53 protein-coding genes, 3 tRNA genes, 1 pseudogene and 1 riboswitch (1 of these 58 only partly in view) are annotated in these 57,671 nt (G+C 38.9%); of the genes and pseudogenes, 25 read left to right on the top strand and 32 right to left on the bottom strand.

What is annotated here, in order from left to right:
• Both pgeF and rluD read right to left on the bottom strand, forming a co-directional pair.
• A protein-coding gene (gene pgeF / locus B806_RS0101740) for a peptidoglycan editing factor PgeF (protein ID WP_017387246.1) crosses the window boundary here: on the bottom strand, positions 1-412 show its 5' portion. The gene continues 326 nt to the left of window position 1, outside the view; only the first 412 of its 738 coding nucleotides appear in the window; it begins with the start codon at positions 410-412; the stop codon falls past the left edge of the window.
• A gap of 10 nt (positions 413-422) precedes the next feature.
• Positions 423-1,475: a 23S rRNA pseudouridine(1911/1915/1917) synthase RluD gene (gene rluD, locus B806_RS0101735; protein WP_017387245.1), complete on the bottom strand. Its 1,053-nt coding sequence runs from the start codon at positions 1,473-1,475 to the stop codon at positions 423-425.
• A 71-nt stretch (positions 1,476-1,546) separates the two neighbouring features.
• Between rluD and B806_RS0101730 the strand changes: the two genes are divergently transcribed.
• Both B806_RS0101730 and B806_RS0101725 read left to right on the top strand, forming a co-directional pair.
• Positions 1,547-2,710, top strand: coding sequence for an outer membrane protein assembly factor BamD (locus B806_RS0101730; RefSeq protein WP_017387244.1), 1,164 nt, complete (start codon positions 1,547-1,549; stop codon positions 2,708-2,710).
• A 157-nt stretch (positions 2,711-2,867) separates the two neighbouring features.
• Entirely contained in the window at positions 2,868-4,736 is a 1,869-nt protein-coding gene (locus B806_RS0101725) for a DNA primase (protein WP_017387243.1), read from the top strand.
• Here the strand turns inward: B806_RS0101725 and hemA are convergent.
• A complete protein-coding gene (gene hemA, locus B806_RS0101720) occupies positions 4,733-6,016 on the bottom strand; it encodes a glutamyl-tRNA reductase (protein WP_017387242.1) in 1,284 nt (427 codons plus the stop codon). The two genes, B806_RS0101725 and hemA, sit on opposite strands and share 4 nt — an antisense overlap.
• Before the next feature lie 88 nt (positions 6,017-6,104).
• Here hemA and B806_RS0101715 point away from each other — a divergent pair, with 88 nt between their 5' ends.
• The 10 genes from B806_RS0101715 to panD all read left to right on the top strand — a co-directional run bounded on the left by B806_RS0101715 (position 6,105) and on the right by panD (position 12,083).
• Positions 6,105-7,814: a tetratricopeptide repeat protein gene (locus tag B806_RS0101715; protein WP_005070953.1), complete on the top strand. Its 1,710-nt coding sequence runs from the start codon at positions 6,105-6,107 to the stop codon at positions 7,812-7,814.
• Between the two features lie 4 nt (positions 7,815-7,818).
• Positions 7,819-8,397 carry a lipoprotein insertase outer membrane protein LolB gene (gene lolB, locus B806_RS0101710; protein WP_017387241.1) on the top strand — a complete coding sequence of 193 codons (579 nt, stop codon included), beginning with the start codon at positions 7,819-7,821 and terminating at the stop codon, positions 8,395-8,397.
• An 18-nt stretch (positions 8,398-8,415) separates the two neighbouring features.
• Positions 8,416-9,249, top strand: a complete 834-nt coding sequence (ispE, locus tag B806_RS0101705; RefSeq protein WP_025466661.1) for a 4-(cytidine 5'-diphospho)-2-C-methyl-D-erythritol kinase — start codon at positions 8,416-8,418, stop codon at positions 9,247-9,249.
• Positions 9,248-9,322: transfer RNA gene (locus tag B806_RS0101700), tRNA-Gln, on the top strand. Before ispE ends, B806_RS0101700 begins: the two co-directional genes overlap by 2 nt.
• A gap of 26 nt (positions 9,323-9,348) precedes the next feature.
• A tRNA-Gln gene (locus B806_RS0101695) sits at positions 9,349-9,423 on the top strand.
• Positions 9,424-9,514: 91 nt separating this feature from the next.
• A tRNA-Gln gene (locus tag B806_RS0101690) sits at positions 9,515-9,589 on the top strand.
• A 36-nt stretch (positions 9,590-9,625) separates the two neighbouring features.
• Positions 9,626-10,576 carry a ribose-phosphate pyrophosphokinase gene (locus B806_RS0101685; protein WP_002120445.1) on the top strand — a complete coding sequence of 317 codons (951 nt, stop codon included), beginning with the start codon at positions 9,626-9,628 and terminating at the stop codon, positions 10,574-10,576.
• A gap of 96 nt (positions 10,577-10,672) precedes the next feature.
• On the top strand, positions 10,673-10,969 hold the full coding sequence (gene rplY, locus B806_RS0101680; protein ID WP_017387240.1) for a 50S ribosomal protein L25: 297 nt from the start codon (positions 10,673-10,675) through the stop codon (positions 10,967-10,969).
• Positions 10,970-10,989: 20 nt separating this feature from the next.
• Positions 10,990-11,571, top strand: a complete 582-nt coding sequence (gene pth / locus B806_RS0101675; protein ID WP_002120328.1) for an aminoacyl-tRNA hydrolase — start codon at positions 10,990-10,992, stop codon at positions 11,569-11,571.
• Between the two features lie 131 nt (positions 11,572-11,702).
• Positions 11,703-12,083, top strand: a complete 381-nt coding sequence (gene panD, locus B806_RS0101670; RefSeq protein ID WP_002120296.1) for an aspartate 1-decarboxylase — start codon at positions 11,703-11,705, stop codon at positions 12,081-12,083.
• Positions 12,084-12,128: 45 nt separating this feature from the next.
• Here the strand turns inward: panD and B806_RS0101665 are convergent.
• Positions 12,129-12,689 (bottom strand): annotated as a pseudogene (locus B806_RS0101665) (GDYXXLXY domain-containing protein).
• A complete protein-coding gene (locus B806_RS0101660; RefSeq protein ID WP_017402530.1) occupies positions 12,686-14,470 on the bottom strand; it encodes a DUF2157 domain-containing protein in 1,785 nt (594 codons plus the stop codon). Before B806_RS0101660 ends, B806_RS0101665 begins: the two are co-directional and overlap by 4 nt.
• A 176-nt stretch (positions 14,471-14,646) precedes the next feature.
• Positions 14,647-14,797: riboswitch (FMN riboswitch) on the top strand.
• Between the two features lie 90 nt (positions 14,798-14,887).
• On the opposite strand from B806_RS0101660, the gene ribB reads away from it, so the two are divergent.
• Positions 14,888-15,547 (top strand): 3,4-dihydroxy-2-butanone-4-phosphate synthase, encoded by a 660-nt coding sequence (ribB, locus tag B806_RS0101655; RefSeq protein ID WP_005070969.1) that lies wholly within the window; start codon positions 14,888-14,890, stop codon positions 15,545-15,547.
• Between the two features lie 58 nt (positions 15,548-15,605).
• On the opposite strand, the gene B806_RS0101650 is transcribed toward ribB, so the two are convergent.
• Positions 15,606-16,280, bottom strand: a complete 675-nt coding sequence (locus B806_RS0101650; RefSeq protein ID WP_017402529.1) for an HAD-IA family hydrolase — start codon at positions 16,278-16,280, stop codon at positions 15,606-15,608.
• 97 nt (positions 16,281-16,377) lie between these two features.
• Between B806_RS0101650 and B806_RS0101645 the strand changes: the two genes are divergently transcribed.
• Positions 16,378-17,145: a hydroxymethylpyrimidine/phosphomethylpyrimidine kinase gene (locus tag B806_RS0101645; protein WP_016144494.1), complete on the top strand. Its 768-nt coding sequence runs from the start codon at positions 16,378-16,380 to the stop codon at positions 17,143-17,145.
• A 44-nt stretch (positions 17,146-17,189) separates the two neighbouring features.
• On the opposite strand, the gene lysM is transcribed toward B806_RS0101645, so the two are convergent.
• From lysM to B806_RS0101615, 6 genes are all read right to left on the bottom strand, one after another.
• Complete coding sequence (gene lysM, locus B806_RS0101640) at positions 17,190-17,663, bottom strand: peptidoglycan-binding protein LysM (protein WP_002120434.1); 474 nt, start codon at positions 17,661-17,663, stop codon at positions 17,190-17,192.
• Between the two features lie 186 nt (positions 17,664-17,849).
• Positions 17,850-18,086 (bottom strand): acyl carrier protein, encoded by a 237-nt coding sequence (gene acpP, locus B806_RS0101635; RefSeq protein WP_001279871.1) that lies wholly within the window; start codon positions 18,084-18,086, stop codon positions 17,850-17,852.
• An 84-nt stretch (positions 18,087-18,170) separates the two neighbouring features.
• A complete protein-coding gene (fabG, locus tag B806_RS0101630; RefSeq protein ID WP_002120395.1) occupies positions 18,171-18,905 on the bottom strand; it encodes a 3-oxoacyl-ACP reductase FabG in 735 nt (244 codons plus the stop codon).
• Complete coding sequence (gene fabD / locus B806_RS0101625) at positions 18,902-19,888, bottom strand: ACP S-malonyltransferase (RefSeq protein ID WP_002120357.1); 987 nt, start codon at positions 19,886-19,888, stop codon at positions 18,902-18,904. Before fabD ends, fabG begins: the two co-directional genes overlap by 4 nt.
• A gap of 151 nt (positions 19,889-20,039) precedes the next feature.
• Positions 20,040-20,225, bottom strand: a complete 186-nt coding sequence (rpmF, locus tag B806_RS0101620; protein ID WP_000290730.1) for a 50S ribosomal protein L32 — start codon at positions 20,223-20,225, stop codon at positions 20,040-20,042.
• 74 nt (positions 20,226-20,299) lie between these two features.
• On the bottom strand, positions 20,300-20,860 hold the full coding sequence (locus B806_RS0101615; protein WP_002120393.1) for a YceD family protein: 561 nt from the start codon (positions 20,858-20,860) through the stop codon (positions 20,300-20,302).
• A gap of 96 nt (positions 20,861-20,956) precedes the next feature.
• Between B806_RS0101615 and B806_RS0101610 the strand changes: the two genes are divergently transcribed.
• The 5 genes from B806_RS0101610 to rluB all read left to right on the top strand — a co-directional run bounded on the left by B806_RS0101610 (position 20,957) and on the right by rluB (position 24,900).
• Positions 20,957-21,619 (top strand): elongation factor P hydroxylase, encoded by a 663-nt coding sequence (locus B806_RS0101610; RefSeq protein WP_002120452.1) that lies wholly within the window; start codon positions 20,957-20,959, stop codon positions 21,617-21,619.
• 90 nt (positions 21,620-21,709) lie between these two features.
• Positions 21,710-22,327, top strand: coding sequence for an L-threonylcarbamoyladenylate synthase (locus tag B806_RS0101605; RefSeq protein ID WP_002120255.1), 618 nt, complete (start codon positions 21,710-21,712; stop codon positions 22,325-22,327).
• Between the two features lie 223 nt (positions 22,328-22,550).
• Positions 22,551-23,342, top strand: coding sequence for a segregation/condensation protein A (locus B806_RS0101600; RefSeq protein WP_017387236.1), 792 nt, complete (start codon positions 22,551-22,553; stop codon positions 23,340-23,342).
• A complete protein-coding gene (gene scpB, locus B806_RS0101595) occupies positions 23,339-23,935 on the top strand; it encodes an SMC-Scp complex subunit ScpB (RefSeq protein WP_002120355.1) in 597 nt (198 codons plus the stop codon). The genes B806_RS0101600 and scpB overlap by 4 nt, the downstream gene beginning before the upstream one ends.
• 41 nt (positions 23,936-23,976) lie before the next feature.
• Positions 23,977-24,900, top strand: coding sequence for a 23S rRNA pseudouridine(2605) synthase RluB (gene rluB / locus B806_RS0101590; RefSeq protein ID WP_002120431.1), 924 nt, complete (start codon positions 23,977-23,979; stop codon positions 24,898-24,900).
• A 61-nt stretch (positions 24,901-24,961) separates the two neighbouring features.
• Here the strand turns inward: rluB and bioD are convergent, their stop codons facing one another.
• From bioD to B806_RS0101565, 5 genes are all read right to left on the bottom strand, one after another.
• On the bottom strand, positions 24,962-25,606 hold the full coding sequence (gene bioD / locus B806_RS0101585; protein ID WP_017387235.1) for a dethiobiotin synthase: 645 nt from the start codon (positions 25,604-25,606) through the stop codon (positions 24,962-24,964).
• Positions 25,607-26,356 (bottom strand): malonyl-ACP O-methyltransferase BioC, encoded by a 750-nt coding sequence (bioC, locus tag B806_RS0101580; RefSeq protein WP_017402528.1) that lies wholly within the window; start codon positions 26,354-26,356, stop codon positions 25,607-25,609. It abuts the gene before it with no gap.
• Positions 26,353-27,510: an 8-amino-7-oxononanoate synthase gene (locus B806_RS0101575; RefSeq protein ID WP_017387233.1), complete on the bottom strand. Its 1,158-nt coding sequence runs from the start codon at positions 27,508-27,510 to the stop codon at positions 26,353-26,355. The genes bioC and B806_RS0101575 overlap by 4 nt, the downstream gene beginning before the upstream one ends.
• 1 nt (position 27,511) lies before the next feature.
• Complete coding sequence (gene bioA / locus B806_RS0101570; RefSeq protein ID WP_017402527.1) at positions 27,512-28,792, bottom strand: adenosylmethionine--8-amino-7-oxononanoate transaminase; 1,281 nt, start codon at positions 28,790-28,792, stop codon at positions 27,512-27,514.
• Between the two features lie 93 nt (positions 28,793-28,885).
• The gene (locus B806_RS0101565; protein ID WP_017402526.1) at positions 28,886-29,617 is read right to left on the bottom strand and encodes an alpha/beta fold hydrolase; all 732 of its coding nucleotides are present in this window, start codon (positions 29,615-29,617) and stop codon (positions 28,886-28,888) included.
• A 356-nt stretch (positions 29,618-29,973) separates the two neighbouring features.
• On the opposite strand from B806_RS0101565, the gene otsB reads away from it, so the two are divergent.
• On the top strand, positions 29,974-30,825 hold the full coding sequence (otsB, locus tag B806_RS0101560; protein ID WP_017387230.1) for a trehalose-phosphatase: 852 nt from the start codon (positions 29,974-29,976) through the stop codon (positions 30,823-30,825).
• A complete protein-coding gene (locus B806_RS0101555) occupies positions 30,813-32,246 on the top strand; it encodes a trehalose-6-phosphate synthase (RefSeq protein WP_017402525.1) in 1,434 nt (477 codons plus the stop codon). The genes otsB and B806_RS0101555 overlap by 13 nt, the downstream gene beginning before the upstream one ends.
• A gap of 69 nt (positions 32,247-32,315) precedes the next feature.
• Here the strand turns inward: B806_RS0101555 and B806_RS0101550 are convergent, their stop codons facing one another.
• The 7 genes from B806_RS0101550 to B806_RS0101520 all read right to left on the bottom strand — a co-directional run bounded on the left by B806_RS0101550 (position 32,316) and on the right by B806_RS0101520 (position 42,912).
• Positions 32,316-33,509 (bottom strand): MFS transporter, encoded by a 1,194-nt coding sequence (locus B806_RS0101550; protein ID WP_079381147.1) that lies wholly within the window; start codon positions 33,507-33,509, stop codon positions 32,316-32,318.
• Positions 33,510-33,798: 289 nt separating this feature from the next.
• Entirely contained in the window at positions 33,799-34,263 is a 465-nt protein-coding gene (gene bfr / locus B806_RS0101545; protein WP_001214863.1) for a bacterioferritin, read from the bottom strand.
• Between the two features lie 252 nt (positions 34,264-34,515).
• Positions 34,516-36,555 (bottom strand): NAD-dependent DNA ligase LigA, encoded by a 2,040-nt coding sequence (ligA, locus tag B806_RS0101540; protein ID WP_017387227.1) that lies wholly within the window; start codon positions 36,553-36,555, stop codon positions 34,516-34,518.
• 94 nt (positions 36,556-36,649) lie between these two features.
• Entirely contained in the window at positions 36,650-37,696 is a 1,047-nt protein-coding gene (locus tag B806_RS0101535) for a cell division protein ZipA C-terminal FtsZ-binding domain-containing protein (RefSeq protein ID WP_017402523.1), read from the bottom strand.
• Position 37,697: 1 nt separating this feature from the next.
• Positions 37,698-41,147 (bottom strand): chromosome segregation protein SMC, encoded by a 3,450-nt coding sequence (gene smc, locus B806_RS0101530; protein ID WP_017387226.1) that lies wholly within the window; start codon positions 41,145-41,147, stop codon positions 37,698-37,700.
• Positions 41,148-41,157: 10 nt separating this feature from the next.
• Complete coding sequence (locus tag B806_RS0101525; protein WP_002120391.1) at positions 41,158-41,853, bottom strand: GntR family transcriptional regulator; 696 nt, start codon at positions 41,851-41,853, stop codon at positions 41,158-41,160.
• A 255-nt stretch (positions 41,854-42,108) separates the two neighbouring features.
• Complete coding sequence (locus B806_RS0101520) at positions 42,109-42,912, bottom strand: sulfite exporter TauE/SafE family protein (RefSeq protein ID WP_017387225.1); 804 nt, start codon at positions 42,910-42,912, stop codon at positions 42,109-42,111.
• Between the two features lie 30 nt (positions 42,913-42,942).
• Here B806_RS0101520 and B806_RS0101515 point away from each other — a divergent pair, with 30 nt between their 5' ends.
• Both B806_RS0101515 and B806_RS0101510 read left to right on the top strand, forming a co-directional pair.
• Positions 42,943-43,695, top strand: a complete 753-nt coding sequence (locus B806_RS0101515) for a biotin--[acetyl-CoA-carboxylase] ligase (RefSeq protein WP_017387224.1) — start codon at positions 42,943-42,945, stop codon at positions 43,693-43,695.
• 15 nt (positions 43,696-43,710) lie between these two features.
• The gene (locus tag B806_RS0101510; protein ID WP_017387223.1) at positions 43,711-44,445 is read left to right on the top strand and encodes a pantothenate kinase; all 735 of its coding nucleotides are present in this window, start codon (positions 43,711-43,713) and stop codon (positions 44,443-44,445) included.
• A 49-nt stretch (positions 44,446-44,494) separates the two neighbouring features.
• Here the strand turns inward: B806_RS0101510 and ffh are convergent, their stop codons facing one another.
• The gene (gene ffh, locus B806_RS0101505) at positions 44,495-45,907 is read right to left on the bottom strand and encodes a signal recognition particle protein (RefSeq protein WP_002120334.1); all 1,413 of its coding nucleotides are present in this window, start codon (positions 45,905-45,907) and stop codon (positions 44,495-44,497) included.
• Positions 45,908-46,047: 140 nt separating this feature from the next.
• Between ffh and ccsA the strand changes: the two genes are divergently transcribed.
• Together ccsA and B806_RS0101495 are read left to right on the top strand one after the other, a co-directional pair.
• Positions 46,048-46,857, top strand: coding sequence for a cytochrome c biogenesis protein CcsA (gene ccsA, locus B806_RS0101500; RefSeq protein WP_002120294.1), 810 nt, complete (start codon positions 46,048-46,050; stop codon positions 46,855-46,857).
• A gap of 84 nt (positions 46,858-46,941) precedes the next feature.
• Positions 46,942-47,886, top strand: a complete 945-nt coding sequence (locus B806_RS0101495; protein WP_025466051.1) for a tRNA-dihydrouridine synthase — start codon at positions 46,942-46,944, stop codon at positions 47,884-47,886.
• A gap of 83 nt (positions 47,887-47,969) precedes the next feature.
• Here B806_RS0101495 and B806_RS0101490 read toward each other — a convergent pair whose 3' ends face one another.
• The 7 genes from B806_RS0101490 to B806_RS0101455 form a co-directional block, all read right to left on the bottom strand.
• Positions 47,970-48,923, bottom strand: a complete 954-nt coding sequence (locus B806_RS0101490) for a DUF6160 family protein (protein ID WP_017387221.1) — start codon at positions 48,921-48,923, stop codon at positions 47,970-47,972.
• Positions 48,924-49,084: 161 nt separating this feature from the next.
• Positions 49,085-51,496 (bottom strand): DUF6160 family protein, encoded by a 2,412-nt coding sequence (locus tag B806_RS0101485; protein WP_017387220.1) that lies wholly within the window; start codon positions 51,494-51,496, stop codon positions 49,085-49,087.
• Positions 51,497-51,528: 32 nt separating this feature from the next.
• Positions 51,529-52,254: a DUF6160 family protein gene (locus B806_RS0101480; protein WP_017387219.1), complete on the bottom strand. Its 726-nt coding sequence runs from the start codon at positions 52,252-52,254 to the stop codon at positions 51,529-51,531.
• 15 nt (positions 52,255-52,269) lie between these two features.
• The gene (locus B806_RS0101475) at positions 52,270-54,363 is read right to left on the bottom strand and encodes a hypothetical protein (RefSeq protein WP_017387218.1); all 2,094 of its coding nucleotides are present in this window, start codon (positions 54,361-54,363) and stop codon (positions 52,270-52,272) included.
• Between the two features lie 227 nt (positions 54,364-54,590).
• Positions 54,591-55,940 (bottom strand): hypothetical protein, encoded by a 1,350-nt coding sequence (locus B806_RS0101470; RefSeq protein ID WP_017387217.1) that lies wholly within the window; start codon positions 55,938-55,940, stop codon positions 54,591-54,593.
• A 302-nt stretch (positions 55,941-56,242) separates the two neighbouring features.
• Positions 56,243-56,812 carry a dCTP deaminase gene (gene dcd / locus B806_RS0101460; RefSeq protein WP_003653416.1) on the bottom strand — a complete coding sequence of 190 codons (570 nt, stop codon included), beginning with the start codon at positions 56,810-56,812 and terminating at the stop codon, positions 56,243-56,245.
• A gap of 114 nt (positions 56,813-56,926) precedes the next feature.
• Positions 56,927-57,520 carry a LysE family transporter gene (locus B806_RS0101455; protein ID WP_005071033.1) on the bottom strand — a complete coding sequence of 198 codons (594 nt, stop codon included), beginning with the start codon at positions 57,518-57,520 and terminating at the stop codon, positions 56,927-56,929.
• Between the last annotated feature and the right edge of the window lie 151 nt (positions 57,521-57,671).

Raw genomic sequence — 57,671 nt, 5'->3', positions numbered from 1 at the left:
TAATGCCACCAGCCAAACCACGCCAACCGGCATGCAAATTAGCAACTTCACTGCCTTCAGCATTTCCCAACACGACAGGTAAGCAATCAGCCGTCATCATCATTAAAGCATGGCCTTTTGTTTGGGTGACCAAACCATCGCCAATTAAAGCTTTAAAAGGAATTTGTTCATTTACAGTATGGCAAATCGTACTATGCGTTTGAGTCATCCATGTCATTTTTTTAACACCAAATTTCGCAAACTCATCTAACAATATCATTCGATGCTGTTGAACACGTTGTGCCTCATCTTTGACATGTAAAGCCAAATTAAAGCCAGATAATTCAAGTTGATCCGTTGGTAATGCCAAAGGATGTTGAACACGTGTCTGCCCTACAAATACGCCTTGAGGTAAACCTTGAACAAATTCCATATGCACGTCCTTAATATGCAGCGTTTTCTGAACGTAACACATTTACTAAATGTGTAAAGTCTTCAGGCCACGGCGCTTCAAACAGCATTTCTTCACCAGTACGAGGGTGTTTCAAGCCTAATTTAGCTGCATGCAATGCTTGACGTTTAAAACCACGTAAAGTTTCAATGAGCAATTCAGATGCACCAGCTGGCACACGTACACGGTTTATATAAACCTGATCGCCAATCAAACCGTAACCAATATAACTAAAATGCACACGGATCTGATGTGTTCGTCCTGTTTCAAGACGAGCTTGTACACGAGTAAAATCTTTAAAGCGTTCTTTTACATTGTAGTGAGTTACCGCATCTCGCCCACCCGGTAAAATTGCCATTTTCACACGGTCAACTGGGTGGCGTTTGATTGGTTCATCAATCGTACCGCCAGCAATAATATTTCCATAAACAACCAAATCATATACACGGTAAACCGTTTTATTTGCCAACTGTTTACTTAAAGAAAATTGAGCTTCTAGGCTTTTAGCGACAACCAGTAAACCGCTGGTATCTTTATCAATACGGTGTACTAAACCAGCGCGCGAAAGTTCTGCCAATTTTGGGAAATGGTAAAGCAAAGCATTCACTAAAGTTCCAGAACTATTGCCTGCTCCTGGATGTACCACCATGCCTACTGGCTTATTAATGACTAAAATATCATCGTCTTCATAGACAATATTAAGTGGAATATTTTCAGGTTGACTCGTCGTCTGGGCTTCGAGCTCTACTTCAAGCGTAAGTAGCTCTGTTCCTTCACAACGGTGCTTAGGCTTGACAATGTTACCATTCACCAACAGATGGCCATCCTTCAACCATTGCTTGAGCTTTTCACGCGAAAACTCGCTCCACACCAAAGCTGCTACCTGATCGATACGTTGTCCCAGATAGGTTTCATCTAGCTGAACTTGCAACGATAAACGTGTTGCAGTTGTATCAGAAGTATGGTTATCTGCATCCTCAGAATCTTCAAGTAAATTGAAGTCGGTTTCAGAGAAGTTTGTGTTTGAAGATTGTGCTGAAGTCATTTGATCATTGAGATAAAAGTGGTTTAATAGCGCAATTGTAGCTCATTGCCCAACATAACAGAGGAGTTTTTATGTCGCTACCACGTTATAAAATTACGATGCTTGCCTTATCTTTAGGCGTAGCGTCTGCATTTGTGGGCTGTAGCAGCAATCCAAGTAAAAAAGAAGTGGTCGATACTGGCCCTCAATCTAGTGAACAAGCTTACTTCGAAAAGGCCCAAAAGTCGCTTGACCGTGGTCAATATCTTGATGCGACCAAGTCTTTAGAGGCAATCGATACTTATTATCCGACTGGACAATACGCTCAACAAGCACAACTTGAACTTCTATATTCGAAATTTAAACAAAAAGATTATGAAGGCGCCATTGCCTTAGCAGAACGTTTTATTCGTTTAAATCCTCAACATCCAAATGTGGATTATGCTTATTATGTTCGTGCTGTTGCCAATATGGAGCAAAACTACGACAGTTTGATGCGTTATACCTCTTTGCAACAGTCACATCGTGATGTGAGTTATTTAAAAGTTGCGTATCAGAACTTTGTTGATTTAATTCGTCGTTTCCCAAGTAGCCAATATTCTGTTGATGCTGCTCAGCGTATGAAATTCATTGGGCAAGAACTTGCTGAAAATGAAATGACTGCTGCTCGCTTCAACGTTAAGCGTAAAGCTTGGATCGCCGCTGCAGAACGTTCGCAATGGGTGATTGAACACTATCCACAAACACCTCAAATTCCAGAAGCTTTAGCCACTTTGGCATATAGCTATGACAAGTTAGGTGATAAAGCTACTTCGCAGCAATATATTGAAGTTTTAAAACTTAATTATCCAAGCCTTGTAAAAAAAGACGGCACAGTTAACATGCGTGCTGCTCGTAAAGAAGGTAACTGGATCAACCGTGCAACTTTAGGTATTTTTGGTCGTGAATCGACTGCTGCAACGCCAGAGAGCACAACTGAAGCAGAAGCTCCAAAACGTGGTTTCCTCAACCGTGTTAGTTTTGGTTTAATTGGTAATTCAGATAAAGAAGAAACTGAAGCACCAGAGCAAACACCTGTTGAAGCTTCTAAGTCTGAACGTAGTTGGACAAACCGTTTAAGCTTCGGTTTATTAGACAAGCCTGAGTCACAAGCAGCAGAAAATACAACTGTTGCACCAGCTGTAACCTCTACTGAAGCTTCAACTGATGTTCAATCAGATGAGGCAGCACAAGGTGCAGATGACGTTGCTCAATAAGTTTAAGCTTTAAAAAACATCAACAAACAGGCAAGTGATATCACTTGCCTGTTTGTTTTTATAAAATATTAAAATATTTATTGGGCATATCTCGATTCATCATGTCAGAATATTCTGACTCACTGTCACATCAAGTTTTAATACGGTTATCTGAATTATGGCAATTCCACAACATACGATTGATCAAATTCTAGATCGCACAGATATTGTCGATCTGATTGGTCAGCGTGTGAAACTGAAAAAGACCGGACGTACATATTCCGGCTGTTGCCCTTTTCATCAAGAAAAAACGCCATCATTTCATGTTTACCGTGACAAGCAGTATTATCACTGCTTTGGTTGTCAGGCTAACGGAAATGCAATCCGTTTTCTTATGGATATTGATAACCGAAACTTTATTGAGGTAATGAAAGAATTATCGAGTAGTACTGGAATTGAACTACCTAAAGATAATACTGAAAATAAAAAACTATCTTATACGCGTCAGGTTACCAAGCCACCCGCTGTTAAAACAAATACGGCTGAGCCTGTAACTCCACAGCAGCCATCAGATGAAAGCTACAATACGCTTGAACCAGTATTCTTCGATGACCCTTTTGCTCAGTTCGAACAGCCGTTTAGCTTTGATGAACCAGTTCAAGAAGGTAATTTATATGACTTACTGGAAAATGTTGCTCAGTTCTATGAACAACAATTACCTCATAGTCAAAAGGCAAAAAATTACTTTAAACAGCGTGGACTAACCAATCAGACTATTCAATTTTGGCGCTTAGGCTATGCTCCAGAAGACTGGCAACACCTAGAAAAAGCTTTTCCTTATGATATTGACGGCTTAAAACAACTTGGGCTTATCCGCTCGAGCGATAATGGCCGTGATTTTGACCTATTACGTGACCGCGTTATTTTCCCAATTCGCGACCCGAAAGGCCGAGTGGTTGGCTTTGGTGGGCGTGCATTAAATGATGAAATCAAGCCCAAATATATTAACTCGCCAGATTCAGAAGTCTTTCATAAAAATCAGCTACTTTACGGACTTTATGAAGGTAGAAAACTTAAATCTAGCGATTGGTTAATGGTCGAAGGTTATATGGATGTCATTGCGCTTCAGCAATATGGCATTACAGGGGCCGTAGCAACGTTAGGGACTGCAAGTAATACAGAACATCTTAATATTCTATTTAAACAAAATAGCCGAATTACCATTGCTTTTGATGGTGATGCTGCTGGTCAAAAAGCAGCACGCAGAACTTTAGAAATTGCTTTACCCCTTCTCAATGATGGTCGTGAACTCAAATTTTTTGTTCTACCCAATGATCACGACCCAGACTCTCTCATCCGTCGAGAAGGACTCGAAAATTTTCAAAAACTATTACAACAAGCCCCTCTTCTGTCCGATTTCGTGTTTGCGCACTTAACAGGTCAACACGATATCAGTACGCCTGAAGGGAAAAGCTTAGTCATGGGTGAACTCAGAGAACTCACCGAGTTATTGCCAAAACAAGGTTCTTTCCGTTACTTACTTACTCAATCTTTCCGTGAAAAACTCGGACTGGGTAAACGTTTTACCCCACAAATCAGCCACGATGCCTCGCTCTCATTTAATATCCATACAAAAGATGAAGACTTTGCGATTGCAATTTTGATGCATCATCCCTTTCTTTATATTCATTTCGAAGGATTACGGGCTTATATACAGCAAGATGAATTATTGGCCAAAGTACTGGCAATCTTAAACCGTATTTTTGATGATTTACCGGATGATCAAGAGCTGGCAACTTATTATGTGCTTGGTGCGTGTAGTAGTTACTGTCATGAAATCGCCGATATTATGCAAAGAACAAATATTCAGGCATTAACACAGGCACCTGAGGTAGCTGACAAGTTAGCTAAAGAATATTCATTAAGTCTGCAAGAAAGATATTTACGTCAAAAACTGAAATCACCGATTTCTTTAATTGAATCAAGAAATCTAAGACAACAGCTCAATGAGTTAACAAAACAAATTAGCTTAAAGCTGTTGTCTTAATGTTTTGGCTTACGTTCATGCTCAAACACATCCTGTAAATGCTGTTGTAACCATTCAAAATAATCAGGATTTTCTGCTTTAGCAGCTTCACGTAATAATATCGATGTAGGATGCATAAGTTTTTGCGTCAAACGGTGTGCAAAATGCTGTAATACCTGTTCGGCATTCTCACCATGATGCAAAGCTTCTAACGCATGTGTAAGTTCTTGTTGACTAATTTCTTCACTGTGCTGGCGATAAGCATGAATTGTGCTACCCGCTTCTTTAACCTTTTGATGCGTAATAAGCTGAGTAGCTAATTGATTAACCATGACCTCTGCTTCAACAGCCGCCTGACGACGTTGGGCAAGGTTCTCATCAATCACACTTTGTAAATCATCAACACCATACAAATAGACACCATCAAGTGCTTCAACTTTAGGATCTATATCACGTGGCACTGCTAAATCAACCATCAACATTTGTTGATAGCGACGTTTTTTCAATGCGGCCTTAACATCAGAATAAGCAATAACTTGGTATAAACTACCGGTACAACTCGACACAACATCAGCACGATATAAATTTTCTGCTAATGCTGAAAACTCAATAATTTCAACTTCAACCTGATGTGCAATCTCCTGAGCCAGCTGGTCAGCACGCTCACGGCTACGATTACAAATAATAATCTTCGCGACACCCATTTCAGCCAAATGTTTAGCCACCAAGCTATTCATTTCACCCGCAGCAACCACCATTACAGTAAGCTTTTCAGGCTTACTAAAAACCTGTAAGGCCAGTTGTGCAACTGCATAACCCATTGAAACAGCATGACTACCCACCGCTGTTTCGGAACGTACCCGTTTAGCTGCATAGAAAGCGTATTCAAAAACACTATTTAATTCAGGAGAGACCGTTTGAGCTTCTTTAGACAATGCCAAAGCACTTTTAACCTGCCCTAAAATTTGTGGCTCACCAAGCATGAGAGAGTCTAGACCACTCGCCACTCGCATTAAATGTGTAATGGCCTGCGTATTCTCGTAACGATAAACATGATGAATTAACTGCTTTACATCAATATTATTGGCATCGGCTAACCATTTTAGAAGGCTTTCGGCGTTTTCTGCCATGGCATAAACTTCTGTACGGTTACAGGTCGAGACAACCACCAAATCCTTTAAGTTTTGGTGATGACGTTGTTCGGCAAGCAAACGACTTAATCGCTCTGCATTGAAAGCAATTTGTTCGCGGAGTTCTACAGAAGCTGTTTGATGGTTGACACCCAATGCAAAGAAAGACATATCAGATCATCATTTCGCTAAATTTATGCTATTGTGCAACATCGGTGTCATAAAAAGCATTACTTTGGATCAATAAAAATTGCGTCAAATGAATAGCCGTATTAATTTTAACGGTGCTTCGATAAGACAGTATTCTACCACATTCTTGTTGTTAGGTAGCATGTCCTCGTATGTCTATGCACGTCCTGTGCAAGAGACCTATGCCGTGCATTCATTTGATCAGGCACTAGAGCAAACGATGGTCGCTGAATTTGCTCTAGCTTATGACGATATTCCAAACGCTTTGCATAATTACACAGTGCTCGCAATTAAAAGCAACTCTACATCAATTAAGCAGAGAGCTTTAGACGTTGCACTTGAATATAATGATTTACAAGCTGCGTTAAATATTGCTACACACTGGGTAGCTCAAGAACCTAAAGATGTACCAGCTTTATTTTATTTGTCACACATTGCTTTAAAAACGCACGAATATCAGCTTGCTGCTGAGACATTAGATAAAATTTTAAAGATAGATCCCACTGCCGATTTAGAACAAATTTTAGCTAGCATTGCTCCAGAAAATGCGCAAGATCGAGAAGTACTATTAACAGCTTTACGTTCTAGTGCAGAAAAAGACAATCCTTCTATTTTGGCACTCATCGCCAATTTAGAAGCTCAAAATGGCCAATTACAAACTGCGCTAACCAACATTAACAAAGCATTACGTCGACGTCCTAAAGTAACGAGCTTTATTTTAATGAAAGCAAACTTACTTATTGCTCTCAGCGATCAAGAAGGTGCGCTTAAATGGTATGCAAAGTCGAGTCGTAAAAATAAGAAAAATTTAGATATTCGATTAGCTGAAATCCGCTATCTCATACAAATTAACCAATCTCAGCTTGCGTTAGAAAAACTTGAAAAGATTATAGAAACTAACCCTAAAGCTGAAGAAGCCTTATTTATTGCAGGCTTAACAAGTATTGATTTAAAGCAATATGACAAAGCAGAACAATATCTTGTTGACCTACGAAACTCGGCAAAATATCAAAATGAAGCGTATTACTACTTAGCTATTAATGCGGAGCGTAAACAGCATTATGAAACTGCAAAAGCATACTATCGTTTAGTTGATGGCAGTTTATATGTGGTATCTAGACGAAACTTGATCGCAATATATGATAAACAAGAAAATTTACACGATGCTTTACGGTTCCTTACTCAAGAACGAGTAAATTATCCTCAACATGCAAGTTTCTTATATCAAGCCCAAGCTGAAATCTTAAAGAAAATGGGCAATAAAAAAGCTGCACTAAATCTATTAGATGAAGCAATTAAAAACCTACCCGACGACCCAGAACTGATTTATGCGGAAGTTTTATTACTTGATCCATATACGGACCGTGACAAGCTGGACAAAACCTTAAAACAATTATTACAACTTGAGCCCAACAGCCCAACGTATCTAAATGCATATGCTTATACACTGGCACTGCAAAACCGTCGTTTAAAAGAAGCACGTCAGTATGCAGAGCAAGCATTAGAATATGCGCCTGAACAGGCCTCAATTCTTGATACGCTAGGTTATATTGCATTTTTACAGAATGATTATGAAGCTGCGGCGGAAGCCTTAGGCAAAGCGTATGAACTTAGCCATAATATAAATATTGGCGTTCGTTATGCTAAAGCTTTGTATATGCAAGGGTCACTCACGCAATTTAGCGCAGTGTTACAACAACTGAAACAAAAACATGCCAATGATCCACAATTACAACAGCTTGATGCGTTAATTTTACCTACATCTGCAAAAAAGAGTTAAATATATGAGCAAATTTGCCCAACTGTGCACAGCGATCTGTGGATCAAGTGTATTATTTCTAACCGGTTGTCAGCATTTTACTCAACCAAAACCTGCGGTTACCCAACAAGTTCAAGACGAAAAACACTTTAATTTGCAAGGTAAGATTGGGGTTCGTACACCACAGCAAACTGGTAGTGCTTTTTTTACTTGGCTTCAACAGCAAGATAATTTTGATATCGAATTAAGCGGTATTTTAGGCGTGGGAAAAACCCAAATTCAGGGTAAACCGGGCGAAGTAACTTTAAACAGTTCTAAAACAGGACTTATTAGCGCAGCCTCTCCAGAAGAACTTTTAGAGCAAGCAACGGGTTGGCAAGCACCAATTACACACTTAACGAGCTGGATTTTAGCAAAACCAGCAACGCTAAATGCTCAAATTACTAAAGACGCTGCAAATCGAGTGAGTCAACTGATTGAAGATGGCTGGACAGTTAATTTCAGTTACGATGGTGAACAAACTTTGCCAAACAAACTGGTTTTAAAGCAAGCTCTTGCTGAAGATAAAGAAAACCGTATTACAATGGTCATCCAAAACCGCTAAGTCTAATTATATAAATCTATGATTCGAGTTCCTTCCCCTGCTAAGCTCAACCTGTTTTTACATATTACAGGTCGACGTGAGAATGGTTACCATGAGCTACAAACCATTTTCCAACTGATTGATTTATATGATTGGATGACATTTACACCGACTTTGGGCGAAAAAATCAAAATCGATGGGTTAAGTGAAGTTCGAGCTGAAGAAAACTTGATTTATCGGGCAGCTCAAATACTAAAACCACATGCGAAAAAATTTTGTGGCTTGCACATCAAAATTGAAAAAAATATTCCAATGGGCGCGGGTCTAGGCGGCGGTTCATCTAATGCCGCCACAACGCTTATTGTGTTAAATCAATTATGGGAATGTGGCCTAAAGCAAGAACAACTTGCGGACTACGGTGTAAAGCTCGGTGCTGATGTTCCAATTTTTATTTATGGTAAAAATGCATGGGCTGAAGGCATCGGTGAACATTTATCATTCATAGACTTAGATCAAAAACAGTTCATTATTTTAAAACCTGATTGTTTTATCAGCACTCAATTGCTTTTTTCACAAAAAACATTGACAAGAGACTCTAAGACCACTAAATTTTGCGCCTATCAGTTAGAACCTTCTAATTTTGGAAATAACTTTGAGCCACTGGCTCGGCAGTTATACCCTGAAGTAGAAGAAGCAATGCAATATTTAGATCAATTTGGTCAAGCAAAGCTTACAGGTACAGGTGCTTGTGTTTTTATTGAAGTAACGAATGAAATGAATATTGATGAAATTCTTAAGCATTCACCATGTAAATCTTACTTGGTAAATAGTTTAAAAGAATCTCCTCTTAATCATTTTAAGGTTACACGTTAGGGGCGTCGCCAAGTGGTAAGGCACCGGGTTTTGATCTCGGCATCCGTTGGTTCGAATCCAGCCGCCCCTGCCAACCTCACCTGTAATGATGATTATATTAGGGGCGTCGCCAAGTGGTAAGGCACCGGGTTTTGATCTCGGCATCCGTTGGTTCGAATCCAGCCGCCCCTGCCATTCTCTTATTTTAAAGACAGACTTAATTGCTATGCTTTTTGTTGATTAATCTTGACATTGCATTGCAAAAATATTAAAGTTCTGCCGCATTAGGGGCGTCGCCAAGTGGTAAGGCACCGGGTTTTGATCTCGGCATCCGTTGGTTCGAATCCAGCCGCCCCTGCCATCTATTTCATTACATACCAACCGCCAAGGGTGCTTCATGCCCAATCTTGTCGTTTTTAGTGGAAATGCTCATCCACAGTTCGCTCAAAAAGTCGTAAGTCACTTACATATCCCTCTAGGTGCTGCATCAGTCGGTCACTTTTCTGATGGAGAAATTTCAGTAGAAATTACTGAAAATGTTCGTGGTAAAGACGTATTTATCGTTCAGCCTACTTGTGCCCCTACCAATGATAACCTTATGGAAATCTTGGTTATGGCAGATGCTTTGCGTCGTGCAAGTGCTGGTCGTATTACCGCTGTTATCCCTTATTTTGGTTATGCTCGCCAAGACCGTCGTCCACGTTCTGCACGTGTGCCGATTACAGCTAAAGTTGTCGCAGACATGCTTACCACTGTTGGTATTGACCGTGTCGTGATGATCGACTTACATGCTGACCAAATTCAAGGTTTCTTCGATATTCCAGTCGACAACATCTACGGTACTCCTGCTTTGCTTGCTGACTTACGTCAACAACAACATGACAACCTTATGGTGGTTTCTCCTGACGTTGGTGGTGTAGTACGTGCTCGTGCTGTTGCCAAACAGATGGGTGACATCGATTTAGCAATTATTGATAAACGTCGTCAAAAAGCCAATGAGTCGCAAGTTATGCACTTAATTGGTGACGTAAAAGATCGTGATTGCGTTATCGTAGACGATATGGTCGATACTGCTGGTACATTGTGTAAAGCAGCTGATGCGCTTAAGCAATTTGGTGCACGTCGTGTAGTTGCATACGCAACTCACCCTGTACTATCAGGTAAGGCTATTGAAAACTTACGTAATTCAGTTATTGATGAACTGGTTGTAACTGATACCATTCCTCTTTCTGAAGAAGCATTGACCTTAGGCAAGATCCGTCAGGTTTCTGTTGCTAGCATGGTTGCTGAAACGATTCGTCGTATTAATAACGAAGAGTCTATCAGTGCAATGTTCGATAGTTTATAATATTGCAGCTTTTTATAAACCCTAGCCTTGGCTGGGGTTTTCTATCACTAAACTGGTCGCAAGTTTAGTCTTTTAAACTTTAATGAGGATTTACTCATGGCAAACTTCGTATTAAACGCTCAAGCGCGTGCTGAAGACAAACAAGGGAAAGGTGCGAGCCGCCGCCTTCGTCGCGAAGCTTTAATTCCAGCTATCATTTATGGTGGCAACGTTGAGCCTGTAACTGTTACTTTAGAACTTCGTGAGCTTGTAAAAGCTTTAGAAAGCAATGCTTTCTTTGAAGAAGTTGTAGAAATCAAAGTGGGCGACAAAGTTGAAAACGTTAAAATCCAAGCGTTACAACGTCACCCATCTAAAAACACTCCTATGCACGCTGACTTCAAACGCGCATAAGTGTTTAAAGGCGTAGATTAGTGTCAAATATTTCGCTAATTGTTGGTTTGGGCAATCCTGGTTCAGAATATGCCCAAACCCGCCATAATGCAGGTTTTTGGTTCATTGAACAGCTTGCTGACAAATATGGCATTACATTAAAAAATGATCCGAAATTTCACGGAATCAGTGGACGTGGTAATATAGAAGGACACGATGTCCGTCTACTTCTACCCACTACATTTATGAACCGTTCTGGACAAAGTGTAGTTCCATTTGCAAAATTTTATCAAATTGCTCCCGAAGCAATTTTGATTGCTCATGATGAACTTGACATGAACCCTGGTGTAATTCGTCTTAAAACAGGCGGTGGACACGGTGGTCATAACGGTTTACGTGACATTGTCCCTCATATTGGTCCAAATTTTCACCGTTTACGTATTGGTATCGGACATCCTGGCTCGAAAGAGAAAGTTTCAGGTCACGTACTTGGAAAAGCACCAAGTAGTGAACAAAGTCTGATGGATGCAGCAATTGATCATGCCCTTTCTAAAGTGAAGCTACTTGTTCAAGGACAAGTTCCACAGGCCATGAATCAAATTAATGCATATAAACCCACTTAAATTGTTGAACAATCATGCTTGCTATCTTGCTTTTTTAGGAGCAAAATGCGCATCAGCCACTTTGCCAACCGCAAAAGCTAAAGATTTCACCATAAGATCTACATCTTAGGTCTACTCAGGAGACGCTAGCCATGCTATCTCGTTTATTAAAATGCAAAATTCACCGTGCAGTTGTAACCCATGCTGAACTTCACTATGAAGGTTCTTGTGCAATTGATGGCGTATTGATGGACTTAGCTGGTATTCGTGAATATGAAGAAATTCATGTTTGGAATGTAACCAATGGCAAACGCTTCACAACTTATGCGATTCGTGGTGAAGATAATTCTGGAATTATTTCAGTAAACGGCGGTGCTGCACATCAAGCAGACGTTGGCGATTTAGTAATTATTGCTACATTTGGTGATTTTACTGAAGCTGAAGCAAATATTCATAAACCACGTTTGGTATATGCTAATCCAAATAATACAGTCAACCACACAGCGAATTGCATTCCTGTTCAAGTTGCCTAATTTATTTTAAGAATAAAAAGCCTGCATTGACGGGCTTTTATTATTTTATAAGTCCTTAATAGTTCCTTCCCACCAGTTCTTTTGTTTTTCACAATTTAATGGTTGAAACTGCTCTCCTCGTAATTCGAACAATATCGCCTCTCCTTCAGGATTTACCTTAAATTCAGCATATTTGGCTTTTTCATAACATTGAGCCAAGCCTTCTGCAAACAAGAAACTGCGCGAGGCAGGATATAAAGCCTGCAAACGATTTTCAGGATTTTTTAAAATTAACCTCTGCCCAGCAAATGAATTATTGATATCTAAAATGGTACGAACTACGCGATTTTATGAATCCAAAATAACTTTTGCGGGAACGGAAGAGCGATTAAAAATCACCTGTTCCAGAGCCTCACCTTCACTTCCTGCAAGAGCTTTAAGAGATTGTAAATGTAATTCATAAGCCAGTGCCATATAGTCACCTTGTAAAATTGAACGTGGATCAACTGGCTTAAGCTCAATGAAAATACTTTTACTATGGTGCAAATGCCATTCGTTTTTCGCCACTAAACCTGCAAAAAATAATAGGGTGATAACGGCAAGAATAAGAGAAAAATACTTTTTCATTCTTTCTCTCCTTTAACAAGATCATTTTTATTTTCACGTTGAAGTAACCAAGACAGAGCCAACAAAACAATGCCTGAAATAAAAATAGATGCACTCTTAGCTAGAAAAGTTATTTGTAGGTTGTAATAGAGCTGCCAGAACACAAAAACGAATACAGTTAAGCTCACTCCATACACAAGATAATCTTTCTTTTTTAATGCCCACGTTAAAATAATAAGTAGGATGAAAATTTCAAAATATCCCAACACAATAAGGAACACACCAAATATTAAAAAGGCGCAAAAAGTGAGTGCCTTAAGTTGTCGATATAAATGAAGAACACTAAAGCAAAGTAACCAGACAACAGGTAGCAAATATAAAACCCATAACAGCTGATCTATCGAATTTTCTGGTACCAACCCCATAAAAGTATTGAAAAAAGAAGCTACAAGAATTACGACCAGTCCGCATAAAAAAATACTACGCTCATATAGGGCTATTGATTCCCTCTTAGGTAAGAGCACCAAACTAAAAACCAAGTAACTGAGCAAAGTTAAATTTAAATAAGTCTGAGTAGAATCTATTGACCACAATGAATGGTCCAGTTGTAGCAAATAGATAAAAGCTATGCCATACGTAGCAAGCATTTGAATTAAAATGAAGAACCAATGCGGTTTAAGAAAATAACTAATACATAGAATAAAAATCTGTGCAATTAAAACCCATAGAATTTGATCTGTTTCTGAACCAAGATGAAACAAGAAAGCGGTCTGCCCACTGATAAACAAACAATAGGCAAATTGCCGAAAGAAATAGCTTTGTGATTTCTTTAAAAGAATAAACGCCAATCCAACAAAAACAACTCCAATAACTAAAGAAATAGCTTCCCAAAACACCAGCGTAAAAGCTGCAAGTGCCAAGCCAGCAAGCCAAGCACCAATTGCCAATGGAATGATATAAAAGCGGCTTTGACGAAAAATTTTTATTAAAAGATAGCTAATCAGCGCAAACCAAATAAAAATAATGCCTGCAATCAATAAAAATATGAACTCATTAGAGTCTTTAAATAGGTTATTAATCCCATCTACAAGCCATATCGTTGCAGTCACACCAAGAACAGCAGCCATTAAACTGGCACATAACTGATCGTCTTTTTTGAAGAAATAATAAAAAGCGATTATTCCTGAAAAGAAGGCAGAAATTAGATAAGGAATATTCTCATTCGATAAATATTGAATTATTCCAATAATCGAAATAACGGCGAACCAAGCGATAAAGACAAACCTTAAAGCACGATATTTCTTTATACATACCCAAAACTCAATAAGGCTTAATAGATTTAGAGCGATTAAATATAAATAAGGAAACTTTTCAGACCAGAAAGTCTGTTTAAAAAATAAAAAAAGTGTGAGTTGGCTGGTAATAAAAATTAAAGCAAAGATTCCAATATTCGGCCGATATAACCACGGTAATAAAAGCAATGTCCAAATTAAAAAAAGCAAATAACTGTCTGCACCAGTTTGATAAACCTGTCCAATAACAGCCAAGCTTAAACCTATCATCAAACCACTAACGCTATGTAAGGTCTGCCTAACCCCATCACTTAATGTATCTTTTATGCTGAGCCAAGCTGTAACAACTAATATAACGGGCGGGATCGCGAGTTGAATACTGTTTGGAAGCATAAACCAGTTGGCAGCAATTAAATACAGAATACTTACCGCTATAAATACATAACTGAAAATATGGAGATGCTGAATAAACGAGCTATTGGTCAGAGGATAATAGTCTCTTATCTGCATGAAACACCTATTTTATTTATAATTTTCTATAAAAAACATAGCATTCCATTTTCATATCAACAAGTAAGCTCTTGTTAAAAAGCCTATTTCGATTTATGAAAATGCTTATTCATAAAGAAACTTAGCATTCTATAAAAGCATCTAGCCAATTTTATCAAGCGCGCTATAATAAAACCCATCGCTTCAGGGCGGGGTGTAATTCCCCACCGGTGGTAGAGTTAATTTTTATAAATAGATTAACAAGCCCACGAGCTTAAATTGTGTAATTTGAGCAGATTTGGTGAAACTCCAAAGCCGACGGTATAGTCCGGATGAAAGAAGACGACGAACTGGGATAAATCCGTTTTATTTCAGTGCCAGCCTGTTTTTACATCAGTCCTGAAATGTTCAACCGTATTTTTACGAGAGCGTTTCATTATGTCTAGCTTAATTCAACCAGAACTTTTTTTCTCAGCCCTCTCTCCTGCTGAGCAACGCATTCAACAAGCATTAGAAGATATCCGTCAAGGCAAGCCTGTCTTGGTTATGGACGACTTTGATCGCGAAAATGAAGCAGATTTAATTGTTGCAGCCGAAACTTTAACGGTAGAAACAATGGCACGTATGATTCGTGATGGTTCAGGGATTGTATGTTTATGCCTTACAGAAGAGCTAGCAGATCATCTAGAACTCCCTCCAATGGTTTCTCAAAACTCAAGCCAGTTTCATACCGCTTTTACAGTGACCATTGAGGCAGCTCAAGGCGTTACCACTGGTGTTTCTGCTAAAGACCGTGTAACAACTATTCAAACTGCTATTAAAGATGGCGCTGTTGCAAGTGACTTAAATCGTCCGGGTCACGTTTTCCCATTACGTGCACGTAATGGTGGAGTCCTTACTCGTCGAGGTCATACCGAGGGAACAATTGATCTAGCAAGACTAGCCGGGCTTAAACCCGCTGGCGTATTATGTGAATTAACCAATCCAGATGGCACGATGGCATCGGGCATTCAAGTTTTAGCATATGCTCAAACTCATCACTTAACGGTGATTACGATTGAAGAACTTGTTCAATACCGCCAGCAACACGGTATTTAAATAAAAAAGGTTTGGCTTTAGATCAAAGCCAAACCTTCAAATCAAAATTTAATAATATTTAAGAAACTTTCTTTTGTGCTGCCAGTTCTTCAACATAGTCCAAAAGCTCAGAAAACTGCTTAATCATTGCTTTTGGCTGTGCTTGAGCAAGTTCCTCTGCTGTTCCGTAACCATAAGTCACCGCTACCGCATCAATACCGTTATGACGAGCACCCAAAACGTCATATTGGCGGTCACCGACCATTAAACACTCTTCTGGGTTTAATTGCTCATGTTCCAAAATATAATGGATAAGGTCAGCTTTATTAGTCCGCTCACCCGTTAACTCACTCCCATAGATATGTACAAAGTATTGACTTAATTCAAAATGATCCAAGATACGTTTTGCATAAATCGTTGGTTTAGCAGTTGCGACAAATAAACGATATCCTTCTTTTTTTAAAGCGCTAAGCGTTTTGGCAACAGATGGATACACTTCATTTTCGAACAGGCCAACCACCGAAAAACGCTCGCGATAAGCAAGTAAAGCTTGTTCAGCTAAAGCATCATCTTGAGTAGCTAATAATTTTGCGAGTGATGGCTTTAATGGTGGGCCAATTGTCCAGTCAATATCTAAATCGGCAGCCAATGGATAGCCTAATTTCTCCATTGCATAGCGAATTGAAGTATGGATTCCAACTTTTGGGTCTGTTAAGGTTCCATCTAAATCAATCAAAATATGTTTTATAGCCATTCAATCATTAACCCAGTAAAGTATTTAATTCAATTGGTCGAGAGTTTAATCAAACTCTCTTATACTAACGTAAATTTAAATTGAAAAGGAAATAACCGTGCGTCCAACCGTACTTTGTTTCTCGGGTTTAGACCCTTCAGGTGGTGCAGGTTTACAAGCCGATATCGAAGCAATTGGACAAAGTGGTGCCCATGCAGCAATTGCATGTACTGCCCTCACCATTCAGAACTCACAACAAGTATTTGGCTTCGAAGCAACCTCAAAAGAACTCTTATTAGCACAAGCAAATGCAGTTGTAGGTGACTTACCCATTAAATGTGTTAAGTCAGGCATGCTTGGCACGACAGATAATATTGCGGCACTAGCTGAATTTTTACGTGCTCATCCTGACTATCAATATGTACTTGATCCTGTTTTAGTCGCAAACAGTGGCGGCTCTTTAGGTGATCAGGCAACTCTCGTTAAAGCGTTCGTTGAACTTATTCCTCTAGCCACAATTATTACTCCAAATACCGTTGAATTACGTGCTCTAACAGGTATTACTGATTTAGATCAAGCCACTCAAAAGCTTTTTGAAATGGGTGCTAAAGCTGTTCTAGTGAAAGGTGGACATGAAGATACACCAGATCATATTAAAAATAGTTTATATATCGATGGTGAACTAGCAGCGAGTAGTAGCTGTCCTCGCCTTGAAGGTGAATATCACGGCTCAGGTTGTTCTTTAGCTAGCTTTATCGCTGGCCGTTTAGCTTTAGGTGATTCTTTAAAAATTGCAGTACAGCATGCTGAAACATGGTTATTCGGTGTTTTAAAAAATGCAGACACCCCTGTACCAAACGGACAAAAGATTCCAAAGCGTTTTTAAAAGCACAAAAAAGGCGCTTAAAGCGCCTTTTTTATTAATCTTAATTATTGAGGAATACGTAAAACTTGTCCTGGGAAAATCTCATCAGGATCTTTTAACATTGGTTTATTTGCTTCAAAGATTTTTGGATATTGATTTGCATCGCCGTAAACTTCTTTCGCAATTTTTGAAAGGTTGTCACCTGATTTCACGGTATAAAATTTACTTTCCGGTTCAGGAGTTGCCACTGTCATCTGGTCATCTACTTGAGCCACATGATCAATGTTTCCAACAATAAGAATAATTTTCTCTTTATCTGCTTGGCTTTTTACCTGCCCTTTAATAATTGCGGTATCAGTAGTACCGTTATAGGTTACAGATAAGCCTTCTACCCCTAAGCCCAAACTTTTAATTAAACCTAATAATTTATTTGCAACTTCTTGTGCAGAAGGTTCTGCTGGTGTTGCTGGAGCTGGTTGTGGTTCTGCTGGTGCGGTATTTTTCTTGCCAATACCTTTTACAAAATCAAAAAGACCCATCTTTTAGTCCTCATATTATTGTTTATAGTAAAGTCATTAAACTGACCTTTATTGTTATACTTCAAAAAAGTTATACCTCTGCTATCAATTGAGGTTGATCTTGTAAAAATATGTATCTCTTAAATTTTTTCTAAAATAAAAAAAGCCACCTTACGGTGGCCTTCTTTTTATTCAGCAATATGCGAATTAACCAAGTTTTTTAGTTACATAGTCAATTGCAGATTGAACTGTAGTGATTTCGTTAGAATCTTCATCAGGGATAGTGATGTCGAAGTCGTTTTCGAAAGACATAACAAGTTCAACTAAATCTAAAGAGTCAGCACCTAAGTCATCCATAAAAGATGCTTCGTTTTTAATCTCTTCAGCTTTAAGACCAAGTTGTTCTGCAACCGCTTGTTTAACGCGTTGTTCGATATCGCTCACAGGAATTCTCCTCATTGCTTGTGGCGTTTAATTTGCCACTAGTTTAATTGAATATAAAAATTTTTAAAAGTTTATACATCGGCGTTAGGCCATGTATAAACCACCATTTACATGTAATACCGTACCGGTAATGTAACCTGCTTTATCACTTGCAAGGAAACTCACCGCATTTGCGATATCTTGTGGCTCACCTAAGCGATTTAAAGCCACTTGATCACTCATTTTTTTGCGAATGTCTTCACTAAGTGCATCTGTCATTTCTGTTGCAATAAAACCTGGCGCCACACTGTTTACAGTAATTTGGCGGCTACCCATCTCTTTTGCAAGGCTACGGCTGAATGCTTCAATACCTGCTTTAGCAGCAGAATAGTTCGCTTGGCCTGGGTTTGCAAAGTGAGCTACAACAGAACTGATATTAATAATTCGACCAAAACGTGCCTTCGTCATACCCTTAAGCACACGTTTAGATAAACGATAAACTGCTTTAAGGTGAATGTTGAGAATGTCATCCCAATCATCTTCAGACATACGAAGCAACAAATTGTCTTTCGTAATACCTGCATTGTTAACTAGAACAAGTACAGGACCATAGTTCTGTTCAATATGAGAAACGACTGCTTCAATCTCATCGAGATTACGCACGTCGAGCGCCAAACCTGCACCTTGTTCACCAAAGCTATCACTTAACTTTTGTGCACCAGATTCAGAAGTCGCAGTACCTACAACAAAATAACCGTCTTGAATAAGTTGCTGGGCAATGGCAGCGCCAATACCCCGACTCGCGCCCGTTACTAATGCAACTTTGCGTTCTTGTGTCATGCAATTTTTCCTTCTGCCACTAAAACAGCATTTAGGGCATCTTCCATTTTGCTCTTACTATCAATAGAAAAAGCTTTTTCAATATTTGGTAAACGCTTTGCGAGGTTACTCAATACTGTACCTGGACCACACTCAACAATGTATTGAATACCTTGGTCTTGTAGAGACTGCATGGTACGTGTCCATTGTACTGATTGGTACAATTGTGCAGTTAATGCCTGACGCAATTGAGCAACATCGGTAGCTATTCCCGCGTTGACATTTTGTATTACAGGAATGGTAGGTAGCTCAATGGCAGTTTGTTCCAAAGCTTCTGCAAATTTCTCAGCGGCAGGTTTCATCAACGAACAATGAGAAGGAACTGACACTGGTAAAGCAATTGCTTTAGCTGACTGCTCTTTTGCCAAAGCCATGACTTCTTGTACAGAAGCTGTACTTCCTGCAATCACAACTTGACCTTGTGAATTATAGTTTGCAGCTTCTACAGAACCTTCACCTGATGCACTCACAGTTTGACAAAGTTCAACCACTTTTTCATCAGCCAAACCAAGGATTGCAGCCATAGCCCCCTGACCCTGAGGTACAGCACTTTGCATGAGCTTGCCACGCAAGTTAACTAATTTAACTGCATCCGCCAAGCTCATAGAGCCTGCAGCTACCAATGCACTGTATTCACCTAGTGAATGTCCTGCAAGGTATTTAGGTGCCAGACCACCTAAATCAAGCCATACACGCCATAAAGCGATACTGGCAGTTAATAACACAGGTTGGGTATTTTCTGTTTGGTCGAGACCTTCGCCACTTTGTGCAATATGCCAAAGATCAAATCCAAGAGCATCTGAAGCTTCTGCAAAAGTTTGCCCGACCCCACTAAACTGTTCTGCTAGTTCAGCAAGCATACCGACTTTTTGTGAACCTTGACCAGGAAACACAAATGCAGTTTTTGTGGCTAAAGCTACTTGTTCAAGACGTTTAGCAGACATAAGAAATCCTTTTTTGGGTTTTCACTCATTTCTGGAGCGGAAATTTAACATGTTATTTATATATTTATAATTGCGAAAAACAACAAAAAAAGGGAGCTTTCGCTCCCATTTTTTCTATACTTAAGCATCACGCTTAATGCATATCATGCAATTATTCAGCATCAGCTGCTTTAGCGAATAATTGACGACCACGGTAGAAACCGTCTTTAGTCACGTGGTGACGACGATGAGTTTCACCAGTTGCTTGGTCTACTGTTAATGCATTCTCGGTTAAAGCGTCATGTGAACGGCGCATGTCACGGCGAGAGCGACTTTTACGGTTTTGCTGAACGGCCATGATGGCTCCTTACAAAGATCGAAAAAATGGATCAGAACAAATTCAGTTGTCTTATCTCATAATTATAACACAAATTATGAGTTAAGTTTACCCTTCAAACCTGCCAAAACATCAAACGGATTATCCCGTTTTTCTTCGACAACATTCTGAATGGTAGGTTGATGTTTATGTTCACAAGCATCATGCTTGGGAGATAAAGGCATCAACAATAACAGTTCATCTTCTAGTAATGCGAGTAAGTTAATCGAGGCAGGCGTATCATAATCGCCTTTCGTCGAAGACTCACTTTCACCTAAAACGATGAAATCAGCATCCTCATCCAAGCGCTCTATCAGTGACTCATCATCCACTAATGCAATATGGAAGTCTAAGACAAGAGGCATTTCAACAGGTTCCAAACAACGTTGGCACTCCATTGGAACTTTCGTGTCCATGTGACCGTCCATCCACACAATGCGATGATATGCATCCATTGATAGCTTACAGTCTATGTTGATCAATTGGTTATCAATTGATCCAACAGCTTCACGAGCGATACGAGCAAAGCGAGACAAGGGCAGTTGACCTGACCATGTAAAGCCTTGTTCAGCCCATTTAAACGGCTCAATCTGTGCCGGAAAGGTATTTGCTGACATAATTAAGGCGGCAATTCTACAAATTCATCGGTACTCTGTCAAAGATTAAGATACAATTTTGCACTTCTTTAGACAGAACTCGGGGTAAATTAAGCAATGCACCTGTTGCAGCCGCAACCTGAAGTTAACACTTCATTACTCGTTTGCACCCATTCAACTCATCAGAACACTCTTGTACCTGACCTAGTGCAACTCTCACCATGGTCAAGCTCAAAATCGGAGTCTGAGCAAGTTGATTGGCTTATTTTACACTTTAATCACTGGTTTTCCCACCATAATGTGACATTAGTTCGTGGTGATTTTGAACCTGAATATTTTCCAGCGACAAATAAAGAACCAGCCAAGATCCAATTTGCTCACGGTTTCTTTAATAGTGCTTTGCATGAAATTAGTCACTGGTCTATTGCAGGTGAAAAAAGACGTCTATTACCAGATTTAGGTTATTGGTATGCACCTGATGGTCGCACCCAAGAACAGCAAAGTTTATTTGAACAAGTAGAAATTAAGCCACAAGCAATTGAATGGTTATTTGCGCAATCTTTTGGCCGAAAATTTAGAGTTTCACTCGATAACCTTACAGGTGATAGCGGTGATGGCAAACTATTTAAAGATAACGTTTATGCTCAAGTGCAACGTTACTTTTCGGGTGAAGCTAAGTTGCCACGTGATGCAGCAGCATTTATTGGTTTTATTTGCCAATGTACACGTTCGGGTACACCTTTACAATTAAATGAATTTAAACGTGAACTCCTTGATTAATTGACAAAAAAGCTACGTTAATTGCTTGCCTAGGCCATTTAAAAAGCCTAATAATTATTTTTAACACTGGCGTGATGGAGTCTCTAAAATATGATGCATTTACATGTACATCCTGAAAATCCACAGCAGCGCCTCATTGCCCAAGCGGTTGAACGTATCCGAGCAGGAGATGTTGTGGTCTACCCTACCGATGCTGCTTATGCAATTGGGTGTCAAATCGGTAATAAAAATGCCATGGAACGTATTGCACAGATTCGTGGCTTAGGACCTAAACATCAATATGCCATTATGTGCTGTGACTTATCTGATATTGCAACTTATGCAAAAGTTGATAATGCGACATATCGTTTATTGAAAGCGAACACACCAGCTATTACTACGTTCATTTTACCTGCAACAAGTGAAGTTCCTCGTAGATTGATGCACCCTAAAAAGAAAACGATTGGTTTACGTATTCCGAGTAACCCGATTTGTCAGGCTTTATTACAAGAACTTGGTGAGCCTCTACTCACCAGTACATTAATTTTACCGGGTCAAGAAGACCCTCTAGATGACCCTTATGATATTGAAAATCAGTTAGATAAACGAATTGATGTATTTATTGACGGTGGTTTTGGTACCTTGACCAGTACAAGTATCGTTGATTTATCGGGCGAACATCCTGAAATTATCCGCCGTGGTGTTGGCGATGTAAGTGCTTTTGAATAAGCACTTACTTTTTTACCAATAGTTTAAAAAAAAGTATTATCACTTAAAAAAATACTCTTTATTTATTTTGGATTTTTTTTTAACTTTAGTCGTTAAGTAATTTATTAAAAGACACAATTCATTTAGAATGATTTTCACTATCTGCTGTTCTTCTACTTACAGCTGTCTAGGACTTGAATAACAAGTCTCATGCTTTTGAAAATTCGCGTGGCTTATAATCGTAATGAATCAATCACTTCATCAATCCATGGAAGACGCTCCACACATCCGTGTTTTAGATGAGTGGCATGACAAAATTCCAGAAGATCTCTATATACCTCCAGCTGCATTTGAGATTTTGCTCGAGCGGTTTGAAGGTCCATTAGATTTTTTAATTTATCTGATTCAGAAAAACGGTTTCGATTTAATTCAACTCGATATTGCTCCTATAGCGACTCAATATTTGGCCTATATGGATAGCATGAAATCTTTAAATATCGAGTTAACAGCAGATTATATGGTGATGGCTGCTTTATTGGCTGACTTGAAGTCTCGCCTACTTCTACCAAAACCTACAATTATAAGTATTGAAAAAGATCCTAAGCAGGAGCTTATTGATCGTCTTGAAACCTATCTACGCATTAAGCAAGCAGCTGAGCGTTTAGGTCAAATGCCAATTCTTGAGCGCGATACATTTAGTGCCAATGTAAGCTTAGGGCATATCTCTCCTGTTTATGAAGGTTACGATATCTCAGCGCTACATGATGCGTTGTTCTGTGTATTTAATCGCCCCGAACCTATTACCCATGTTGTCGCTCAAGAACCTGTTTTACTCGAAGAACGTATTGCATATATTGAAGAGAAATTAGAGTCTGGTGACGTGTTAAGTTTTAAAGAATTACTCAATCCCCAGCAAGGTCGTATGGGAATGGTTGTTACTTTTATGGCAGTTTTAGAATTGACTCGCCAACAGAAAATTAAAATTATTGCCACTGGTATTGAAGCCCCGTTAGCAATTCAAGGATCTTCAATATGAGTAGTTTTGAACAAAATAATAGTGATTTGTCATTAGCTGACATACATCATGAAGTCTTATTACAACTTGAAGCAATTATCTTTGCCAGTGAAGCGCCTGTTTCAATTGCCCGCTTAAAAGAAGCATTTAACAATCAATATAATAAACAACAGCTTCGTCAGCTTTTGCAACAGCTCGCGCTATTACAACATGGTCGGTCTATTGAGCTGATTGAAACAGCACAAGGGTTTCGCTTTCAGGTAAGATCTAAATATCGTAGTATTATTGCGCAAATTTGGCCAGAGCGACCAACAAAACTGTCGCCTTCATTACTAGAAACCCTGGCTGTCATTGCTTATCATCAACCGGTTACCCGAGCTGATATTGAACAAATTCGTGGTGTATCTAATAATAGTCAGATTCTTAGAACACTATTTGACTGGAACTGGATTAAAGAAGCCGGTTTTAGAGATTTACCCGGAAGACCTGCGTTGCTAATTACAACGCCTCAGTTTCTGAATGCTTTTGGTCTAGCCTCTCTAGGCCAATTGCCTCCCCTACAGAACGCCAAGGAAGCCTTTATGGCTCTCGATGCAAATGCACCGAAATCATAAAGAGGTGGACTGTTGATCATTATGTCTAAGGTTGTGCTGTCATGAGTGAAAAATTGCAAAAAGTATTAGCGCGAATCGGATTAGGTTCCCGCCGATATATGGAAGAGGTTATTGCCGCAGGACGCGTGAGTGTAAACGGTCGTGTTGCCCAAGTGGGTGAGCGCATTGAACCAGGCGATGAATTACGCATTGATGGCCGTAAAGTTCAGTTTCAGATTGAAGACGAAATTCGTCGTCGCGTACTGATTTATTATAAGCCTGAGGGTGAAATCTGTTCACGTAATGATCCTGAAAAACGCCCAACCGTATTTGATCATTTACCACAAATTGCCAATGACCGCTGGGTAATGGTAGGTCGTCTGGATATTAACAGTACTGGTTTATTACTATTCACAAATGATGGTGAACTTGCTAACCGCTTAATGCACCCATCTAATGAAATCGAACGTGAATACGCTGTTCGAGTAATGGGTGAAGTAACGCCAAAACTACGCCAAAACATGGTCAACGGAGTAGAGCTCGAAGATGGCCCTGCCAAATTCGAATCATTCTCTGAAATTGGTGGTGAAGGTATTAACCGCTGGTACCAAGTTGTAGTAAAAGAAGGTCGTAACCGCGAAGTACGTCGTATTTTTGAATCGCAAGATCTTAAAGTAAGCCGTTTATTACGTACACGCTACGGTACAGTTATTTTACCACGCGAATTACGTACTGGTCGCTGGATGGAACTCGACAAAACTGACATCGACAACTTAGCCAAATCGGTTGAGTTAAAACCACGTCAAGGTACAGGTTTATTTGGTATGGCAAAACGCCGTACTGATCGTATGACTGAAAAACCAATGGCTGCGCGTCGTGGCGGTTACTTACGTCAACAACGTCGTGATGATGAAAAAGAAGCTCCTGTTAACACAGGGAACCAACGTAAATCGACTGGTTTTAACCGCGGTTCGAAGAAATTCTAAGATATTAAAAAGATGTAAAAAACCGCTCAAATTAGAGCGGTTTTTTTATAACCTGTTTAACTTAGTTCATTTTTGCCAGTTCAATCCATTTAGCTTCAGGAAAATGAATAGCTAAATAATCTTTCAAAAAATTTGAAGTATCTTGAGAAATTAATGGATCTTTTGATTCATCTTTTAGGTTATAAACCAAGGCATGCAACTTCAGCCCACGAGACTTAAGTGCTTCAAGACTAAGCAAAGTATGGTTAATACTTCCTAAACGACCTGATGTTACTAAAATAACGGGAAACTGGTGCTGAGCGACGTAATCAATGGTCAGCAGGCTTGTGGTTAATGGCACCATTAAGCCTCCGGCACCTTCTAACAATACGATTTCAAAACGCTCCGCCAATGTTTTGGTTGCATTTTCAATTTTTTGAAAATCAATTTCTCGGTTATCAAGACGTGTTGCAAGATGAGGTGAAGCAGGATAACTGAAGATTTCAGGCATGGTTAGCTTGTCATGATCTTCTTGAAACCAACCCTGCCCCATAATTTCACGGTGCTTTTCAATATCCTCAGAAATATCAGCATTACCTGTCTGAATGAGTTTTTGGGTAATCACTTTTTTACCCTGCTCAGTCCATAATTTTGCTAAGAAGCCTGTCGCGTAGGTTTTACCAATTTCGGTATCAATCCCACTCACAAAATAGATCTGGCCACTCATTTACTTCATTCTCCGGGCAATACAATAAATAGGATGATATGTTAGGGAATATCCTTCAGCATACTTAAACCGATCATAATCTTGATAAAACTGTTGTAAAGTTTGTTTAGTCCAACGATGCTGAGCCGTTGCGGTTACACCTGTTGCTTTTAAATGTTGCAACACAGCTTTAGGTGAATCGAAATAGAGTTGAGTTTCTGATTCTGACAAATGCAAAATCTCAAAACCAGCCTGAGTTAAGGCACTACTCCAATTTTCAACTGACCAGTAACTTAAACCCTGTCCTGTTAATTCTTTAATCTCTAATAAGTTTTTAGAACCAAAGGTTGAAAAGCATAACCAACCTCGCTCAGTTAAAGCCTCATTACAACGTTCGAGCAAATGCGGTAAATCTTGCATCCACTGTAAAGCTGAACCTGAAACAATCATATCCAGCTGCTGAGGGAAATCTAAAGTTTCAATATCCCCAATCAACCATTTTAAATTTTCTTGATGACTAAAGTGCTGCTGCACATCTGCATATAGATCATTCAAAATTAACTCTTCAAACTGAAAATATGTAGTAAGAAGATGAGTTAAATTGCCAGAGCCACAACCAATTTCAAAGACACGCGACATCTTACGTGGGCAGAACTGCTTAACTAAACCTGTTAAATTTTGGCAAATTTGTTTTTGAACAATTGCATGTTCTGAATAGCTTTGCCCTGCTTTGGCAAAACGCTGGGCAACCAAGTTTTTATTCAAACTCACAGAAAACTCACCAATTCTTCAAGTTCATGTTGCTGCACCATTGACGTTAAAGAAATACGCAAACGCGAACTGTTTTTAGGTACTGTTGGTGGACGTACGGGCATAGCATAGAAACCACTTGCCTGAACCTGTTTCGCCTTATCAATAGCAGCCTGACTTTCTCCCACAATAACTGGAATAATATGGCTAGTCGATAGGCTTACATAACCCTTTTGTACAACAGCTTGTTGAAGATATTCGCTAATATTTTTTAAGTATTCACGTTGAGATTGAGCGAGTAATACTTTTTGAAAAATAAAGTTTGCCCATGCCATAACAATCGGAGGCTGTGCAGTACTAAAAATAAGTGGGCGCATTTTATTAATGAGATAATCTTTAATAATTGGATCGCAAATAATGTAACCACCGACCGCCGCTAATGCTTTACCTAATGTACCAACCAGAAAATCAATTTCCTGAATCACATTATATTGTTCAGCACATCCTAAGCCTTGCTGACCACGAACGCCAATTGAATGCGCTTCATCAACATATAACATAGTTTTAGCAAACCGTTTTTTTAGCTGAACTAAAGCGGCTAAATCCGTCTCATCACCGTCCATACTAAAAATACTTTCTGTGACCACAATGATTCGTTCAATCTTGTCATCATCATGATATTTTTGGAGGAGTTGTTCCAAGTGTTGTAAATCGTTATGTCGATAACGCACATACTGAGCGCCAGATAAACGTATACCGTCAATCATACTGGCATGAACTAACTTATCCGCCAATATTAAAGTTTTACTATCAGCAAGAGCTGGCAAAATACCAATATTCATATGGTAGCCACTATTAAATAATAGTGCCGCCCGACCACTAAATGCTTGGCTTAGGCTATTTTCTAATTGTTCATATTCGTCAAAATTGCCCGTTAATAGACGTGAAGATGAAGAACTAAAATAGCTACGCTCGATTGGAAAGCTATCTAAAAACTCTTGACGAAGATTGATATCAGCAGCCAACCCAAGATAGTCATTTGAAGCTAAGTTGAGCATCGTTTTATTTTGAATCGTAATAAAACGTCCGTGCTGCACATTTTGGGTAAATTGTCTAAAGTTACCTTGTTGCTTTAACTCATCTAATTCGGCAGAAAAATGATCAAGCAATGACATCTTAATTCGCTCCCTGCATCGTTTGAACAACTTCAACCAATTGTTCGAGCAAATCGCTTAACTCTTGATGCGTGATGACATAAGGTGGCATCACATAAACCAATTTTCCAAAAGGACGGATCCAGATTCCGCGGTCTACAAATTGTTGCTGTAAAGTTTTCATATCAACATTAAAGGTGAGTTCTACTACACCAATTGCACCCAGCACTCGCACATCGGCAACATAATCAAGCTGACTTAAAGGCGTTAAATATTGGCTAAGCTGTTGTTCAATTCGCTCAATATTAGCCTGCCAATCTTGCTCAATTAATAATTGGGTACTTTTTAAAGCGACCGCGCAAGCAAGTGGATTGGCCATAAAAGTTGGGCCGTGCATAAATACCCCAGCCTCACCGCGACTAATGGTTTCTGCTACATGCTTTGTCGTTAAGGTAGCAGATAAGGTCATATAACCGCCCGTTAGCCCTTTACCTAGGCACATAATATCTGGCTCAACTTGTGCATGTTCCCAAGCAAAAAGCTTACCTGTACGACCAAAACCAGTGGCAATTTCATCAAAAATTAATAACAGATTATATTGTTCACAAAGTGCTTTCGCCTGACGTAAATATTCAGGATGATAAAAACGCATCCCCCCTGCACCTTGTACAATTGGTTCGATAATGAGTGCAGCAAGGTTTTCATGATTTTGCTGAATAGCTTCTTCTAGCTCGGCAATATCTTCTTGGTTCCACTCTTCATGAAATTTGGTTTGCGGTGCTGCTACAAAAAGACGGTTCGGTAAACTTGTACCAAAAATTTGATGCATGCCTGTCACTGGATCACAGACCGACATCGCATTCCATGTATCACCGTGATAACCAGAACGTGTAGTAATAAAATTTGTTTTTTGAGGTTGGCCTTGTGCTGTCCAGAATTGCACAGCCATTTTCAAAGCAACTTCAACGGCAACCGAACCTGAATCTGCATAGAAAATTTTATCGAGACTTGGCGGCGTAATTTTTAAAAGAATTTTTCCAAGTTCAATTGCAGGATCATGAGTTAAACCACCAAACATGATATGCGACATGTTCTGTAATTGATCTGTTACTGCCTGATTGAGTCCAGGGTGGTTATAGCCGTGAATTGCACACCACCATGACGACATACCATCAATTAAAGTCTTACCATCATCTAGTTCAATCGTTGCCCCATAGGCACGTTTAACTTTAAACGTTGGTAAAGGTTGGGTCATTGAGGTATATGGATGCCAAATATGTTCCAAATCAAAATTATCGGTCATCCTCTATACCCTTTTACAGCAATTAAATCTTTCATTTAGCACATGTTAAACCTGTTAAGAATGAAAGAAAATTGCGAGATCAACCAAAGCTTATTAACTTTGCTGATGAATTGTTAAAAATTGGCAGATTTCTTCAATTGTTCGATCTACTTCTAGGTATGGAAAAGCATGAGTAGCGCCTTCTAATACTTTATAACTCATGTTTTCTGTCGCGATATCCTTGAAATTTTCACTAATTTTGCAAGGAATGACATTATCTTGCTCGGCAAACACATGAAGCTGCGGACCTAGATAGTTTTTTAAGTTATTTACCAAATTTAGTTGCTCAAGCATTTGCAAACCTTCTGATAGCAATTCACTTGAAGGCGGATTTGCTATGTTTTGCATGCTTATCCAATCTTGTTTAGCCTGAGAGGAACCGAGTGTAATTAAATAATAAAAACGCTTTAAAGTGGCTTGCGGGTTTTGTAAAAAAGAAGTCTTAAATTGACTAAACACATCAGCAGGCATAGCAGTCTGCCAATTATCGTTGGTAACAAAACAAGGATTTGAAGCGAGCGTAATTAAAGTTTTAGTTTGCCCTGTTTGTTCATAAAAAGTATTAACCAGTTGAGTTGCTAACTGTCCACCTAAAGACCAACCTATTACTACATCAACCTCAGCAACTAAATCAAGCTGGGCACGATACTTACCATCTAAAATATTAAAAATATTAATAAGTTGTGTTTGATAGCCAGCTTTTTCCAATTGCAATTTAAGGGATTGCAAAGGCTCCACTCCTACTCCCCAACCTGTAATTAATAAAATTTTATTTTGTAACTTCATATGCCTGCTCAAAGCCAATTTTATAAGGATTATATAATAATATCGATTTAAAATATCTTTTAAAATCAATATAAAAATTAAATTTTAGAGCATAAAATTAAGCATTTATAATGTGATAATATTCTGAAATATATTGATAAATAAGACCCGCATTATTCATAGTAAACATACAAAAAATTAATTATCTAAATATTGAAGCCAATCAAAAAACAACATACTCCACACTTCGCCTATAAATCCATTATGCAATGTAATTAATGTTAATACTTATGTTTTTTTATTAAAAAAAATGACTCACCAATTCATTTTAATGCTAGAAGATTAATTATTGATCAAAAAGTATTAGGAAGGCTAATATGAACAGTCAAAGCACAATATCTGATGGGAGAGAAAAAAATACATCTTTTGTTACACCCAATGATATTATAAACAACTTATCTTTAGATAAAAATTACTGCTTATTTTTGGATATTGATGGTACATTAGCACCCTTTCAAATTAATCCTGAGCATAGTTTTATTCCACAAACTACCTTAGACGTTATAAAAAAAATTACTAAATTAAATATACCTGTTATTGCTGTAACAGGTCGTGATGTAGATACAGCAAGCAAACTACTACATCCTATTGAAGTTCCAATTGCTGGTTTACATGGTTTAGATATTTATTTTGATTCAGGAAATTATATTCGACCAGATTTAAGCAGTATTAATTTCAAAAAATTAAAACAAGATATTACCAAAAATTGTGATAAACATCCTGAATTATTAATTGAAGATAAAGGATATTCTATTGCCTTACATTATCGTAAAAATCCTAATTTAGAAAATAATGCCATTAATATTATGCAAAGAATTAATTTACATTATCCTCAATTAAAAATAAATAGAGGGAAATTTGTTGTTGAATTAATTCCAAACCAAGCTGATAAAGGTAGAGCAATTAAAACTATATTAAATCATCTTGATTTACCTGCTGTATTACCTATTTTTATAGGTGATGATTTAACAGATGAATCTGGTTTCACTTACATTAATCAGCAATCTGGCCTTAGTATTAAAGTAGGTCCGGGTGAAACACAAGCAAAATATAGATTAAAAGATATTGATAATGTCGCGGATTTTCTTCTTTTATTTCAAAACAGAATAAAAAGCTTATATGTCAAAAATAGCCAAAATCAGAATGGAGAAAAATTATGTCTAAATTAATCGTATTATCGAACAGAATAAGTATGCCATCGGGTAAAGCTTCAGCAGGTGGTCTTGCTGTAGCTGTACAAGATGCACTAAATGATAGTAACGGCATCTGGTTAGGCTGGAATGGGCAGCAAATTACCGATAGCGAAGCGCCAGAATTTGCGCAGGCTTATTCTCAAGGAATTGACTACATTACCTGCCCTCTCACTCATCAGCAATATGCCCAATATTATTGTGGTTTCGCTAACAAAGTTTTATGGCCAGCAATGCATCATAGAGATGATCTAATTGAATATGATGCAGAAGAATATAATACCTATCAAAAGGTTAATCGCTTATTTGCTCAAAAGCTAAAAGAGCTTGCTCAGCCTGAAGATCTTATTTGGGTGCACGATTACCACTTTTTTAGTGTGGCTCGCTATTGCCGTGAATTAGGCATGCAAAACAAAATTGGTTTCTTCTTACATATTCCTTTTGCCAGTCTGAATATCTGGCACAAAATTCCGGTAGCCCGTGAGTTAATTCAAGACTTGAGTCAATATGATGTTATTGGCTTACAAACTCAGATTGACCAAAATGCCTGCATGCAGACTTGTCTGAATTTACTCGAAGCTCAAAAAATTCAAAGCAACAGTATTAGCTATAAAAAACGTCAAATATTAATTAAATCATACCCAATTGGTGTTCAGCCTGAACTTATACAAAAACAAGCCCAGCAAGATTTGGCTACCTCTTCGGTGTTTAATTTTGAAGAAATACCACGTCAAAAAACTATTATTGGAGTTGATCGTATTGATTACTCAAAAGGTTTACTCGAAAGATTTAATGCATTTGCAACCTTTTTGGAAACCAGCCCTGAATATCATGGCTTAGTTCGACATCTTCAAGTGGCGATCCCTTCTCGTACCGATATTCCAGCTTATCAACGCTTATACCAACGTTTTAAAACCAAGCTGGAGTTAATTAACGAAGAGTTTGCGCATGAAGACTGGAGACCTGTAGATTGCTGCTATGCCACGGTACAACACCATAATCTCATGCACATTTATCGTCATTCAGATATTTGTTGGATCAGTTCACTACGTGATGGGATGAATCTAGTAGCTAAAGAATATATTGCGGCTCAAGACCCAGAAAATCCAGGTGTGCTCATTTTATCTAAATATGCTGGTGCTGCTGAGCAGATGTCTCAAGCCTTGATTGTTGACCCACAAGATAGAGCGGCAATGATGGATACTTTAAAAATGGCTTTAGAAATGTCTAAAGCTGAGCGTATTAATCGTTATCAACAATTGATAGAAGAATTAACATCATCTGATCTTACCAATTGGCGAAATAATTTCTTGGATGATTTAGAAAAGACACCAACTTTACTAATGAAGCCTCAGCGATTATTACAAGATAATTATCAATCTATTTATCAGGTTTTATAAATCTGAATAAAAGAACATCGAGAAATTCAATTTCTCGATGTTCGCTATTTGGTGATTATTATTTATAAATTAATTTGTCTTTACTAATGTAAAGCGGTTAAGTAAAGCAATAATAAATAGTAATACAGCGACGCCTGTTAAAACTGTACTTAAACCAGTCCATTCCCCAATTAAACCGATTAAAGCTGGTCCACTTAATGAACCAGTATAGGCAATTGTTGATACTAAAGAAAGTGCTGCTGCTTTAGGCATATTGTTTTGTCGACCAACACGAGAAAACATCACTGGTACAATATTAGAACAACCTAATCCTAACAGTGCATAACCCAATACAACCACTTGCCACACTGGTGCCGTTACAATAACAGCCATACCAATAGCGGCTCCAATTGCACTATAAGTCACAATATTTTTTTCACCCCATTGCTTAAGCAAGATATGACCCGCAAAACGACCAGTGGTCATGCTAAGTGCAAAGAAAGTGTAAGCTAAACCAGCAAAAGCAGGGTTAAGCTGATATTTACTTGTTAAATAAATACCACCCCAATCCATTGCTGCACCTTCTGATAAAAAGGCAATAAAACACATCATACCAATAAGCAGAATAATGCCATCAGGACGATAAAATTTTTTCGGTGCTTGAGTGGTATCTTCATGTGGCTTTTCATCCTGTTCAAAAGACGTTAAACAAGAAGGAATAGCAACACCCCCAATAACAAGTAAAATCATAACGACTGATAACGTACTCATTAAGGGTGAAAGCCCTACTGCCAATAATGCTGTCACAAGCATAGCGCCTGTTAAACCACCAAGACTGCACATTCCATGGAAGCTAGACATAAGAGCTCGCACACTATGTTTTTCAACAACTACTGCTTGTAAATTGATAGCTACTCCAAGACATCCTGCTGCCGATCCAAAAATAAACAATGCTACAGCCATCGTCACAATGCTGCTCCACATCGTAAGGCTAGGCAATAAAACCATTAACAACATCAATGCCAAAGCAATTAACGGACGACATCCCCAGCGCTTTACTAAAGCACCAGTCGCAGGCATAGCAATCATTGACCCGATACCCATACACAGCAAAAGTAAACCAAAATCGGCATGATTTAGGTTTAAACGCTGCTGTGCAAAAGGAATAAGAGGTGCCCAAGCTGCAGTCGCAAAACCTAAGCTAAAAAAGCTTAGTCGTGTTGCAAGACGCTGTGTGCTTAGGAGAGTAGCTGTATCTAAAACAGCAGGTTTGGTAAATAACATATTTCGCGAACTCACCATAAAATCATTGGCGATCCATACCAACCGATTTTCCATAGAAAAACCCTTGCCTCATTAAATTTCTAGGCAAGGGTTTTGTTGGCGAAATTATAAACAATTTCATAAAAAAAACAGGGGGTGTGATACAATTTTTCTGACTTTTTTGTAACTGCCAAAGCCTTATATAGTAAGGCTTTGAATATGTTCAATTTGACAAAATTAACATCCAAGTTAAGACTTCATTTCATTAAAATGAGCCGATAAAAAAACCCAGCCTTAGCTGGGTTTTTTATTAAATTTGAGATTGAATATAGTTTTGCAAGCCAATCAACTCAATTAAACGTAATTGCTTTTCTAACCAGTATGTATGGTCTTCTTCAGTATCTGATAATTGTTGACGCAACATATCACGGCTAATGTAATCGCCCTTCTCTTCACAAAGTTTGATACCTGTCGCTAACTTTTCGCGAACGTGATATTCAAGCGCCAAATCAGCTTTTAAACAAGATACAACGTCTGTACCAACATTGATATCTTCACGGTGCATGTTTGGTTTAGCACCTAAAAACAATACACGGCGAATGATCGCATCAGCATGAGAAGCTTCTTCTTGCATCTCATGATCAATACGTTCATAAATTTTATTTAAGCCCCAATCTTCATACATACGAGAATGGATTAGATATTGATCACGGGCAGCCAATTCTCCGCCAATGAGCATATTTAAATAGTCTATGACTTCTGGATTGCCACGCATAATAAATCTCCTATCGTATGAGAACTATTATGGGCAATCTTAAAAGTGATTGCAAAACAAAAAATTGTTAAGTTTATGATTTTTATCAAATTAAAATGAGAAACATACGCATTTGCAGTTTAAGTTATTTAAATTTCCTCTGCAAAAAGAAACGCTTGTCCAATTTATAAGTCCAGACAAGCGTTAAAATATGGCTCAAACCATCAATTTATAAATTTGTAACTAAAATCAATGGTTCTTATTTCGGTAGATCTATTCGCTTAAAGTCTGCCCGTAGCTTGCCATAAGTGATAAGAAATCAGTCTCATTCATAACAGCAATACCTAGTTTTGCTGCTTTTTCTAATTTCGAACCAGCCTTCTCGCCCGCAACAACACATTTGGTTTTACTCGATACACTACCGCTTACACGCGCACCTAATGCTTGTAGCATTTGAGTTGCCTGATCACGGGTCATTTGCTCTAAAGTGCCTGTTAACACCCAGCTTTCGCCATTTAATGGCTGGCGTGTTGGTGCAGTCGGTGCATCCCAATGAATTCCTGCTGCAATTAAGCGATCAAGCACTTCAATGTTGTGCGGCGCCAAGAAAAAGTCAGCAATCCATTCTGCAGTAATATCGCCAACATCTGGTGTTTTCTTTAAAGCTTCAACATCAGCAGCTTTAAGCGCTTCCAAAGTTTGGAAAGTATTGGCTAACATTCTAGCTGTTGTTTCACCTACCCCACGAATTCCTAAAGCATAAATAAAACGCGCAAGCGTTGTCTTTTTACTAGCTTCAATCGCATCAATCAGATTTTGTACCGATTTTTCGCCCATTTTTTCAATCCCGAGTAAAGTTTCTCGGTGTTCGTGCAAATGGTAAATATCGGCAACATCTTTGAGCAAATCGAGGTGTAATAAAGACTCTACCCAACGATCGCCTAGACCTTCAATATCTAGAGCTTTACGTGATACGAAGTGACGAATCGCTTCAATACGCTGTGCAGCACAATACAGTCCACCAGAACAACGCGCTAAAGCTTCCCCTTCAGGCATTACTACTGGTGAGGCACAAACAGGACAGTTTTCAGGTAAATGTACAACTTCGGCATCAACAGGACGGAACTCTGGCCAAACTTTTTCTACTTTAGGAATAACATCGCCTGTACGATAAACACTCACCGTGTCACCAACACGTACATCAAGACGATGGATTTCACCAATGTTGTGTAAAGTTACATTGGAAACCGTAACTCCCCCTACAAATACAGGGTTTAAACGCGCTACTGGAGTCAAAGTACCTGTACGCCCTACTTGCCAATCAATCTGATCAACTGTAGTTAATGCAGCTTGTGCAGGGAATTTATAAGCAGTTGCCCAACGTGGTTCACGACTTAAAAAACCAAGTTGTTGTTGTTGCTTTAAGTCATCAACCTTTACAACCATCCCATCAATTTCAACTTGTAAATCTGAACGTTCTTGCTGAATTTGCTCATAACGTTGCTGTACTTCTTGAATTGAATTACACAGATATTGACGTTCAGCAATTTCAAATCCAAGTTTTGTGAGCCATTGCAGACTGTCATGCATGGTAGTTAAGCCATGATTAGGTTCACATTGCGCAATGCCGTAAGCATAAAATGCTAAAGGTCGAGCCGCAGCAATATTAGGATCGAGTTGTCTTAAACTACCAGCTGCGGCATTACGCGGGTTTGCAAATGTTTTATCGCCTTTGGCTTCTTGTTCGGCATTGAGTTTTTCAAAACCGGACTTTGGCATAAGTACTTCACCACGAACTTCCAGCAAACGTGGAATTTCAAAGTGATCTGAATGTAACACTTTAGGCAAATTACGAATCGTTTTAACGTTCTGGGTAATGTCTTCCCCAGTTTCTCCATCACCACGTGTAACGCCACGTACTAATAGGCCATTTTCATACCAGAGAGAAATCGCAAGACCATCAAGTTTTAGTTCGACTTCGTATTGTACTTTTTGATTAGGCAAACGCTCTTCAACACGACGTGCAAATGCGAACAAGTCTTCCTGATTAAAAACGTTCCCCAAAGAAAGCATCGGAACTACATGAGTCACACTTTGAAATTTAGAGAGTGCTTGTCCACCTACTTTTGTAGTCGGTGAATCTGATTGAACAAGGTCAGGATATTGCTCTTCTAAAGCTTTTAACTGATGAAATAAATGATCATATTCACTGTCCGAGATTGTCGGCTGATCCATGACATAGTAGGCATGGTTATGCTTTGCAATCAGTTGAATAAGCTGACGCATCTGTTCGATCACGGAAGTTGTTGCCATTATGTTATTCACCATAAAAAAGGGTGGAAATTTCTCCACCCTGAGCTGCGACTAGATATGTTGCAATTATCGCAACGAACGTAAAAAATTAAAACTAGGCGGTCGCCTGTGCCGGACGATAATCAATCACATGATGACGCCAGTGCTCTTTTAACTGTGGCGTAAATTCAAGATTATTCTCATCGTAAACTTTGCCATCAATTTCGCGAGCAATTAAACCTGCAATACTCGCCATCATGTCAAAACCAGTCACGGCTTTACTGTTTGGAAGCGCAAGGAAAAATGCTAACCCTTGAACTTGTTCAGTAGATAGAGTTTCAAGATCAAAACCAGCTGGTCCATTGTCTGTCATACGCAATACAGAGAACATGAGTACACTCGGCTCATCGGTATTTTCATAACGATGGAAGCACGACATTTCACCATAGCGTAAACCATATTTTAACAGCACTTTAAGCGCTTTATCGCCAGACAATGCACGACGAGGGTTTGGATAAACATTTAGCGCAATAATCTGTTCAGCCATCGCTAATGCACTTTCATCATCATAACGTTGCTGTTCATGTAAATGCACATCCAGAATATTACTCTCGCCTTCAAACTCAGCAATTTCGGCGGTTTCAATATTCGGGTTTAAACTCAACTCAGGCTCAGTTTTTTCGCTTTCAGCTTCCAGATTTTCTTTTGCTAAAGCTTCAGCTTCCGGTTTAACAGAAACTGTATCAACCAACTCAACTGAACCATCTTTATGAATGGTAGAGCTTGGTACTGTTTGTTCAGATTTAATTTCTTCTACATAAGCATTTTCAACAACTGCTTGAGTTTGTTCAGTTTGAATTGCTTTAGCGGGTTCTACGGTCTCAATTTCTGACTGTTTTGTTTCAGGTACTTGTGACGGCGCAGCTTCGCTTAAAGTCGGTTCTACTCGCTCTGCACTAGTCACCGCTACAGATTCAGCTTCAGTTTTCTCAAGCTGATCTCTCACGTGCCTAGGTATAACCGGTTGATTACTATCAGGATTAATATGAAAATCACTGTCTAATGAGGGTTCAGCATGGTTTGGCTTTTTTAAAATCATTTTTAAGCCAATTAGCATAATTATAATGGCAACAACGATGCCAATAATCGTATTGATTTCCATTCTATGACTCCGAAACTAACCCGTATTCTTTTGCCTGTTCTAAATCGACAGTGACTAATTTTGATGTACCCGGTTCAGGCATGGTCACACCCAACAAATCAGTTGCCATGGTCATCGCCAGCTTATTATGTGTAATGTAAATGAATTGTACATGTTCAGAAAGTTCTTTTACCAAATTACAATATCTCTGAACATTCGCATCATCAAGTGGTGCGTCCACTTCATCTAGTACACAAAACGGTGCCGGATTTAATCTAAAAATCGCAAATACTAATGCTAACGCTGTTAAAGCCTTTTCTCCACCGGAAAGTAATGCTAGAGAACTATTTTTCTTACCCGGTGGCCTTGCCATCAGTTTAACACCAGATTGCCAGTCATCTTCAAGACTTAAACTCGCCTCACCACCATTAAAAACCTTTGGAAACAGGTTTTGCAACTCCTGATTGATCTGATCAAAAGTTGTCATAAACAGCTTACGGGTTTCTTGGTCAATGCTTTTCATCGCATCTTTTAATTGAGTTACCGTATTTTCCAAATCTTGAATCTGGTGACTCAGCTCATCAAAACGCTGAGAAACTTCTTCAAACTCTTGTGAAGCGGCAAGGTTAACCGCTCCAATTTTTTCAAACTGTTTCTGTACTTTTTCCAGTTTTTGCTGGTGCTCGGCTAAATCTATTTGTAAGCCTTTTTGGAGTTCGGCATTTAGCTCTTTAAGCTGCTCTTGATAATGCTCACGATCTGACTTGGCTGCTTGCCATGCCAATCGTTTCGCTTCAAGTTGTTCTCTAAGCTGCTCATCTTTTTGTTGATATTGATGACGCTGATCGGTCAAAGTCTGCTGTTTTTCCTGCACACTATTGAGTTCAAGCTGCCATTCATTCCAGTTCTTTTGCAACTTTTCAGTTTGAGCAAATTGTTGCTGAAACTCTGACTCAAGATTTGGTAACTCCAATTGAATAGGGTCAACAAACTTTTTCGCTTGCTCCATTTGAACTGCAATTTGTTGATATTGGCTTTGCAAGAATGAGATATCTTTTTCAAGCAACTCAATCTGTTGAGTTGTCTGCGTGCTATTACGGCGTAAAATTTCACGTTCTTGTTGCTGATGTTGCAAGACTTGTTGCTGCTCGTCTAACTGCTCTGTTAATTCTTCTACCCGAAATTGCAAAGTTTTATAGTCAGGTAAAATGGTTTCGAGCTTAATTGCTAATGCATGCAAATCAATTTCAAGATCATCTTTTTGCATTGCATCTTCTTCAAGCTGCATATCTAACTGACCAAGTTGATCTTTTAATTGCTGTTTTTGCAGTAAAAATGCTTGTGCTGCGGTTTGTTGCTTGGCAATTTGTACATCAAGCTGTTGTAAGTCTTTTTGTTTTTGTTTCACAATCTGCTGTTTGTGCTGCACACCTGACTGTAATTGCGCTAACTCATCTTTTTGCTGAACTACAATTTGATCTAATACTTGTAATTCTGGTTGCTGCTTTTCAAGAACTTGTTCAATTTCTTCTAGACGAATACGGTGGCTCAGCATACCTTGTGCACTTTGACTTTCGTCATCATACATAAGGGCAATCACCCAATCCTGCCCGACATGATAGCCATCTAAAGTCAAAACAGACTGGCCATGTTGCAACTGCTTTTGCTCATTTAAAGCTTGAGTCAAATCTTGTGCAATCGCTACATTTGAAAAGATTGATAGCTGTGGCGATGCAATCCACTCATTTAAACAAGCCAAGTTACCTTTAAATTTACTTGTTTGCTCTGAAGGTTTTAGCTGGCGAGCAACTCCTTCTTGAAAGACTTGTTCAGTCTCAAGAATATGAGCTTGTAACCATTTTGCTAAAAACTTCTCAACAATCTGCGCATGTGGTTTACCTTGCTCTGTTAACTCTAGAGCCTGCATTAAACGTAGCGTATCTTGATGTTGTTTTGGACTTTGCTTTGCAACAAGCTGGCTTAGGTTTTTCTGCTCTGATAATAAAACTTGGATTTCTGTTTTCAGCGTTTGCTGCTGATTTTTACTTGATTGATGTTGCTGTTGAGATTGCTCTAAATGCAGTAATTGTTGCTCAATTTCAGTTTCAAGCGACGCGATTTCGCCAAGTAATTTCTGTTGCAGTTGCTCAAGCTCGCCCTGATCATCTTCATGAACATGCGATTGAATTTGGTTTGCTTGATGTTGCAGCGTTTCTTTTTGCTGCTCAATGCGCTGAACATTTTTACCCAACTGTTCAATTTGAGCTGACATCTGCATTTTTTGCTGCTGTTGTTTTTCAACCTGAGCTTTTACTTGCTCAAACTGTTGTTGTGCTTGTTTCTGCTGAGATTGTAAATCAGCAAAGTTTTGTTCAGCCTCCGTCGCTGTATGCTCAACTCCAGCTAAAGCTTCTGTTTGTTCTTCTAGCTGATTATTCAGTGTTTCGAGTTGCAATTCAGAAAGCTGTAAACGTTCTTTAGTTTGGAATCTTTGCTGCTCTAACTGAACGAGAGTCGTACTATTTTGCTGGTATAAACTCTGTTTTTGTTCAAGAGTCATTTTAAGTTCAGATAGTTTCTTTTCAGCTTGTTGCCATTCTTGTTGTAGCGGTGAAGATTGCTGAATAAGTCGCTGAAACAAAGCACTGGTTGCTTCTAAATCATGTTCAATCGTGCTTAATTCTGAGCGAACCAATTTAAAGGTTTCACCCAATTCATTCATTTGAACGGTATATTCTTCTTGTAGGCGTACACTTTTCTCTGCCTGAAAAGACAAAATTTCAATTTTGAGCGTACGAATCTGGCTTTCTAAAGTTTTATATTGAACCGCTGCTTCCGACTGACGCTTAAGCGTTTTAAGCTGCGATTTTAACTCTAGTGCAATATCGTCTAAGCGCGAAAGGTTTTGCTCTGTATGTTCAAGATGCTGCAAAGTTTCACGACGACGAGCCTGATAACGAGAAACACCCGCGGCTTCCTCAATGAACACACGCATTTCTTCAGGCTTGGCATCAACCAAGCGGTTAATCATGCCTTGCTCAATGACCGCATATGAGCGTGGTCCTAAGCCTGTTCCCAAGAAAATATCGGTAATATCACGGCGGCGACAACGTGTACCATTTAAGAAATATTCTGACTTACCCTCACGCGTGACCTGACGGCGAACAGCTAACTCATTATAAGCATTATACGATCCGCCCAACTTTCCATAAGTATTATCAAAGCGTAGCTCAACACTGGCCACACCAACGGGCTTACGTTTGGAAGTCCCCGTAAAAATAACATCTTGCATGCTACCACCACGGAGCTGACGAGCGTTTGACTCACCCATCACCCAGCGGATCGCATCAATTACATTGGATTTGCCACAACCATTTGGACCAACCACTGCTGTGCGGTTAGCCTTAAAATTTAAGGTTGTACTATCTGCAAAAGATTTAAAGCCGGAAAGTTTTAAACTGCTTAAACGCATAATGCCCTAACTAGCGGCGTGAGCGTCTTGCCCAAGCCAATTCAATCTGTTTCATTCGTGTCAGCGATTCCAACACAAGGTTACGTAAGTGTCGACAAAAATCTTCCATAAATAAAGCAGCTTGTTGTGATTTTCGGATTAAAATTGCATCAGTCACGAGTTTAAATAATGCAAATGCTTCTTGTAGTTCCCGCTTAGAGGTATTTAAGGTCAAAAAATAACTACGACGTAATGAAGGTAATAACTCTTTATAAAATTTCATTAGATAAGGATTCCCCACCATATCTTGCTGTTCAGCTAAATATTGGAAGACTCCATCATAAAATTTTTCGATATCACCTGCTTTGACATGCTCAAGAAGTTGCTCTAATAGCAACTGTAATTGATCTGCTTCATGCGCACGCCATGTTTCGCTCATGCGTTGTACAATATGCCCCAATAACATCATATTTGTATCAAACAACGCTTTAACTTGTTGTGCAGACATTTCTGAAACAATTGCCCCACGGCGTGGAAAAATCTCAATTAAATGAGTACGCTCTAATAATAACAATGCTTCACGAACTGATCCTCGGCTAACGTCAAGTTCTTTGGCAATACGTAGTTCTTGAATACGTTCGCCTTCTACTAGCTCGCCACTAATGATCTGTTCGCTAATATATTTGACAATTTGCTCAGAAAGACTTTCTGTGTCTTCGAGATTCATAAATCACCCGCTACTTTTTATATGCATTAATCCATGCTTTTCTTTCGCATCCTTGTTTTTAACTGATCCCATCGATTAAAAACTATGTCATTGTCTGACAATTTTATTGCATTTTAAGCCAACTCATCTAAAAACAACACCAAAATCAGATGAATAAAAGCTTGGAGCGCTCTTATATTTTATAAATAAAAAAAGCTCGAACTCCTAAAAATTCAAGCTTTTAACTCTAGTCTTATAAATTTAAAATTTTAGTCTCTAGTGCATAATGCCTTTATAAATAAAATAACTACCTACCACCACTAAGAGGCAAGCAAAACATTTTTTTAACATCTGCGGCGACAACGCATGAGCAACCTTTGCTCCAAACTTCGCTGTGACAAAACTCATGACACTAATACCAATAAACGCATAGATATGTACGTAACCAATCGTGTTAGGCACTGAGATTTGTTCTTTTGCACCAAACCACATAAAGCCAATCGCTCCAGCAACTGCAATTGGTAAACCGCAAGCGGCAGAAGTCGCGACTGCTTTTTGCATGACCACGCCATGACGGTTTAAATATGGAACGGTTAAACTTCCTCCCCCAATTCCAAAAATTGCAGAGGCAATACCAATCCCTCCACCCGCCATGAATTGCATAGGTGTTGAAGGGAGCTGACGATTTGGATCAACAACTACATGTGCTCCTTTAAACATCCGATAGGCCATCACAACCGCAAAAATACCAATAAGAAGTTGCAAATGCTGACCAGACATCAGGTCAGCAATACCCGCCCCTAAAAATGAGCCCAACACCAGTCCAGGCGCTAAATTACGAAAAACAGGCCAAAGTACTGCACCCTTTTTATGATGAGCTGAAACAGAACTAAAAGATGTCACAATAATGGTTGCAAGCGATGTTCCGACTGCAATATGCATGATTACCGCGGGATCGTAGTGCAATTGGGTAAAAACGACATAGAGGATTGGTACAATAATTAGTCCACCACCGACTCCAAACAATCCGGCAGTAAAACCAGCAATTGCGCCAATGAGTAAATATATGATTAACTCCATAAATGTTTTACCACTCTGCTCATATTCAACATGGATTTAGAGACTCGCCATCTACAACAACTTTTAAGCGCAAAAAACCAGCTTCCAGAAGTGGTTTTATTAAAAGCAACCACAACTTCGACCAATGATGATATTCGTGAAATTGCCCAAAAAGGCATTACAACGGGCTTGGTTTGCAGTGCTCAACAAACTCAAGGGCGAGGTCAACATCAACGGCAATGGATTTCACCTGAAGGAAACATTTATTTAAGCACATTGGTGCAAACTCGAACACCCTTAGATGGTCGCTTAGCACTTGAAGTTGCTCTGAATATTTTACAAATTCCCCAATTACAAGCTCTGAATTTGCAAGTGAAATGGCCAAACGATTTATATAGTGCTCAGGGTAAATGGGGTGGAATTTTAGTCGAACCACTGTCTCAACATCAGGCTATTGTAGGTGTAGGGATTAATTTAAAAACACCACCAGTGACTGATAGTGATCAGCCGATTACCTCTTTAGAGGATTTAGGTCTAGAGCAAATGGGTCGTCTTGAGTTAATTTCAGAGCTTTATGTTGCAATTCAAAATGCTGCTCACTGGTTTGATCATGGTTGCTACAACTTGGCTGGACGTTTTAACCACCACGCTGCATGGCTTAATCAGTTGGTGCAGTTCGAACATAGTCAGGGACTGGTGCATGGTCGTTTTGTTGGAATATCCAATGAAGGTGCAGTAATTCTTGAAACTCCTGAACCACAGCAGTTTTATCAAGGTCGCCTAAGACCACAAACAACTCAGTAATCAGGTATTTCCCCCATGAAAAGTTTATGGCTTGATATCGGAAACACCCGTTTAAAATACTGGATTACTGAAAATCAGCAAATTATTGAACATGCAGCTGAGCTACATTTACAGTCTCCTGCCGATTTATTACTGGGTTTAATTCAACACTTTAAGCATCAAGGCCTGCATCGAATCGGGATTTCTTCGGTACTCGATACCGAAAATAACCAACGTATTCAGCAGATTTTAAAATGGCTTGAAATTCCAGTAGTTTTTGCCAAAGTTCATTCTGAATATGCAGGCTTACAGTGTGGTTATGAAGTTCCGAGTCAGCTCGGGATTGACCGTTGGTTACAAGTACTCGCTGTAGCTCAGACAGATGAAAACTATTGCATTATTGGTTGCGGAACAGCGCTCACAATTGACTTAACTCAAGGTAAACAGCATTTAGGAGGTTACATCCTGCCTAATTTGTATTTGCAGCGAGATGCTCTTATTCAAAATACCAAGGGTATTAAAATTCCAGACTCAGCTTTTGATAACCTAAATCCGGGCAATAACACTGTAGATGCAGTACATCACGGTATTTTATTAGGCCTGATTAGTACCATTGAAAATATTATGCAGCAATCTCCTAAAAAGCTGTTGCTGACTGGTGGCGATGCAACACTATTTGCCAAGTTCTTACAAAAATATAAGCCTGTGGTAGAAACCGATCTTTTACTCAAAGGGTTACAGCAATATATTGCTCATTACCCTAAAGATTAAAATACAGAACAAAATAAAAGGCGCTATATGCGCCTTTTATTTTATGGATTTATTTCTTTTGGTCATTGTTACCAAACAGTGGTCCCATTCCGCCACCGCCGCCGCCAAATTGCTTTTGCATATTGCCTAATGAACGCATCATTTTGCTCATACCAGATGGATTCGCAAATTTCTTCATCATTTTAGCCATTTGCGCTTGTTGCTTAATGAGTTTGTTCACTTCAGCAACATCCATACCACAACCTGCCGCAATACGTTTTTTACGACTTGGGTTCATTAAGTCCGGATTACGGCGCTCTTTAACAGTCATTGACTGGATAATCGCTTCCATCTTCTTGACTTGTTTTTCAGGGTTCGCTTGCTCAATTGCTTGCTGAATTCCTGCACCGCTCATGCCAGGCAACTTGTCTAAGAAGCCCATCATGCCGCCCATTTTTTTCATTTGCTCAAATTGCATCAGCATATCTTCAAAGTTGAAGCTACCGCCTTTTTGCAATTTTTTCGCCATTTTTTCGGCTTTTTCTTTGTCGATTTTACGTTCAACTTCTTCGACTAAAGAAAGTACGTCACCCATGCCTAAAATACGTTGAGCAACACGGTCCGGATGGAATGGTTCTAAAGCATCAAGCTTCTCACCCATACCCAAGAACTTGATTGGCTTACCTGTAATAGCACGCACAGAAAGCGCAGCACCACCACGTGCATCACCATCAGTTTTAGTAAGAATCACACCTGTCAGTGCTAAAGCATCATTAAATGCTTTTGCTGTATTTGCAGCATCCTGACCTGTCATGGCATCAACTACAAACAAAGTTTCAGTCGGCTTAACTGCTGCATGTAATTCTTTAATTTCGTCCATCATGTCTGCATCGACATGTAGACGGCCTGCCGTATCGACAATCAATACATCAGCAAACTGGATTTTTGCCTGTTCAATTGCACGATTAACAATATCAATTGGCTTTTCAGAAGGATCTGAAGGAATAAAGCCTGCACCAACTTCATTTGAAACAGTTTCTAACTGTTTAATCGCTGCCGGACGGTAAACGTCGGCAGAGACAGTCATTACTTTTTTCTTTTGACGTTCTTTTAAGAAACGTGCCAGCTTGGCAGCAGTTGTGGTTTTACCTGCACCTTGTAAACCAGCAAGTAATACTACAACAGGAGGTTTCGCACTTAAATCAAGTGTTTCATTCGCCTCACCCATCATCTTGGTGAGTTCGTCATAGACAATTTTTACAAATGCCTGGCCTGGTGATAACTGAGTCATCACTTCTTGGCCCAATGCCTCTTCCTTAACTTTCGCGATAAATTCACGAGTTACAGGTAACGCGACATCGGCTTCAAGAAGTGCCATACGTACTTCACGTAAGGTATCTTTAATATTGTCTTCGGTCAGCTGCCCTGAGCCAGTAACATTTCTTAAACTCTGTGTGAGTCGTTCTGTTAAGGTATCAAACATTGCAAAATCCGCTTAAAATGGCTAGTTGCAAAAAAATCTTTCTCGAAATAGAAAATTTATGCATAGAATGCTATAGGATACTTTAGTTCGCAGCGAATTTATATCTTATATAGATGAATTAATCCTGAAAAAGGTTTGACATGATTAGCCTCCCCTTGGTTTATACAATTTTGGCACTCATCGCATATACCACTTCTTTCTGGTATCTGTTTATTCGTTTAATGTCAAAACGTGAACCAAACTCATGGTTATTTGCTTTTGTTACTATCTTGGCATTAGTACTGCACGGCACAGTTTTATGCGATGCCATGCTTACACCAGCAGGAATTAACTACGATGTATTTAACCTGATGTCTTTTACATCAGGGCTTATGTTATTGTTAAGCTTAATTTTTAGTACTTTCCGCCCTATTCTGCCATTAAATTTGTTAGGCATTCCTGTCGCAGCTATTGGTCTTATTTTAGGGTTTGCCTTTAGTCGACCAGATCAATTTATTGAACAGCATTCGTTAGGACTTGATACTCATATCATTCTTTCGCTTTCTGCCTATGCAGTTTTACTGATGGCAACCATACATGCGATCTTAATGTGGTTCCAAAACCGTGAACTCAAAAAGAAACAAAAAAAACGTTTCTGGGTCAACTTACTCCCGCCAATTCAGGCGATGGAATCTTTATTATTTGACCTAATCATTACAGGTTTCATTTTATTAACAATTGCGCTTACATTTGGTTTTTTAACAATTGATAGCTTCTTTGCTCAGCATCTCGCTCATAAAACCGTATTTAGTATTATTTCTTGGTTTATCTATGGCTCATTACTGATCGGCCATTACAAACTTGGCTGGAGAGGTCAAAAAGCAATTCGTTTTACCTTAATGGGTTTTGTACTTTTAGCGATTGGATTTATCGGCAGTAAATTTGTGCTTGAGATGATCTTAGGGCGCTAGAGAAATTAAAATTTAATCGATACTAGACAGCGTTATGCATATCCCGTATAACGCTGTTTTCGTTTTACTCAGGTGACACAGACTGTGAAACTCATACTCGCTCCAATGGAAGGTTTAACTGACCCGATCATGCGGGATACACTCACATCTGTTAGTGATTTCGACTGGTGTGTGACCGAGTTTATTCGCGTTACAGACAGTATTTTGCCAGACCACATCTATTATAGTTTTTGTCCTGAACTAAAAAATGACGGTAAAACGGCAGCCGGTACACCTGTTCATGTTCAATTCCTAGGTAATAACCCAGATATGCTGGCAGCAAATGCAGCAAAAGTTGTTGAATTGGGTGCACCTGCAATCGACCTTAATTTTGGTTGCCCTGCAAAAACCGTTAATCGACATCGTGGTGGTTCAGTCCTTCTTGATGAACCAGACGTGGTACATCTGCTGATTAAAGCAGTGAGAGATGCTGTACCTGCTCATATTCCTGTTTCAGCAAAAATGCGTTTAGGTTACCTCGATGAAAACCATACAATGGAAAATGCCCACGCTGTCGAAGATGCAGGTGCAAGCTGGTTAACTGTACACGCTCGAACTAAAGCAGATGGCTATACACCACCAGCTTATTGGGAAAAAATTCTACCTATTAAAGAAGCTTTAAAAATTAATGTCATTGCTAACGGTGAAATCTGGACCAATGCTGATGCTAGAGCCTGTCAGCAACAATCTGGCTGTGAAGATTTAATGATTGGCCGTGGTGCGGTAACGACTCCAGATTTAACCCAATGCATTCGCCAAAATATGGATGAAGCGTTATTTAGTTGGGAACAACTTGTTGATTTACAAATTCGCTTTCTAAACGGTCAAGCAAAAACAGAAATTGGGATGGTTGGTCGTTATAAGCAGTGGTTAGGCATGATGACCAAAGCCTATCCTCAAGCGAAAGAATTATGGGACCAAGTGAAACGTATTAAAGCTTTAGATGAAATTGTTCAACAATTAGAACACACCAGATCAGATACTATTTAACTCGGCATAACCTTTTAGAAAAAGAGGGCAATTGTTTTCACAACTGCCCTCTTTCGTATTTCAGGTTAAGCTATTATTCTTTTTTAAAAGCCGCTTACTTTCATTTTAAAGTCAGTTACAGAAACGCCAGTGACACCAAAACTCCCCATAGAACCATTAGGTAAATTATCAAACGTTGTTGTATTTTGAGTAGCCATATTTCCTAAAGTGACATTATTAAGTGAAGCATCAAATTTACTAGATGCGCCTGTATTCCCAAAAGTTAATCCAGTTGGTTCAACACCTGCATAAAAACCATCTAACACAAAACCAGTTGAGGTATTTGTTCCTGCAAACTTAAACCCAAATGTAGCACCTGTATTATCGGACACTAAAGTAATTGGACAACCCGTAGCAGCAGAACAAATAGACTGAATTGCTCCACCAAATTTAACCATAACGGATTGGGCAGCATGACCCAGTTGAATATTTAAACGAGGTTTATTGGTTTGTACAAAGTTAATATCTAGATTTCCAGTAGAGCGAATGATTTCTTTTACACCCGTATTTACTGTCGTTCCCGAACTAAAAATTGATTTGGGTGCATAACTTGTTAATGCGTAATCGGATGGACTAGATAAAGATGTACTTGGGGCTAAATAAACTGAAAAAGGTAGAAGTCGAATTCCGTTTACATCATTCCCCATAGATATAGCTAAATTTAAAAAAGGATTTCCCCCCCCAGCATCGGTATCCATTGCAATATTAAAAGAAGGATTACCCGATACAGCAGCTTTAATAAACTCTATACCAGGAACTGGGTTAGTAGAGTTTCCAGCAATGACAAAACCAGCTTTACTGTTATAAGAAGTTGAAGCAATACCGTTAGTATCAATAAGTGCGACTTGATTAAATTTAACTTTATCGGCCTGAATTCCTAAAGTTAAACCATTTTGACCCGTCGCTGCTGCAAGGCTTTGATCATCCAAAGGTTGCATTGCAAAAACACTTGAACTACTGGCAAGTAGCAGCCAAAACCCTATATTTTTATTCTTCATGTCGCTCTAATCCTTAAGAGACAAACGCTTATTATTTGTTCAGACTATCAGAATAATATTCAAGTACAAAGCAATTATCTCTATAACCCGACGAATGCAAATCCAATCACACTAAAATAAAATTTATATAAAAAAGTGACGATAATCGTCACTTTTATTTATTAGTTAAAGGCCCCATTTCTAGGCACAATACTAAAGCTACTATTTAAACGTCCACCCGTAATTGCAAGCTCACCTAAACGTGCTCCAGCTCCTGTTGAAGGCGGATAGAAATTAATATCTTTAACACGTAACGCGCCGTCAATACTCTTATCAGGGTTGAAATAAACCGCTGTATTTACCCCAACTTTACCTAAACCACTTGTTGTATCTTTACCCACAACCAAAGCGGTATTAAACGCTAGCTTTCCTGTAATATTGTCAAAACCAATTGCAGAACCATCAATCGGATCACTAATTTGAACCGTATTTCCAGTTGCTGTCGCAGGCACTGTGAAATCGCCGAGTACAGTTAAGGCACTACCATCTGCAATTGAACTATTTGGCACAATTGATAAGTTAAGATCGCCACCTAAACGGAGTTTTAGACCAAATAAGACATCATTATTTTTGGCAAAATTATCAATAGGTGAAGTACATGAACCCGTCGCTGGACAAGTTTTATATTTAGCCCCTGGTAAATAACCAGCTGCAATTTCTGTTGATAAAGCAAGTAGCATCTCTTTTAAACTAATATTAAGACTGCCATTTTCTAAACCAATACTTCCATTGCCTTTGAGGAACATATCGATATTACGTAAGCCCATGTAATAATCAGTAGGACTACCACCATTATTAGCATTTGGAGAACCATCAATTAATAAAATTGAGGTTGTTTTAGTTCCAGTCGCATCACGTCCCGTAGTTCCAGCAGCAATACCAAAACCTAAACGCGAAGTCGTTCCAGATGCAGCTACAGCATTTCGAATAGGCTTACCATTTGCATCTTTTGTATAGTAATAAGCACTATTTGCTGGTGCATCTAAACCATATACAGCAGCGTTAGCATTTAAGTTATAAAAAGGTAATGCTAAGCCCCACTGGTTATTCGCACCATTGTCTGCAAACTGATTGGCAGCAGCAACATTCGCACTTGTCGTAAAACGACCGCGTCTTGAAAATGCTTGAAACTCTGCTCCACGCATCGCAAGAATTAAGCTAAACGGATTAGTGACCGTATCACGATGAATATTATGTTGATAATCAGCAGCTGTTGTTAAAGTACCCGACCCTAAACGAATTGCATTTAAAGTCGCGTTGTTTGGCATTAATAATGTTTTTGTATCAGCAAGATTTAAATAAATATTTCCGCTGTCAAAATAACCACGCGTAGCTGAGTTAAGGCCTGTTAAATTACCAAATTCGAAACCATACACATTCAGACCTGCTCCACCAATTTCTAAAGTGGTTGCTTTGCCATCTGAGCCTAGCATTGAGTCATTGTCTTTAGTGAATTCACCTTTCATACGAAAGGCAATCCCAGAATTACCTAAAATACTATTACTTGAGCCCGTACCTGTAGCGGTATTTGCTGTACCTAATATTGTTGTATCTGCCGTACCATCCATGCCACGGACTTGTAAATAACTATTTACCATACGTCCACTAGCACCTAAACGAATCAAACCTTTCGCATTTTGGGGACTATTGGTTGCATCTAAAGCATAAGGGTTAGTTTTATCGACATTAGAACTTAACATGACCTCAATATTCAGGCCTGAATTAGTTACTTTTCCACTACTGTCTACATATGTGCCTGCTGTTAGACCAGAAGCTGAATCTGCTACACGATTAAAATCAACATAACCATAGGTACTATTTGGGGTTTGCCCTACACTAGCTACGTTAGTTCCAGTATTCGTCTGTAAAACTAGGCCACGAGTTGGGTCAATCAGCATGGCTCCTTTACCGACAAAATTAAAGTTAAAATTTCTTAAAATTAACTGATTTAGCTGACTACGAGCATCTAATTGCCCTAAATAAATATTGGCATTATTAATACCAAGCGTCATGCTCGACTGACTATTTGCATTAAATAGACCATCTTGGGTTGTAAGTGCCAAATTTAGAGGAGAAGTCGTTTGAATAGCTAACTGCCCTAAAGTTGGCGAGCATGTAGTTGAACTATTACAAACTTTAACGCTATTTACGGTAATAAGTGATGGACTGCTTTGCATAGAAAAGTCGAGTCCAGTTTTACCCGTAGTTGGGTTACTCCCTACATCTAAACGGTAATTTGTACTTAAAGGCTGACTAGATGCATTACTTTTTTGAACTTTTATCCCGCTCGCTTGAGCTCTTAAGACCTGATCTGCACTACCAGGTGTACCTGCATGATCATCCCAGTAAGCATTATCAATATTGATTTCATTAAACGTCGTTTGAATCGAAATCCCATCTTGCCCATTAACAGCACTCATGTCAGCATCTGTTAAAGCTTCTAAAGCAAAAGCATGCCCGCTCACTAACAACATGCTGGTTGTTAATGCGTTTAAAATAAACTTTGAGCTGTGATTTTCTTTATTTTTTTTCATCACTTCAGTTCCTTTGAAATCTACATTAACCCTTAACAACGAGGATGGCTGCCATCACAGCTAAAGACCATGACTTTTCCTTGGATAGCCAAATTCCCATTCATCATCAAGCCCATAAAACCAGTTTCTCGTCCATGGTCATACGCCGATGGTGTTGCAGTAGCAACTTGCTGGTTTGCACTATTAGCAGTGGCCGCATAAGTTGGCTTTTTGAAATATGCATAATCATACATATTTGCACTCGACCCTTGCGCTGTTGTTGAGCTGGTAAAGTTATCTTGCTCAATCGATAAGGCATTGAAACCAAAGTTACGAATTAAAATTGGTTGTGCTGCACTAAAACTCAGTTGAATAGCAGGCTTAATTATTTCTGTATTGTTTTTATCCAGATACTTTAAATCAGCGCCATCCAAACCCATTTTTTGAATATTTAAAGTACCTTGTACGCCTTTAAATACCAGCCAAAGTTTGTTACCACTATCACTATTTTCGGCCCAACCACTTGGTTTGGTCGCATCTGCTTGTACAAAACGCTTATTAATTGCCAAGCCAATATGGCAAAACTCTACGTTCTCACAGACACCACCACTACCATTGTCAAATACACCGTTAGCTGTCTGGTTTAAATTGAGCATTAAAGATAAATCAGCGCCCGCCTGACCATTAATCGCCTGTAATGCTTCATTATCTAAAGTTTGTAGCTCTGCATGAGTGACCGTTGCACAAAGAGCGAGGATCAAAGTACTTATTTTTTTCATATCAATCTCCTCCTCTTATAGACCTTTAGTTGTCAGTTTTAAGTGCTGGATTAAAACACCGTCAATGACAGCAGAACCCAGGTTATTTATTGGGCTAGAATTTATAACAGGTGTGGGCGCCTGATTTAATGTTGGAAAAGTTGTACCTGTCATTCCATTATTAGCGCCAATTAAATTATTTACTTCATTATTTGCTGCAGTTAACCAAACAGCTGATGAGTTTGCCCAAACACGGTTTGCAATTGAACCATACATAGGTGTAGTTCCAGAAGTGCTACTACAACCAATAGTTGGAGAACATGTAGCATCAGTAGGCTTTGTTGTTGGAGCTAAAATTGCCCAAGGTGTTGAGCCATTATTATATTCCCACTGATATAAATATCCTGTTGTACCAGCACCACAAATAAATAGAGTACAACTATAAGACTGAACCCACGTCTGAGTATTTACTCCACGTTGTTTATAATGTACTTCAGTCATCTGATTTGAATAAGTTGTTCGTGAAACCGTACCTGAATTTAACTTACCAAACGAAATACCTACTGCTCCTTCATCGGTTGAAGCTCTTAGAGTTTTTCCGCCATCCTCACTAAAGGCAGTACCAATAGTAATACTACTGTGTGTTGCATTATAGCCTTGATAATTTTTACCGCCTAAAGTTAGTTGGTTACCACATTGATAAACGTTACAAGTTGAGCCTTTATAAGAGGTATCCACACCGCTATAGTCAGTATAAATTTGTTTATAAATTTCTGGTTTATTCGCAATACGGGCAATTTCTAAACTAAAATTTTTACCATCAGAACCTAAAATCAAAGGCTGGTACAAAGTACCTAATACAAGATTTATATTTGGGTTATAAAGGTAAACTCCCTCGTTAGCATCAAAAGTGGGTGCTACGCCACCATTAATTGCAGGTGTGATAAGGTTTCCACTATCGCTCGTTTCACGTGTACTCAAACGTAAAACTCCAGCATTCGATAAACCTGAAGCATCCCACGTTTTTGTGGCAGTTTTACTATCTGTACGTGTACGTTTTTCTACATAATAGCGGCATCCCGCTGAGGTACCAAAACTTCCTGTTCCTCCATTATTACAATCACCTGTTGTGCTTGTACTTAATGTTGAATTAGCACCTGCATGAATAAGAGTCCACGGAGTAGTAGTAGATCCCTCAGTTAGAGAACTTGTAGTAATAGCCTTAACATCCTTGCTGTCTCCGCTATTCAAACGTATAACTCCGGCAACCCCTAAAGTATTATTATAAAAAGGGCTCATTCCACCAGCAGATGTTGCTCCGCCTAATGTTTGGAAAAGCTGTAAACGGCTGCCATTTAAGCTAAAGTTATTCCACACTCCTTGTAAACGAAGACGGTTTGCACGAGTTGCATCAGTACTTGTACCAATTAAACCATTTGAGTCGCCATAATTAAATTGATCGGCTGCTCCATTTATTTTATTCGGATTTCGAACAAAGATATCGGACCATAGACCTAGTTTCAACTTATAAGCATCTATACCAGCCGTATCTTTTGTTCCAATCTCATATAAAGGTGCTTCCAAAGCTAGATAGGTTAATTGACAAGTAGGATCAGTCGCACCTGTACAATTATTTGCACTAAAATTCGGTACTGAATTTTCAGTTGCAACTTTAAATATCCAAGGGTTAACAGCTGTACCCCAGCTTGATATTGCTGCTGCTGCCTCAGTAGAAGCTATACGTGTATTAGTATTATTATCAGATTTGGATAAAGCAAGGCCATAAAGATAAATATCAGCTTTACCCACTGCACGGTCACCTGAATCAACCGAACCGTTTTTATTGGTGTCTGCCGAAGTCATACTTAATGGACCTACGGGTACATAATTGATATAACCCGTATCTTTAGTGCGGTCAGTTAAAATTTGGTTTGTAGTTTCATTCGCTCCAGCTCCACGAAATACCATATAAGTATTCTGTGGCAAGATAGCAATACCTTCACCAGTGGTTTCACTTAAACCTGCATCAGAAAGTTCTTCAAGAGCAAAACTTGGCTGACTTATACAAAAGCCAATTAAACTTGCCAGAACGGTTTTTTGAAACCTTACCGTATAATTAAGTGTAGTCATCTTGACCTTCCTGTTTATACGATGCCGCGCACCATATTTATTTTTCTTTAACAATCCTTGATGCTAGGTGAATTTTTCCTTTTCTCCCTAGACTAGAAGGCAAATCCAAATAGATATTGCCAACCCTTCCACACTTCCATTATGCGCAATATTTGCACGAATGCAAAAAAAGAGCTTAAAAACTTACTTTTCCGATGAATGTAAAATTTAAAACTATGCATTCATACTTAGCAGAATTTTAAACTTCCGTAGCAGTTTGGAGCAAAAGACTGATTAGCTAATTGTAAATTCTGTAATTCTAGTACTGCTGGTCTCGCGTTTGATAAATCCCTTGTCCCAACATTAAAATCACCACCAATACAATTTACAGCCAAGAAACCACAGTTTAATGGATTCTGGGTTAATTCTTTACTCACTTCAGTAAGTGCATCTCTAATAGTATCTGTTTTAATAACGACGCTATTAGTCGGGTCAATTCGACCAATATCTATTGGATTTGATAACTCTAGCCACCAACCACGCATTGCTGTTGATACTGTTCCAGGCCAACGTATATCTTGTCCCTGCATCGATAATGATAATGGACTACCACTCAAATCAATTTTATGGATATAACCTAAATTTTCTAACAACGGTACTGTTACAGGTAAATTATTAATGGTCCCACGAAGATTACCATTTAACGTAATTCCCCCAAGGATATCAACATCAGCTGCCAGTGTACCCGACAAATCAATACCATTGACTATAGCAGAGGCTAATAAATTTACACTGCTCATCCGGTGTCCGGATACAATTGATTGTGGTAATGATAACTGTGCTTTTTGGGTAGGGGACAGTGTTATATCATAAGACTTAGTCTGGAAATCAAGATTAAATCCTGCTCCTAATGCAATTTCACCTCTAGCTTTACCTGTAATTGCTTGGTTAACACCACAACCCGAAGGAGATGGATATACGCCACAAGCAGGACTACCTGTTTGCGTGATGCGTGCAGCCTCAACAGTCGCCGCACCTACTTGGGGTGCTACTACCATATAACCACTTAAACTATTAATACCATTTGGTGTAGCTGAGTTTTCTGTGCCAATAGTTAAAAGCCCTTCAACTGCTTCAGCACTCAAGCGAATACCAGCTACTTCACGAGTTGATGCACTATTTGGGTTCTTTATTGCCAATTCGAAAAAAGGGTTTGTCAGTTTAGCATCGCTTGCTACCCGGCCCTCGCGTGTATCTGCTACACCACTTAAACTAACATTATCAAAATCAATATCACAGCCGCCTGCACCATTTACCCCACCACAACCTAACTGCAGTTTACGAATATTGGCATTAATTTCTAACTCGGCCTCTAAACCTAATTTATAAAATCCTACATTACTACTGCTATCACGCAATTTTTCTAGATTTGCCGAATCATTAGGTGCAATATAAGACATACTCATCAAGGCTTGGCCCCGAGTTGCTGATAGTTCCGAATCTGACATAGGGACTAGTGTAGAAGCAGCGTAAGCTGAAGAAAAACATAAGCTTCCGAGAGTTAAAAGTGCTACTCGAAGAGACGTAAACTGTCGCATGGCCGACCTCCGTATCCGTGGGGGCATAATCCTGTTTAATTTCTTTTTATTTGGCCTATCAGCATTTGATAAATATTTAACTAAACATTATCAAAGAGAGCCTAAATCAACCACATTTGCTTTTAAATTCTGTGATGCAGAACAAAAAAACAAATCAATTATTGATCATTTTATATCATTTTTTACAAAAGGAAACTGTCGTTTATCATAATTCCGATAAACGCTTCTCAAAAAAATTTTATTTATAAAATTGGGCCACCTAAGTGACCCATTATTTTTAAAATCTTTTCATCGAGGAAAGATTAAGTTTTAGGAAGCGTAACACCTGTTTGACCTTGGTATTTACCACCACGGTCTTTATAAGAGGTTTCACATACTTCATCACTTTCAAAGAATAGCATTTGTGCTACGCCTTCCCCAGCATAAATACGTGCAGGTAAATTTGTTGTATTTGAAAATTCTAAAGTAACGTGACCTTCCCATTCAGGTTCTAATGGAGTCACATTTACAATAATACCGCAGCGAGCATAGGTTGACTTGCCTAGACATACAGTCAAAACATTGCGAGGAATACGGAAATATTCAATTGTACGCGCTAGGGCAAATGAGTTTGGCGGAATAATACAAACATCAGACTCAATATCGATAAAACTTTTGTCATCAAAATTCTTTGGATCGACAATTGCAGAATGTACGTTTGTAAAAACCTTGAATTCACGGGCACAGCGTACATCATAACCATAGCTAGAGACCCCGTAGGAAATCAACTTTTCACCATTTTCATCAAAACGGACTTGATTCTCTGCATAAGGTTCAATCATGCCGTGTTTTTCGCTCATCTCGCGAATCCAACGATCAGACTTAATGGCCATGTATTTTCTATCCAAAAGGTAAATTCATTGATTTCGACGTACTTTAACTTAAAAAACCAATTATGAAAACAACGCAGAGCTACTCAAACAAATAAGAATAGCTCAGCGGTACATTTAAAGGTTCAGTAAAGCAGAATAACTAATTGGAATTGAAAAGCTGACCAATACAAGTGAAGCGGTTTTTTGTAAGTTAGTTTGATTTAACCAACCTACTTTCTTAGAAGCTAAAACCGATCCCAAGAAAATCCAGAACAATGCAATTGGGGTAATAAGTGCCAAGTAAGCCATCATATGAATTAAATAAATATGAAAATTACTCCATGCAGCTACTGGGAAAATTGCTGAGGCAAACAGTAATGCTTTTGGGTTTAATAAAGTGGCGCAGAATAACTCACGAGCACGAATCGTTGGCTGATTTAATTCAACTTCTTGATTTGCCGTATGCCATAACTTGATGGCTAAGAAAATAATATAGCAAGCGCTTAATAGCTTTAGAATAGGCGGCAGCATTGGTAGTGTGCTAGACACTTTTCCAATCAGCATTCCCCATGCAGAAATAGAGATTACATAACCCAAAACTTCTGCTGGAATAAGTTTTACTGACTTCCTTAAACCCACTTGTACTCCTGAAGAAGCGAGCAGAGTATTGGTTGGGCCTGGAGTAAGTAAAATTGTGGCTACTAAGCCAATAAAAAGCCATGAAATCATTGAATGACCTCACAATATAGTCATCTCAGATTAATAGATATCCTGTCACAAGGCAAAAGGTAATTGTAAGACAAAGTATTTCAAATTATTTTTAAAATAAAAATAAAGTATATAAAAACAAATATTTATAAAATTATCACATAAAGTCGAG

It is taken from the genome of Acinetobacter sp. TG2027 (assembly GCF_000302435.1).
Classification (GTDB): domain Bacteria; phylum Pseudomonadota; class Gammaproteobacteria; order Pseudomonadales; family Moraxellaceae; genus Acinetobacter; species Acinetobacter pittii.
Note: the sequence above shows the minus strand (reverse complement) of the source record. Positions and strands in the feature narration are given on the sequence as shown.

Bases quoted from the DNA above. Each gene is read 5' to 3' on its own strand.
- dcd (WP_003653416.1), bottom strand. From the start codon at position 56,812: ATGGCCATTAAGTCTGATCGTTGGATTCGCGAGATGAGCGAAAAACAC.
- B806_RS0101605 (WP_002120255.1), top strand. From the start codon at position 21,710: ATGATGCATTTACATGTACATCCTGAAAATCCACAGCAGCGCCTCATT.
- rplY (WP_017387240.1), top strand. From the start codon at position 10,673: ATGGCAAACTTCGTATTAAACGCTCAAGCGCGTGCTGAAGACAAACAA.
- B806_RS0101575 (WP_017387233.1), bottom strand. From the start codon at position 27,510: ATGTCATTGCTTGATCATTTTTCTGCCGAATTAGATGAGTTAAAGCAA.
- B806_RS0101555 (WP_017402525.1), top strand. From the start codon at position 30,813: ATGTCTAAATTAATCGTATTATCGAACAGAATAAGTATGCCATCGGGT.
- lysM (WP_002120434.1), bottom strand. From the start codon at position 17,663: ATGGGTCTTTTTGATTTTGTAAAAGGTATTGGCAAGAAAAATACCGCA.
- B806_RS0101715 (WP_005070953.1), top strand. From the start codon at position 6,105: ATGAATAGCCGTATTAATTTTAACGGTGCTTCGATAAGACAGTATTCT.
- B806_RS0101615 (WP_002120393.1), bottom strand. From the start codon at position 20,860: ATGTCAGCAAATACCTTTCCGGCACAGATTGAGCCGTTTAAATGGGCT.
- rluD (WP_017387245.1), bottom strand. From the start codon at position 1,475: ATGACTTCAGCACAATCTTCAAACACAAACTTCTCTGAAACCGACTTC.
- rpmF (WP_000290730.1), bottom strand. From the start codon at position 20,225: ATGGCCGTTCAGCAAAACCGTAAAAGTCGCTCTCGCCGTGACATGCGC.
- rluB (WP_002120431.1), top strand. From the start codon at position 23,977: ATGAGTGAAAAATTGCAAAAAGTATTAGCGCGAATCGGATTAGGTTCC.
- B806_RS0101485 (WP_017387220.1), bottom strand. From the start codon at position 51,496: ATGAAAAAAAATAAAGAAAATCACAGCTCAAAGTTTATTTTAAACGCA.
- fabG (WP_002120395.1), bottom strand. From the start codon at position 18,905: ATGACACAAGAACGCAAAGTTGCATTAGTAACGGGCGCGAGTCGGGGT.
- hemA (WP_017387242.1), bottom strand. From the start codon at position 6,016: ATGTCTTTCTTTGCATTGGGTGTCAACCATCAAACAGCTTCTGTAGAA.
- B806_RS0101650 (WP_017402529.1), bottom strand. From the start codon at position 16,280: ATGGCTATAAAACATATTTTGATTGATTTAGATGGAACCTTAACAGAC.
- B806_RS0101515 (WP_017387224.1), top strand. From the start codon at position 42,943: ATGGATTTAGAGACTCGCCATCTACAACAACTTTTAAGCGCAAAAAAC.
- B806_RS0101480 (WP_017387219.1), bottom strand. From the start codon at position 52,254: ATGAAAAAAATAAGTACTTTGATCCTCGCTCTTTGTGCAACGGTCACT.
- otsB (WP_017387230.1), top strand. From the start codon at position 29,974: ATGAACAGTCAAAGCACAATATCTGATGGGAGAGAAAAAAATACATCT.
- ispE (WP_025466661.1), top strand. From the start codon at position 8,416: ATGATTCGAGTTCCTTCCCCTGCTAAGCTCAACCTGTTTTTACATATT.
- fabD (WP_002120357.1), bottom strand. From the start codon at position 19,888: ATGTCTGCTAAACGTCTTGAACAAGTAGCTTTAGCCACAAAAACTGCA.
- ffh (WP_002120334.1), bottom strand. From the start codon at position 45,907: ATGTTTGATACCTTAACAGAACGACTCACACAGAGTTTAAGAAATGTT.
- B806_RS0101550 (WP_079381147.1), bottom strand. From the start codon at position 33,509: ATGTTATTTACCAAACCTGCTGTTTTAGATACAGCTACTCTCCTAAGC.
- B806_RS0101730 (WP_017387244.1), top strand. From the start codon at position 1,547: ATGTCGCTACCACGTTATAAAATTACGATGCTTGCCTTATCTTTAGGC.
- ligA (WP_017387227.1), bottom strand. From the start codon at position 36,555: ATGGCAACAACTTCCGTGATCGAACAGATGCGTCAGCTTATTCAACTG.
- scpB (WP_002120355.1), top strand. From the start codon at position 23,339: ATGAGTAGTTTTGAACAAAATAATAGTGATTTGTCATTAGCTGACATA.
- bioA (WP_017402527.1), bottom strand. From the start codon at position 28,792: ATGACCGATAATTTTGATTTGGAACATATTTGGCATCCATATACCTCA.
- B806_RS0101725 (WP_017387243.1), top strand. From the start codon at position 2,868: ATGGCAATTCCACAACATACGATTGATCAAATTCTAGATCGCACAGAT.
- B806_RS0101510 (WP_017387223.1), top strand. From the start codon at position 43,711: ATGAAAAGTTTATGGCTTGATATCGGAAACACCCGTTTAAAATACTGG.
- B806_RS0101660 (WP_017402530.1), bottom strand. From the start codon at position 14,470: ATGCAGATAAGAGACTATTATCCTCTGACCAATAGCTCGTTTATTCAG.
- B806_RS0101535 (WP_017402523.1), bottom strand. From the start codon at position 37,696: ATGGAAATCAATACGATTATTGGCATCGTTGTTGCCATTATAATTATG.
- bfr (WP_001214863.1), bottom strand. From the start codon at position 34,263: ATGCGTGGCAATCCAGAAGTCATAGACTATTTAAATATGCTCATTGGC.
- bioD (WP_017387235.1), bottom strand. From the start codon at position 25,606: ATGAGTGGCCAGATCTATTTTGTGAGTGGGATTGATACCGAAATTGGT.
- B806_RS0101470 (WP_017387217.1), bottom strand. From the start codon at position 55,940: ATGCGACAGTTTACGTCTCTTCGAGTAGCACTTTTAACTCTCGGAAGC.
- B806_RS0101685 (WP_002120445.1), top strand. From the start codon at position 9,626: ATGCCCAATCTTGTCGTTTTTAGTGGAAATGCTCATCCACAGTTCGCT.
- smc (WP_017387226.1), bottom strand. From the start codon at position 41,147: ATGCGTTTAAGCAGTTTAAAACTTTCCGGCTTTAAATCTTTTGCAGAT.
- B806_RS0101610 (WP_002120452.1), top strand. From the start codon at position 20,957: ATGCACCTGTTGCAGCCGCAACCTGAAGTTAACACTTCATTACTCGTT.
- B806_RS0101475 (WP_017387218.1), bottom strand. From the start codon at position 54,363: ATGACTACACTTAATTATACGGTAAGGTTTCAAAAAACCGTTCTGGCA.
- B806_RS0101600 (WP_017387236.1), top strand. From the start codon at position 22,551: ATGAATCAATCACTTCATCAATCCATGGAAGACGCTCCACACATCCGT.
- B806_RS0101525 (WP_002120391.1), bottom strand. From the start codon at position 41,853: ATGAATCTCGAAGACACAGAAAGTCTTTCTGAGCAAATTGTCAAATAT.
- panD (WP_002120296.1), top strand. From the start codon at position 11,703: ATGCTATCTCGTTTATTAAAATGCAAAATTCACCGTGCAGTTGTAACC.
- ribB (WP_005070969.1), top strand. From the start codon at position 14,888: ATGTCTAGCTTAATTCAACCAGAACTTTTTTTCTCAGCCCTCTCTCCT.
- B806_RS0101520 (WP_017387225.1), bottom strand. From the start codon at position 42,912: ATGGAGTTAATCATATATTTACTCATTGGCGCAATTGCTGGTTTTACT.
- B806_RS0101565 (WP_017402526.1), bottom strand. From the start codon at position 29,617: ATGAAGTTACAAAATAAAATTTTATTAATTACAGGTTGGGGAGTAGGA.
- B806_RS0101455 (WP_005071033.1), bottom strand. From the start codon at position 57,520: ATGATTTCATGGCTTTTTATTGGCTTAGTAGCCACAATTTTACTTACT.
- B806_RS0101490 (WP_017387221.1), bottom strand. From the start codon at position 48,923: ATGAAGAATAAAAATATAGGGTTTTGGCTGCTACTTGCCAGTAGTTCA.
- lolB (WP_017387241.1), top strand. From the start codon at position 7,819: ATGAGCAAATTTGCCCAACTGTGCACAGCGATCTGTGGATCAAGTGTA.
- ccsA (WP_002120294.1), top strand. From the start codon at position 46,048: ATGATTAGCCTCCCCTTGGTTTATACAATTTTGGCACTCATCGCATAT.